The 57671-nt window shown below is 56.3% G+C and carries 36 protein-coding genes and 1 tRNA gene; 22 read left to right on the forward strand and 15 right to left on the reverse strand.

The window, feature by feature from the left end:
• The 4 genes from NZ823_07590 to NZ823_07605 all read left to right on the forward strand — a co-directional run.
• Positions 1 to 209, forward strand: a 209-nt coding sequence (locus tag NZ823_07590; GenBank protein MCS6804990.1) for a hypothetical protein, incomplete at its 5' end; no start/stop codon positions are given.
• Positions 210 to 413: 204 nt separating this feature from the next.
• Positions 414 to 1880, forward strand: coding sequence for an integrin alpha (locus NZ823_07595; GenBank protein ID MCS6804991.1), 1467 nt, complete (start codon positions 414 to 416; stop codon positions 1878 to 1880).
• A 187-nt stretch (positions 1881 to 2067) separates the two neighbouring features.
• Positions 2068 to 3729, forward strand: coding sequence for an integrin alpha (locus NZ823_07600; protein MCS6804992.1), 1662 nt, complete (start codon positions 2068 to 2070; stop codon positions 3727 to 3729).
• A gap of 124 nt (positions 3730 to 3853) precedes the next feature.
• The gene (locus tag NZ823_07605) at positions 3854 to 6055 is read left to right on the forward strand and encodes a S46 family peptidase (GenBank protein MCS6804993.1); all 2202 of its coding nucleotides are present in this window, start codon (positions 3854 to 3856) and stop codon (positions 6053 to 6055) included.
• A 106-nt stretch (positions 6056 to 6161) separates the two neighbouring features.
• Here NZ823_07605 and NZ823_07610 read toward each other — a convergent pair whose 3' ends face one another.
• A complete protein-coding gene (locus NZ823_07610; protein MCS6804994.1) occupies positions 6162 to 7877 on the reverse strand; it encodes a sodium:solute symporter in 1716 nt (571 codons plus the stop codon).
• Positions 7874 to 8020 (reverse strand): hypothetical protein, encoded by a 147-nt coding sequence (locus NZ823_07615; GenBank protein ID MCS6804995.1) that lies wholly within the window; start codon positions 8018 to 8020, stop codon positions 7874 to 7876. The genes NZ823_07610 and NZ823_07615 overlap by 4 nt, the downstream gene beginning before the upstream one ends.
• Positions 8021 to 8424: 404 nt before the next feature.
• On the opposite strand from NZ823_07615, the gene NZ823_07620 reads away from it, so the two are divergent.
• From NZ823_07620 to NZ823_07640, 5 genes are all read left to right on the forward strand, one after another.
• Positions 8425 to 9822 carry a heavy metal sensor histidine kinase gene (locus tag NZ823_07620; protein ID MCS6804996.1) on the forward strand — a complete coding sequence of 466 codons (1398 nt, stop codon included), beginning with the start codon at positions 8425 to 8427 and terminating at the stop codon, positions 9820 to 9822.
• A 69-nt stretch (positions 9823 to 9891) separates the two neighbouring features.
• Positions 9892 to 10533: a hypothetical protein gene (locus NZ823_07625; GenBank protein ID MCS6804997.1), complete on the forward strand. Its 642-nt coding sequence runs from the start codon at positions 9892 to 9894 to the stop codon at positions 10531 to 10533.
• A 987-nt stretch (positions 10534 to 11520) separates the two neighbouring features.
• Positions 11521 to 11886, forward strand: a complete 366-nt coding sequence (locus NZ823_07630) for a hypothetical protein (GenBank protein ID MCS6804998.1) — start codon at positions 11521 to 11523, stop codon at positions 11884 to 11886.
• A 223-nt stretch (positions 11887 to 12109) separates the two neighbouring features.
• Entirely contained in the window at positions 12110 to 12946 is an 837-nt protein-coding gene (locus NZ823_07635) for an ABC transporter substrate-binding protein (GenBank protein ID MCS6804999.1), read from the forward strand.
• Positions 12947 to 12964: 18 nt separating this feature from the next.
• Positions 12965 to 13702: a rhomboid family intramembrane serine protease gene (locus NZ823_07640; protein ID MCS6805000.1), complete on the forward strand. Its 738-nt coding sequence runs from the start codon at positions 12965 to 12967 to the stop codon at positions 13700 to 13702.
• Here NZ823_07640 and NZ823_07645 read toward each other — a convergent pair.
• From NZ823_07645 to NZ823_07660, 4 genes are all read right to left on the reverse strand, one after another.
• Positions 13696 to 14790 carry a 6-phosphofructokinase gene (locus NZ823_07645; protein MCS6805001.1) on the reverse strand — a complete coding sequence of 365 codons (1095 nt, stop codon included), beginning with the start codon at positions 14788 to 14790 and terminating at the stop codon, positions 13696 to 13698. The genes NZ823_07640 and NZ823_07645 overlap by 7 nt on opposite strands.
• A 142-nt stretch (positions 14791 to 14932) precedes the next feature.
• Positions 14933 to 17728, reverse strand: a complete 2796-nt coding sequence (locus NZ823_07650; protein ID MCS6805002.1) for a M14 family zinc carboxypeptidase — start codon at positions 17726 to 17728, stop codon at positions 14933 to 14935.
• 78 nt (positions 17729 to 17806) lie between these two features.
• Positions 17807 to 19165: a M20/M25/M40 family metallo-hydrolase gene (locus tag NZ823_07655; protein MCS6805003.1), complete on the reverse strand. Its 1359-nt coding sequence runs from the start codon at positions 19163 to 19165 to the stop codon at positions 17807 to 17809.
• 90 nt (positions 19166 to 19255) lie between these two features.
• Positions 19256 to 21463, reverse strand: a complete 2208-nt coding sequence (locus NZ823_07660) for a VWA domain-containing protein (protein MCS6805004.1) — start codon at positions 21461 to 21463, stop codon at positions 19256 to 19258.
• 303 nt (positions 21464 to 21766) lie between these two features.
• On the opposite strand from NZ823_07660, the gene NZ823_07665 reads away from it, so the two are divergent.
• Positions 21767 to 22891 (forward strand): hypothetical protein, encoded by a 1125-nt coding sequence (locus NZ823_07665; GenBank protein MCS6805005.1) that lies wholly within the window; start codon positions 21767 to 21769, stop codon positions 22889 to 22891.
• A 226-nt stretch (positions 22892 to 23117) separates the two neighbouring features.
• Here the strand turns inward: NZ823_07665 and NZ823_07670 are convergent, their stop codons facing one another.
• Positions 23118 to 26894 carry a carboxypeptidase-like regulatory domain-containing protein gene (locus NZ823_07670; GenBank protein ID MCS6805006.1) on the reverse strand — a complete coding sequence of 1259 codons (3777 nt, stop codon included), beginning with the start codon at positions 26892 to 26894 and terminating at the stop codon, positions 23118 to 23120.
• A gap of 213 nt (positions 26895 to 27107) precedes the next feature.
• Positions 27108 to 30953 carry a TonB-dependent receptor gene (locus NZ823_07675; protein MCS6805007.1) on the reverse strand — a complete coding sequence of 1282 codons (3846 nt, stop codon included), beginning with the start codon at positions 30951 to 30953 and terminating at the stop codon, positions 27108 to 27110.
• Positions 30954 to 31398: 445 nt separating this feature from the next.
• Between NZ823_07675 and NZ823_07680 the strand changes: the two genes are divergently transcribed.
• Both NZ823_07680 and NZ823_07685 read left to right on the forward strand, forming a co-directional pair.
• Positions 31399 to 32451: a PDZ domain-containing protein gene (locus NZ823_07680; GenBank protein ID MCS6805008.1), complete on the forward strand. Its 1053-nt coding sequence runs from the start codon at positions 31399 to 31401 to the stop codon at positions 32449 to 32451.
• A 193-nt stretch (positions 32452 to 32644) separates the two neighbouring features.
• Entirely contained in the window at positions 32645 to 34375 is a 1731-nt protein-coding gene (locus NZ823_07685; protein MCS6805009.1) for a M28 family peptidase, read from the forward strand.
• 147 nt (positions 34376 to 34522) lie between these two features.
• Here NZ823_07685 and NZ823_07690 read toward each other — a convergent pair whose 3' ends face one another.
• Complete coding sequence (locus tag NZ823_07690; GenBank protein MCS6805010.1) at positions 34523 to 35902, reverse strand: acetylxylan esterase; 1380 nt, start codon at positions 35900 to 35902, stop codon at positions 34523 to 34525.
• 168 nt (positions 35903 to 36070) lie between these two features.
• Here NZ823_07690 and NZ823_07695 point away from each other — a divergent pair, with 168 nt between their 5' ends.
• From NZ823_07695 to NZ823_07735, 9 genes are all read left to right on the forward strand, one after another.
• On the forward strand, positions 36071 to 37459 hold the full coding sequence (locus NZ823_07695; GenBank protein ID MCS6805011.1) for a hypothetical protein: 1389 nt from the start codon (positions 36071 to 36073) through the stop codon (positions 37457 to 37459).
• A 310-nt stretch (positions 37460 to 37769) separates the two neighbouring features.
• A tRNA-Ser gene (locus NZ823_07700) sits at positions 37770 to 37855 on the forward strand.
• Between the two features lie 246 nt (positions 37856 to 38101).
• On the forward strand, positions 38102 to 38446 hold the full coding sequence (locus tag NZ823_07705) for a YtxH domain-containing protein (protein ID MCS6805012.1): 345 nt from the start codon (positions 38102 to 38104) through the stop codon (positions 38444 to 38446).
• An 18-nt stretch (positions 38447 to 38464) separates the two neighbouring features.
• Positions 38465 to 39004 (forward strand): hypothetical protein, encoded by a 540-nt coding sequence (locus NZ823_07710; GenBank protein MCS6805013.1) that lies wholly within the window; start codon positions 38465 to 38467, stop codon positions 39002 to 39004.
• A 102-nt stretch (positions 39005 to 39106) separates the two neighbouring features.
• A complete protein-coding gene (gene ileS, locus NZ823_07715; protein MCS6805014.1) occupies positions 39107 to 41908 on the forward strand; it encodes an isoleucine--tRNA ligase in 2802 nt (933 codons plus the stop codon).
• A gap of 90 nt (positions 41909 to 41998) precedes the next feature.
• Positions 41999 to 42547: a signal peptidase II gene (gene lspA / locus NZ823_07720; GenBank protein MCS6805015.1), complete on the forward strand. Its 549-nt coding sequence runs from the start codon at positions 41999 to 42001 to the stop codon at positions 42545 to 42547.
• 6 nt (positions 42548 to 42553) lie between these two features.
• The gene (locus NZ823_07725) at positions 42554 to 43369 is read left to right on the forward strand and encodes a prolipoprotein diacylglyceryl transferase (GenBank protein MCS6805016.1); all 816 of its coding nucleotides are present in this window, start codon (positions 42554 to 42556) and stop codon (positions 43367 to 43369) included.
• 71 nt (positions 43370 to 43440) lie between these two features.
• Positions 43441 to 44487 (forward strand): Holliday junction branch migration DNA helicase RuvB, encoded by a 1047-nt coding sequence (gene ruvB / locus NZ823_07730; protein MCS6805017.1) that lies wholly within the window; start codon positions 43441 to 43443, stop codon positions 44485 to 44487.
• A 57-nt stretch (positions 44488 to 44544) separates the two neighbouring features.
• A complete protein-coding gene (locus NZ823_07735; GenBank protein ID MCS6805018.1) occupies positions 44545 to 46521 on the forward strand; it encodes an ATP-binding protein in 1977 nt (658 codons plus the stop codon).
• A 367-nt stretch (positions 46522 to 46888) separates the two neighbouring features.
• Here the strand turns inward: NZ823_07735 and NZ823_07740 are convergent, their stop codons facing one another.
• The 4 genes from NZ823_07740 to NZ823_07755 form a co-directional block, all read right to left on the reverse strand.
• Positions 46889 to 48409 (reverse strand): vanadium-dependent haloperoxidase, encoded by a 1521-nt coding sequence (locus NZ823_07740; GenBank protein MCS6805019.1) that lies wholly within the window; start codon positions 48407 to 48409, stop codon positions 46889 to 46891.
• A 205-nt stretch (positions 48410 to 48614) separates the two neighbouring features.
• A complete protein-coding gene (locus NZ823_07745) occupies positions 48615 to 51503 on the reverse strand; it encodes a CHAT domain-containing protein (GenBank protein MCS6805020.1) in 2889 nt (962 codons plus the stop codon).
• An 80-nt stretch (positions 51504 to 51583) separates the two neighbouring features.
• Positions 51584 to 52189, reverse strand: coding sequence for a carboxypeptidase regulatory-like domain-containing protein (locus tag NZ823_07750; protein ID MCS6805021.1), 606 nt, complete (start codon positions 52187 to 52189; stop codon positions 51584 to 51586).
• A gap of 130 nt (positions 52190 to 52319) precedes the next feature.
• Positions 52320 to 52901 (reverse strand): sigma-70 family RNA polymerase sigma factor, encoded by a 582-nt coding sequence (locus NZ823_07755; GenBank protein ID MCS6805022.1) that lies wholly within the window; start codon positions 52899 to 52901, stop codon positions 52320 to 52322.
• Between the two features lie 600 nt (positions 52902 to 53501).
• On the opposite strand from NZ823_07755, the gene NZ823_07760 reads away from it, so the two are divergent.
• The gene (locus tag NZ823_07760; GenBank protein MCS6805023.1) at positions 53502 to 55127 is read left to right on the forward strand and encodes a S8 family serine peptidase; all 1626 of its coding nucleotides are present in this window, start codon (positions 53502 to 53504) and stop codon (positions 55125 to 55127) included.
• A 533-nt stretch (positions 55128 to 55660) separates the two neighbouring features.
• Here NZ823_07760 and NZ823_07765 read toward each other — a convergent pair.
• On the reverse strand, positions 55661 to 56725 hold the full coding sequence (locus NZ823_07765; GenBank protein MCS6805024.1) for a CapA family protein: 1065 nt from the start codon (positions 56723 to 56725) through the stop codon (positions 55661 to 55663).
• Between the two features lie 7 nt (positions 56726 to 56732).
• Positions 56733 to 57455, reverse strand: a complete 723-nt coding sequence (gene pepE, locus NZ823_07770) for a dipeptidase PepE (GenBank protein ID MCS6805025.1) — start codon at positions 57453 to 57455, stop codon at positions 56733 to 56735.
• Positions 57456 to 57671: the final 216 nt, after the last annotated feature.

Here is a 57671-nt window from a genome sequence, read left to right on the forward strand (position 1 = left end):
CCGCTCCCGCTCTGCCGGCGCACTCCAAAGATAAAGGTGTTTTGGAGTGCGGCGGCAAGCCCGCAGGGCGCGACGCCGCTTTGGCCCTGCACGCAACGTCGCGACAGAAAGCGCCGTCGCCGCTCCGCTCTGCCGGCGCACTCCAAAGATATTGCTTTGAAAGCACCGTCGTTGCTTCGCTGGGCAAAAGTGGTGAGAGCGCGTTTTGAAAGCGCCGTCGCCGCTCCCGCTCTGCCGGCGCACTCCAAAGATATTGCTTTGAAAGCGCCGTCGCCGCTCCGCTCTGCCGGCGCACTCCAAAACCTATGTTGACGCTCGCTCAGTGCCATGCTAGTATGTCGCGCTCATCACATGACGATCGCACACATCACCTAGCAGGAGATCGAGGGATACGCTGGAGGAGTCAATTGCCTATGAACACAAAACGGTTTAGTGTGATTATTTTCTTACTCGTGGGCCTCATCATGCCAATCACATTGCCGCGTGCGGCGCAAGTGGATCAGACAGCGATACCGATTGCGCCGCCCACCGCCGAGCCAAACCCACGTTTCGGCGCAGCACTGGCAATGGCTGACATTGATAATGACGGTTTAGCTGATCTCGTCGTTGGCGCGCCAAACGCCGACGTCGCGTCACAAACGGACGCTGGGCAGGCGTTCGTTTATCTCAGTCGCCTTGGGTTAGAGCGATCCACGCCTCGAATCCTACAGGCTTCTACACCCGTGGCCGAGGCTCATTTCGGCGCAGTGCTACTGACCGGCGATGTGAACAACGACCGCATCCCCGACATTTTGGTTGGCGCCCCGGGCGATACGGCCGGTGGGCAGTCCAAGGCTGGCCGAGTCTATGTCTTTCACGGCGGCGCGATGTTCGATACCACCGCAGACCGCGTGCTGCAAGCGCCAGCACCTCAAGCCGGCGCTCGGTTCGGCGTCTCCATCGCAGTTGGCGATTTCAACGGAGGCGGCAACGACATCGTGGTCGGCGCGAACCTAACCGACATCACGACTACAGGGACGGACCAAATGATGACAACAACCGTAGACGCCGGGCAAGCCTTCGTCTTTTTTGGCCCAGCATTCGATCGGTTGACAACAACACTGCAAGCAGCCACACCGGAAGCTGGCGCGCGCTTTGGCACATCGGTAGCAGCCGCTAATCTGAACGCCGACACGTTCGCCGACGTGGTGGTGGGCGGCGACCGCACGAATGTGACCACCGGCACCACGACACAGATCAACGCCGGCGAGGCAGTTGCCTTCTATGGCGCAATGACAGCAATGGATGCCATGACCGGCATTGACACAACGGTAGACGTCACACTGCGCGGCGCAACGGTTCAATCAGGCACGGCATTTGCGCGCACCATGATCGGAGGCGATGTTAATGGCGATGGCATGGATGATGTTGTGGTGGGCGCTCCGTTGTTCGACGCCAGCAATAGCTTGCGTGACGTAGGCGAAGCTTACGTGTTTTTGGCTGCCATGAATATCTCAGCAACGCCAACGGCATCTGCAACCGTGCGCGGCGCATTCACCAGCCCCTCGTACTTCGGCACATCATTGGCACTGGGCGATGTGGATGGCGATGCCATCGTGGACATTATTGCCGGCGCTCCAGGAACGGAAGTCAGCAACCTGGCTAATGCAGGTCGCGCGTTTATCGTGCTAAGCGGCGCTCCGTTTACCGGCGTGCTCAATGCGAACATTGTGCTGTCAGCGCCGATGCCCACTTCCAACAGTGGCTTTGGTCAAGCAGTCGCTGCCGGTGACATTAACGGAGATACTTTGGCCGACGTCGTCATTGGCGCGCCGGGCATCAATCGCGTCTACATTTTCCTGGCGAATGCGCCGGTTGTTCCATCCAAAAGGAACAACTAAGACCCCGATTTCGGATTGCCGATTGAGAAAGCTCATGCCAATGGCGGATTGACAAGACTCAGATCGGCACACGGTCTTGGGCTACCGAACATGAGATTTTCAATGGCAAGGTGCAAACGTCGCCGAACGCGCTCCGATGTCTGCTGGCAAGGCTCTTGAGTGGGAAGACAGGTTTGGAAGAGCGGTTATGAAGAGTCGTTTGATATTTCGGCGCTTGATTGCCAGCTCAACACTGATGATCTGGCTTGTTGCACACGCGCCTGGCCAACGCATTGGGCTTGTGGATACCGCCGAGCAGGCCGGGCTCATGCTGACCATCTTTGGCGCCGCTGTCGGCGATCAACTGAAGGCGCTGGCTGCCGGCGATTTTAATGGAGATGGCATCGGGGACATGCTGGTTGGCACGCACCTGGCGAACAATTTGGAGATTCAGCGCATTGATGCTGGCGTCGCCTACATTGTGCTTGGCCGGCGCGACATCCTGCCCATAGAGACCCGCGATCCTGGCGAGCCTGCTGAGTTGCAACCTGACGCGACTTTTTTCGGCGCGGAAAACGATGATCGAATGGGCGTGTCAACCACGAGCGGTGACATCAATGGCGATGGCATTGATGATATTGTGTTCGGGGCGCCGCAGGCTGACGGACCGGGTAATGGGCGGCTCAATGCCGGCGAAGTCTATATTTTCTACGGCAGCCGCGATCTCAAACCCGGTTCAATACGCGACGTTGCTGGCATACTCGGCCCTGTGCCTGACGTCACCATTCTTGGCGAGGAGCGTAACGATACGCTCGGCGCGGCTGTGGCGTTAGGTCAACTCAATGGCCGTGGTGGACTGGATTTGATCATCGGCGCGCCGGGAACCTTTGGTCCGCAAAATACGCGCGCTAGCGCGGGGACGGTCTACATCATCTTTGATGTGGCCGAGCGAGGCTCGGTGATTGACCTGGCTGATCCATTTACTGGCGCGGATGTCGTCATTCATGGAGCTGAAACGCTGGATGGTTTGGGTGGCGCGGTGGCAGCCGGTGATCTGAATCAAGACGGCTTTGACGATGTGGTCGTATCGGCGCCGTTGGCTGACGGTCCTGCCAATAGCCGACGTGATGCCGGCGAAGTCTACGTGTTGTTTGGCGGCGCTCGGCTTGTCAACACACCGATTCGAGATGGCGCTGGCTTTTTCGGACCGATGCCTGAACTCACGATCTACGGTCAAGACGCCCGTGATCTCTTTGGCGGCTCGCTGCTGGTGGGCGATGTTAGTGGCGATCAGATTGACGATCTGATTATCGGCGCTGTACTGCCACCGATCAACACAACCACCGCTTCGATAGGCGGCGATGGCCCTGACAACGGGCGGGCGGATGCCGGCGAGGTGTATGTTATTCGTGGAAGCCGGGCGCTGGCTTCCGAGTTTGTGCGGGATATGGCCGCTCAGGTGGCGCGTCCAGCCGACGTAACACTTTTTGGTGGCGACGCCGGCGACGTATTCGGTTCATCGTTGCGCGTGGGCGATGTCAGCGGCGACGGCGTGAACGATCTGATCATCAGTGCGCCACGAGCCGACGGGTTGGATAATAGACGGCTCAATGTGGGCGAAGTCTACGCCTTCTTTGGAGGCCCTCGCTTGTTCGACGGACTTCGGCGCGATGCAGCCGGTCAAGTGGGACGCGCGCCTGAGCTGACACTGCTTGGGCCAACCGCTGGCGTCAATTTCGGCCTGACGCTCGCGATGATTGATCTTGATGCTGACGGCGCGCTGGACTTTGTTGTAGGCGCACCACTGCTGAACGGGCCGGAGAATTTGCGGGCCACTGCCGGCGCTGTCTTGGTTGTGTCTGGCGATTGAGCACCGAATTAAACAGTCGTTGCCAGATTCCCCATCAGCACACGAGAGGAACTCCTACTGTCATGATGCGACAACGAATCTGCCGTATTTTCTTCATCAGCACACGAGAGGAACTCCTACTGTCATGATGCGACAACGAATCTGCTGCATTTTTTTGATTGGTTTGGTGCTGTTTTCCTGGCCATGTCGGCTGTTGGCCGCTGAAGGCATGTGGTTGCCTGATACGCTCAACACGCTGCCGCTGGATCGCCTCAAAAAGCTCGGCCTGAAACTGAAGCTGGAAGAGATCTACAATCCCAACGGCGCTAGCCTCGCTGATGCGGTTGTGATGGTCGGCGGCGGCACAGGTCAGTTCGTCTCGCCTGATGGCTTGATTCTGACGAATCATCATGTCGCTTATGATGCGATTGCGGCCGCCAGTACGCCGGAACGCAACTACCTGGAAGCCGGCTTCCTGGCCAGGACGCGCGATGAGGAAATCTCTGCCAAAGGATATACAGTCTCCATCACCAGAAGCTTCAAAGATGTCACCGCCGATGTGCTCTCGGTCGTCAAGCAGAGCATGTCACTGGAGGAGCGGCAGAAGGCCATCAATGCGCGCAGCCGTGAGCTGGCCGCCGCCGCTAGTAACGACAAGGAGGGCATCTCCGCACAAGTCGTCGAGATGTTGAATGGGTTGTCGTACTACCTCTACACCTACCTCGTGCTCAAAGACGTGCGGCTTGTCTACGCTCCGCCGGAATCCATTGGTAACTTTGGCGGCGATCCAGACAACTTCCAGTGGCCGCGTCACACTGGCGATTTCTCGTTCATGCGCGCATACGTTGGCCCTGATGGCAAGCCGGCGGAGTACGACAAAAACAATGTGCCGTATAAGCCGAAAAAGTATCTGCCGATTTCGCTCGATGGCTATAAGGAAGGCGATTTCGTGATGGTGCTCGGCTATCCGGGAGCGACCTATCGCTATCGCGAATCGTTCTCCATTGAGTATCGGCAGAATCACTTATACCCGTGGCAAATTCAGACGTTGCAGCGACAGATCGCTTTGCTGGAGCAGGCCAGCCGGCGCGATCCGGCCTCAGCGTTGCGCTACAGCAGCGAGCTGCAATCGCTCAATAATGCGCTGAAAAATTTTCAAGGTTCTCTGCAAGGCCTCAAACGCTCCAAGCTGCTTGAACGCCGGCGAGCCGAGGAAGCAGCGTTCATGCAATATGTGGAGCAAACGCCCAACTGGAAAGCGCAATACGGCGACGCACTCCCGCAACTGGCCAGTCTCTATCGCGATCTGATGAGCTATCAAGCGAAACAAAATGTGTTGAGCGGGTTGCTCAATGCTGGTTCAACCATGTCGCTGCTGGCTGCTGCCTGGGACCGCGCGCGCGACCGCGACAAGCCGCCAGAGGATCGAACTTCTGATCTCACCGATGAAGCGATTGAGCAATTGAAGAAGACGATTCCCGAAACGTGGCGCGACCGCAACATCGAGCTGGAACGCGGCTACATCGAATTGTTTTTGCAGCAGGCCGACGCGCTGCCCGCTGAGCAGAAAATCGCCTCTGTTGAATCGCTCTTTGCAGGCAAGTCGGGAGCAGACCGCCGTCAGGCCGAAGCGGCCTGGGCGCGTCAGATGCTGGAAAGCTCCCGTATTCAATCGGCCGATGACGTGATCAAATTGTTCGAGATGACGCCGGCTCAGTTGCAGGCCATCGAAGACCCGTTACTGAATTTTGTGGGACAGGCCAAGGCTGAACTGGCGCCCCTGGACGAGCGCTACCAGCGGTTCGTGGCCGGCGTCACCAAAGCTCGTCCGGCTTACATTCAAGGCATGTCACGCTGGAAGAAAACCGGACTCTATCCTGATGCCAATCGCACACTGCGGTTCACCTACGGCGTAGTGAAAGGCTACAGCCCGCGCGACGCCGTGTTCTATGACTATATGACGACACTGCGCGGCGTGCTGGAAAAAGAGAGCGACGAGCATCCTTTCAAAGTGCCTCAACGATTGAAAGAGCTGTTCGCTCAACGCGATTTCGGTCCGTATGCAGATCGGCGCCGAAACGATGTGCCGGTCGCGTTTATTTCTGACACAGACATCACCGGTGGCAATTCCGGTAGTCCGATCATGAATGGCAAGGGGGAGTTGATCGGCGTCGTCTTCGACGGCAACTACGAAGGATTGGGCAGCGATTACGTCTATAATCCGGCGCTGTCTCGTTGCATTGCTGTTGACATTCGCTACGTGTTGTTTGTCACCGAAAAGCTCGGCGGCGCTCATAACGTGATTCAGGAACTGCAAACTCGACATCGCGCGGTCGGCAGCAAATAATCAGTCAGACGACAATCCTGAGTCCATTGGTATTCACAAGTCGGCCACGACCGGAGGCGCGTCAGCAGGCGCCGTGGCGCTGCGCCGTGTTTGATTCACCGATGGCTCAACGCCGCTCCTGAAGGCTCATCGTTGCTGGAGCAGCTTGACGATCCGTCAGGCTCAACACATAGCCGACGACGACCACCACGACGCAGCCGACAATGTTGAACCAAAGGAAGGCAATGTCTGTGGCGCGGCTGGCCGCATACACAGACGCCATGCCTGCCAGCAAGCCCCAGAATGCGCCACGACCCGTTGCCCGTTTCGTGGCGATGGCCAAAACGAATACGCCTAGCAATGAGCCATAAAAATACGAGCCGACTTTGTTGACGGCTACAACCACCGAACCGAGCGCGCCCGCATACATGGCAAACGAGGCAGCGAATGCGCCCCAGAGCGCCGTGCTGATCCGTGAGACCATCAGATAATGGCGTTCGTCTGCAACCGGCTTCAGGTGGCGTTTGTAGATGTCCATCACAGTCACAGTAGAAAGTGCGTTCAGTTCGGAATCCATCGCTGACATGGCGGCAGCCATGATCGCTGCGATAATCAGGCCGAGAATGCCGGCAGGAAAATAGCGAATGATGAAGCTGGGAAAGATGTAATTCGTATCGTTGTAATTCTCGCCGCTGGCTCGGCTCATCAGCTCGGCGCTTTGGCGTCGAAGCTGCATCAGCTCGTCGTGCAGCGCGCGATAGTGGCGGCGAGCTTGCTGCTGCTCCGATGGGTTGTGGTTGTGTCGCGCGGCAATCAAGGCGTGCGCTGCCTGGCGGCGCTGCTCAAATACCTGGTCGTAGCGAGCTTGAAGCGCGTTGAATTGGTCTCGATAGGGACTTGCTTGCACACGCTCAAGGCCGCGTTTGTCGAAGCCGAGCGGCGGTTTCTCAAAGTGGTAAAACACAAAGAGCAACACCCCGATAGAGAGAATGAAAAACTGCATCGGCACTTTGAGGAACGCATTGAACATGAGCGACAACCGGCTCTCTTTCAATGAGCGCACGGTCAGGTAACGTTGTACCTGACTTTGATCGCAGCCAAAGTACGACAACATCAGAAATAATCCGGCAATCAAGCCTGACCAGAGCGTGAATTCATTCTTCGGGTCCACCGAAAGGTCAATCGCTTTCAGGTGACCGGTGAGGCCGGCCAGGTATGCTGCATCAGACAACGACACTTCGGAAGGCAAGTTAAACAAGATGAGCCCGAGGCAGATGAAAATCGAAGCAAACATCAGGTACATCTTGTAAACGTCGGCCCAGATTTCTGCTTGAATGCCGCCAAATGATGTGTAGAAGGTGGCGGTTGCTGCCATGACCAGGATCGTGGCCTTGATCTCCCAGCCGAGGATGATGGACAACACAATGGCGGGCGCGTAAATCACCACGCCAAGCGACATGCCCCGCGACAGTATAAACAATAGACTGGAAAGAAGTCGGGTCTTCGCGTCAAATCGTTGCTCCAGATATTCGTAAGCTGTGTAGACATTGGCGCGATAGAAAAACGGAATCAGCGTGGCGCAAAGGATAACCATGGCGATGGGCAGTCCAAAATAAAATTGCACAAACCGCATGCCATCCACGTAAGCTTGTCCGGTCGTGCCAATGAGCGTGATGGCGCTGGCTTGCGTCGCCATGACAGACAGTCCGATGATCCACCAAGGCAGCGAGCGGTTGGCCAGAAAGAATTGTTTGGTATTGCGCGAGCCTCTGCTTTTAGTCACGCCGACATAGACAATCAAGCCAAGGGAGGCGACCAACACAATCCAATCAACGATTCTCATCGCGCTGCCTCAGCATAGCGTTCCGTGAGCCAGTAGAGGACTCCAATGATGACGAACAGAAAGATCAAGGCCGCCGCATAGACGCGAGCCCATGTGCCGAGAATCGGCGGCGGATCATCATCTGGTTGATAGGCCTCGTTCATTGTTGGTCGCCAAGTATAGGCATGGGTTCAACGCAACGCAATGGAGCGCGCTGGCTTCGGCGCCTCAACTGAAGGTCAGGTCATCGGCCAACGCAATTGCCAACGCAACGCAATGGAGCATGCTGGCTCCGGCTGCCTGTGCGAGCGCAGGCAGCAGTGACCGGTTTGGTGGAGCCGGAGCCGCTGCCGCTGCTGCGCTGCACGCTGTAGTGCGAGCGCAGGCAGCAGTGACCGGTTTGGCGGAGCGCCGTTCAGAGCGCGGGAGAAACAACGATCAATCGCCTGCCATCGAACCATCAAATACTACCCTTCATTACACCCCAAAGTGAACGCGCCGTAATCCCGGTTTTTCTTGTTGAACCGAACCGGCTACAATAAGCTGCTCAGGTCGAACAGACGCGATCATGCTCTCGATTCGTCGCAAATTAACACTCTGGTATTTGACAATCCTCGCCATTGTGTTACTCGGCTACGGTGCAGCGGTCTATCTTTATCTCTCGGCCAGCTTGCTGCGCCTGATTGACAAATCGTTGCGACAACAAGTCATCGCCTTTGAAAAGCACCTGACCGCGCTGGAACGAGGACAGGAGCCGACTGAAACGGCGACAGGGCGGTTGGCGCTGGCGCCTCAATTCGTCGAGTTAATCGGCGCGGACGGGACAACAACGGATATAGCCAGTCCTTCAGAAACGTTCCATGTGCCTGTCAATGTTCGGACATTAGAAGAGGTGCGAACCAGCGCGGAGCCGGTGCTGGAAGACGCCGTCACCGATGAAGGCAAGCCGCTGCGCGTGGCCACATGGCGGTTACTGGATGAACAGGGTCAGATCGTGTCATTTATTCGTGCCGGTTATACACTCGAAGAGATTGAACAGGTGCGATGGCAGGTTCTGTGGCTGCTGGGGCTCTCGCTGCTGATTGTGCTGGCGTTGGCCGGCTGGGGAGGCCGGCTGTTGGTGGACAAGGCGCTGAGACCCGTAGACCGCCTGACACATACTGCTCAAGCGATCACCGCCAAGAATCTTCAAGAGCGGGTCGAGGTTCCTCCAACGGGTGATGAACTGGCCCGGCTGGCGGAGACGTTTAATCAAATGATCGCGCGGCTGCAGGAAGCTTTTCAGCGTGAACATCGCTTCACCGAGGACGCTTCGCACGAAATGCGCACGCCGCTGGCCGTGCTACGAAATGAAATCGAAGTGGCCCTACGGCGTGATCGTTCGCCGGAAGAATATAGGACAATCTTACAACGCTGCCTGGATCAGTTGCTGCGATTGAACAGATTGACCGAAGATTTGCTGATGTTGGCGCGGGCTGAAACGAGCCAGTCCGTGCTCGAACGCCAGCCTGTGGACTTGAACGCGCTCTGCGAGGAGACCGTCCAATACGTCCAGCCGCTGGCTGACGAACGTCAGTTGATGTTGACCATCAAACTGGACTCCACACCGATTTATGTACTCGGCGATGCGCGACGATTGAAGCAGGTCGTGATGAACTTGCTCGACAACGCCCTCAAGTACACGCCGGCGGGCGGACGTATTCATGTTGAAGTCGAGCGCGCAGGAGCGACGGCTGTGGTCAGCGTCAGCGATACAGGCTGCGGCATCGCGCCGGATGACCTGCCATACATTTTCGAGCGATTCTACCGGCGACGGCAAAAGCAGGGGAACAAAAACGACGGCTTCGGACTGGGCTTGGCCATCTGCCGCTGGATTGTCGAAGCTCATGGAGGCACGATCCGTGTCAGCAGCCAGCCGACCGAGGGAACGCGATTCACATTTGAGTTGCCGCTGTTTGTGGGATAGACTTTGCCGCGGCTCATGTGACGCACGTGTGAGGCAATGGCAGAGCCAGACCTCGCCTGATCGAGGCTCATGATGAAGACGATTGTCGTTGCTGGCGCAACGAGCGCCGCCGCGAAAACAAGCCTGGTGGTTGCATTGCTCTCGGCGCTGCCCACGCGCGCATGGGGGGCGATGAAGATCACCGTCACCCATGACGTGGCACAAGGCTGCCCGCGAGGCGGCCACGGTTGCGGCGTCTGCGCCTCTGTTGGGGGTGGCTATCGGTTTGTCACCGACCCTGAGATACTCAAGCAACCTGGCACTGATACCGGACGCATGACGCAGGCCGGCGCCGATCCGGTCCTCTGGTTGATTACGACGCCTCCATTTGTGCATATAGGTTGGCGTGATGTGCAGCGACAGGTCACGTCAGTTGATGGCCTGGTGATAGAGAGCAACAGCTTGGCCCTCTGCATCAAACCCGACTTGACACTGTTCACCATCAACCCGCGCGTGCCACGCTCGCGGTGGAAAGCCAGCGCGCCGCGCTTAATTGAGCAAAGCGATCTGGTGATCATCAGTCTGCGCGACGTCAAGCCACAGGCTGCACAACCGTTGATTGATGAGATTCACGCTCGGCGCGCCGGCCTCGGTGTGGTTGTCACTGAGAGCGTCGAACAGGTGATTGCTCGACCGGAACTCTCGCGCCGGCTCGCTGCTCTGTTTTCCTGAGAAAATGCAGATGCAGATTGAATGATGAAATGATTTTCAATCAGTAACTCTATCAATCCTTGCTGATGCTGCGAAGTCGGTGGACAAACGTTCCGGCACATTTGGGGGACGGGACGTTTTGGCGTGCGGTGACGCATCACCGCTTTCCGGCCAAAGCTGGGACACGTCGCAGCAGTCCAAAAACGCCACAAACTTTTGTCACGTTACTGAGTCTAAAGAAAGGCCGATGACCAGGCGTCAACTTTCTCTTCGTTGAACAAAGACAATATGTCTCGGAAGTCGGGATTCAACAAGCGTTCCTCCTTCTTTGAAAGCCCAGGCATCAAGGGCTAATTGCCACATCATGGCCATTCGCTCAGCGGGCGTCGTGGGCCTCGGCCAGTCAACTTCATCAACGACTTGTTGTCCGCGGCGAATGACGCGCGTAACCATCACTCTGGTTTTCGAGCTCCGTTGCACATCCGAAGTATACTTTACCTGAAGGCCAATTGGCATCCGATTCCTGCTGCTCAAGCCCATCGCTTACGTTGCCTCAGGAACGGCGCTCGAAGCGGGATGACCTATGATCAAGCTGATTCAAGCAGCTCGACGCAAGCCTCAGGGACACTGCGCGGAAGATCAAACACGGTCACACCCGCCTTGCTTGTTCACTGATCTTCAACAGGCGGCCATTAACAAAAAACTTGACAAATAACCGCCACAAAGCCGAAAATAAGGCTCCGATTTCGATATGACGAAGCCTGCTGCAACCAGAATGGCTCATGTCGCCAACGTCGCGGCCACTTCGGCGTGCGTGGCTCGGCCTTCGTTGATCAATCTTGTTTTGACTCCTCTCCTTGGTTTACTCCTAGGCATTATCCTCCTCGTACTAGCGAGGGGCAGTGGATGAGGCACTGATCCTCCATCGGAGTGGAGACAAAGGCCACCGTCCACTGCCCCTAGCGACGGTGGCCTTTTATTTTATTCTCAGCAGGAGAAAACAGGATCATGAATCAGCACTATTGGAATCAAACGGAATCATTCACTATGAAAGAAAACTTTTTCCGCAAGTTGGTCATGGGCGATCAACTGACGATTGCGCGCACCGAGATGGACACAGGCGCGCGACTGCAACCGCGTTGCTATCCTTGTGAATCGTTCATTGTGATCTTAACCGGCCTTTGTAAAGTTCGTGTCAACGGACGCGCCGACATAATCGGCGCCAATCAGATTCTGCATGTTCCTGCTTACGCGGAGCATGATATTGAAGCGTTGGAGCACACATTGGCGTTGGAAATTCAGCCTCGGTCGCCGGCGTTGCCCCCTGAACGAAGCGGATTGATGGAGGACGAGAACTATCTTTGGGGTGTCTAGCCGGCGTCTCGCTCTGCCTGCGCCAACCATTGCCGCTATAGCAAGAGTCGGCGGACAAAGCGCCGGTCAGTTTTAGGCTCTTGCTCCATCTCAACCAATGATTGCCGCTATCGGTCTGCTCCGGTAGCGGCATGGCAGCCGAGGCCGGTTTTTCACCGATGTTTCCCTCATCTGCATGTGGTGTTATAATGCAGCCCTGGCTTACATGGGAGACAAACATCACATGGAAACTCGCCATATTACCATCGCTCACAGTCCTGATTCTGATGATGCATTCATGTTTTATGCGTTAGCTACCGGAAAATTGGACACAGGTCACCTCACCTTCAGTCACGTGCTGACGGACATCGAAACACTGAATCGAAAAGCGTTGGACGAGGTCTACGACGTGACGGCCGTTTCGATTCATGCTTACGCCTACATTGCCGATAAATACCTGCTGCTGCCGAGCGGCGCCAGTATGGGGGAGCAATATGGGCCGATTGTCGTCTCAGCGCGCCCGCTTGCGCCGGCTCAGTTACGAGGCAAGCGACTCGCAGTTCCCGGCCTGATGACAACGGCTTATCTTGTGATGAAGCTCTTTGAGCCCGACGTCGAGTGCGAAGTCATGCCCTTCGATCGCATCATAGAGGCTGTGGCCGCCCAGGCCGTTGATGCCGGCTTGCTCATTCACGAAGGCCAGCTCACTTATGCTGAAGAAGGCTTACACAAGGTTATTGATCTGGGCCACTGGTGGTATCAGCAAACGCGCTTGCCGTTGCCGCTAGGCGGCAACGTGATCAAGCGGAGTCTGGGCCCTGAGCTGATTGCGCAGATCGCCCAGTATCTCAGGCAAAGCATTCAGTACGGCCTCGCCCATCGGGAAGAAGCGCTCGCTTATGCCCTGAGTTTCGCGCGCGGCATGAGTGGGCAACTCACCGATCGTTTTATTGAGATGTACGTCAACGACCTGACGCTCGATTACGGTGACAACGGCCGCGAGGCCGTCCAACGGCTGCTCGACATGGGGCATGAACGCGGTTTCATTCCGCATCGCGTCCAGGTTGAGTTCGCCGCGTGAGCCGCTGGAAGAACACTGATGATTCCGATTCGCGACGACATTCCATCGAGCCGTGTGCCAGTGGTCAGCATTGGGCTGATTGCGGCCAATATCCTGGTCTTCCTCTATCAACTGACATTGAGCGAGCGAGGCCTTGAGCTGCTTTTCCAGGAGTACGCCGTGGTTCCCGTCAAATACTTTTCTCGTGGCTACGTGGATGGATTCGGCGTGCTGCACGAATACACACTGGCAGAGCTGCTCACGCCGATTTTCACGGCCATGTTCATGCACGGCGGCTGGATGCACATTGGCGGCAACATGCTCTACCTGTGGATATTCGGCGATAACGTCGAAGACCGCATGGGACATGGCCGGTTCCTCATCTTTTATTTGCTGTGCGGCGTCATCGCCACGGTGGCGCACATCATGTTCAATCCAGATTCGCAAGTGCCGAGCTTAGGCGCTAGTGGCGCGATTGCCGGCGTGCTGGGCGCGTATTTGTTGCTCTATCCGGGCGCGCGCGTCATCACGCTGGTCCCGATTTTCATCTTTATTCAGTTCATTCCGATTCCGGCGGTGATCGTGTTAGGAATTTGGTTTCTGCAACAATTCGTCGCAGGGGCAGCCTCGTTGGGCGCACAATCGGCGCAGACGGGCGGCGTTGCCTGGTGGGCGCACATCGGCGGATTTGTCGCCGGCATGCTCTTGGTGCACCTGTTTAAGCAGCGGCGTTACTGGCCCGCCGATCACGAATGGTGGGAGCACACACGTTATTGATCGAGTTCGCCGGCGAATGAAATTCCTATAGCTCGCGCAGCTTTGATCAACTGGCAATCGGGAGGCACCTGCTTCAGTTGAATGGCCGCCTCATCCATCGGATGGACGACAACAGCGCCACATCGCCACACCACCATGATTCCTTGATGACCGGCAGCCAACGCCTCAACGGCCATGACGCCAAACGAGGACGCCAGTAATCGGTCAAACGCCGTTGGTGAGCCACCTCGTTGCAAATGGCCGAGGACGACCAAGCGCGTTTCCTTACCGGTGAGCTGTTGAATCCCTTGGGCAACGACGTAGCCAATGCCGCCCAGGCGGCCTTCCTGCCCCCCTTGACCTTTTTCTTGATAGACGGCGGAGCCGCCTTGCGGGATCGCGCCTTCAGCGACCACGACAATAGAGAACTGATGGCCGTGACGTTCGCGGCTGAGAATTTTGCCAGCGACTTTTTGCAGCTCGAAAGGAATCTCCGGAATCAGAATCACGTCAGCTCCACCGGCCATGCCCGCTTCCAATGCAATCCAGCCGGCATGTCGCCCCATGACTTCCAGCACCATCACACGATCATGGCTTTCAGCGGTCGTGTGTAACCGATCAATCGCCTCAGTGGCCACAGCCAGTGCCGTATCGAAGCCAAACGTCCGCTCACTACACGCCAAGTCATTATCAATTGTCTTGGGCACGCCTACAACGGGCACGCCCAACTGATGAAACTCATAGGCAATGGCCTGCGTGCCTTCGCCACCAATCACCACCAGCGCATCAATGCCCAACCGCTGCACGTTGGCAACTGCTTGTTGATAGACTTCGACCGGCTTGATCACCTGCCCATCTACATGGCGGATACCGAAACGGCCGCGATTGCGCGTCCCCAGCACCGTGCCGCCGCGCGGCAGCAAACCGCGCACATCGTTCAATCCGAGCGGTCGCGTTTGCGTTGGGCTGAGCAATCCTTCGTAACCATCCTCAATGCCCACGACCTCCCAACCATATTGCAAGATCGCCGTCTTCACGACCGCGCGGATGACGGCATTCAATCCAGGCGCGTCGCCGCCACCCGTGAGCACGCCGATTCGTTTGATCATAAGCAAATTCCTTTTCAGCGCCGCATCAATAGGCCATGAGACAAATGAGCCGGTGTATCCTCAAGCTGTGTCACTGCATGAGCACTGCTACCCGCCTGTTTCTCATTGACGCGCATTCCCTGTTCATGCGCGACGAAACATCTCAACGAGCCGGAGTGAAAAAGATGGCATTCAACAATAACAGATGAAGTCCATCCGTGAAGGCGCGGTAGTTTGGCTCTTCAGCGAATGCGATGACATGCCCGCGACCATGCGGCTGATACATCAAGTAGGCTTTGCCGGCAATTTGCTTCTTGGCATCATCCCAGGTGAACCCGCTCAGCAAAACCTTATCCTCAGTCATATAGCGACCGACGTTGATGCCCTGATCGAGTTTAATCGGCGTGAAGATATTGCGACTCTCAACCAGCACGTTGGCATCGCCATCGTAGCCAAATGCGAGCCAATGCTCGGTGTCTAAGGTGATGCGCATGATCGCTCCCGGCGTGATGCCCGGAAGCTCTTTGTCCGGTTCAATCCCTTCTTGAGCAGGAAGCGGCTTGGGTTCCTCCTTGGTCAGTTCATCTTTCTTCGTCTCTTCTCGTTTTTGCTCACCCTTTTGAGCGGCGCCGGGTTTTTGAGCAGCAGCGGGCGGTGAGGGCTTTGGTTGTTCGGTCTTTGTCTCGGCGGCAGGCTGTTCTGGCGGCCGGCTCTTCTCCGAAGGACGTGGCTTGTATTCACGGGTTGAAGCCAACAGGCCGACTTTTTCTTCGGTCAACCATCGCGTCGCTTCGCCAATGCTGATGAGCGTCCCGCCGGTTTCAATCCATTGCTTGATGCGCTGCGCGCCGGACTCGCCCAGCACCCGTTCATAGCCGGAGCCGTTGGGTAAGATCAACACGTCATACTCTTTCAGATTGGCGTTGCCCAGTTGTTGCGTGTTGATGACGGTGATCGGCTGGCCATATTCTTGTTCCAACAGATAGCGCATCCAACCGGCTGACAACGAGCTGGTCGGCGTGTTATAGGCCATAGCGACTCTTGGCTTCTTCAGGTACTTGACATAACTGCTACCGAAATTGACGCCTTCATCAACCCAGGCTGTGTCGGTTGGGTAGACATCTACGCCGAAGTCAGCCGCTAGTTTGGTCAAACGTTGATGTAGGTCTGCCGGATTATCCTTGACCTTGATAATCAGCGAGCCGCTCGGATACCGACGACCACTAAGCGCCAACGCCTTGTCAGTGCTATAGACGCGCACGCCCTGACGAAGCAGTTCAGTCAACGCCTTGGCAGCCGAGTTCGACCCCCATGGAATCAGATACGCCAGCTTAGCCGGCTCACCATGCATGCGGCCCTGTGGTGTGGGTGGTTGTTGCAGCGTTGTCAGTTGGCCGCGCGAGACATCCTCGGCGGCGTAGCATTCAACGTCATACATCAACGGCAGCGACCACGCAGTCACATCGTAAAATTGATCGCTCATCCGTTTCTGATAGCGGCGCACCTGCTCTTTGAGGAATGATTCTTCAATCGGCGTATGCTTAGCCAGCAGCGTATGAGCCAGCCGCTTGGCCGGCTGGGCTAGCGAGACAACATACGTCCCTGCGGGAAACGACCGGGATTGCACTTGGTCGTTGTAGTAATCACGCGCCTTCGCATTGGTAATCGGCGTTGACGCTTGTTTGACTTCAATGCCCTGAGACATCAATGTAGCAACCAGCTTGGCTGCGCGATTGGGATCGCTTCCCGGAGCAATAATGTATTCTTTGACGGGCCCTCGCTCACCTTCCTGAATCGCTGAACGACGATACTCATAGAAATCGCGCAGCAGCGCGCGACGCTCTGTAGCCGCTACCTCGGCTGTGGCAATCGAAGCGATAAAGTGGTGCCGAACACCATCGCGATAATGCAACAACGTGTCATCCTTGCGCCGCACGACCAGACCGCGAGCGGAGGCTTGCTCGTAGGTCATGCCGATGGCGCCGTGAAACATCGGCCATCCTTCACCATAGCCGGGATAGAACGCATCAAAGATTTCGCGGGTGAAGTAATCAATGTTCATCCGGTCAAACCATCGCGCATTGTTCCGACCAAATCGAGCGAGCCACTGATTCTGCGTCGGTGTCACTTCGGGATTGACCGGCGGAGCAGGCGGCGGGAAAAAGTAGGTCTCGTTTGATCCCATCTCGTGCAGGTCAACGAAGACATGGGGGAACCATTCGAGAAAAGCTTTGACGCGCCCGCGTGTTTCCGGTTGCGTTTGCGCGAACCAGTCGCGGTTCATGTCGAACAGATAATGATTCGATCGCCCGCTGGGCCATACTTCGTTATGTTCGGCCGCTTGCGGGTCGGGATCAGGCCAGCGTCCTCGCGTCTGCCGATAGTAGTTGATGAAACGCTCGCGCCCATCGGGATTTTGCATCGGATCAATCACCACGATGGATTGATCGAAAATCGTCTGTACCAGCGGATCGCCTCGCGCGGCCAGCAGATGATAGGCCATCAGAAGGCCAGCGTCGGTGCTGGAGATTTCATTGCCGTGAACGCCGTAGGCCAACCACGTCACTGCCGGCAGTGTTTCAATCAACCGATCAGCTTCAGCAGGAGGGAGCGTGCGAGGATCGGCCAGCCGACGCAAATCAGCTTTGATTTGATCCAGCCGCGCTATATTCGCCTCCGATGCAATGACCAAGTAGTAGAGCTTGCGCTTCTGCCACGTTTCACCATACGAGACCAAACGTGTTCGACGTGGGGCCGCCTGGGTCAACGCTTGTAAATACCGCTCAGCTTCAGCATGCGTGGTGAGTTGTTCGCCCGGCTCGTGCCCGACGATCTGCTTCAGCGTGGGAATGTTCGGATCGTATGAAGCGCCGGGATAAAATGCGGCGTCTTGAGCGGACGCGCCGGTCATCAACCCACACAACCATACCAACACAATGATGCTGCTCAGTCTCTTCATAATCAGTTTGGACACGAACGCCACAGCGCAGTTGGACGGCCTCGCTTGAAGCCATACAAGCACGCATGGGTAGCATTCCTATTTGTTGAGTTTGGAAATCTCGTCGAAGTACTTGACGAACATCTTCATGCCACCGGAAGCCTGCCCCCAATCATAATTCTCGTTGGGCGCATGATAGCCATGTTCGGGCAAGCTGAGGCCAAGAAAAACAATCGGCGCTTTCAAGTATTTCTCCATCGTCACAATTGCGCCGATGGAACCGCCTTCGCGGGTGAACGCTGGGTCTTTGCCGAAGGCAAATTGCATCGCCCGGCGTCCGGCCTCGGCATACGGTCCTTCAAACTGACCCAAGTAGGGCTGTAACGTGGCCTCATGCTCGACGATGACATCCGGATTCTTCGACTTGATGAACTCTTTGACCAGTTTGAAAATCTTCTTAGGATTTTGGTAAGGCACGAGCCGCGTGCTGATCTTGGCTTCAGCGCGTGGCGGAATGACCGTCTTGACGCCCGGGCCGGTATACCCGCCGACGATGCCGTGCACTTCAAACGTGGGTTCAGCCATGATGCTGCGCAACACGCGAGCTGTATCGTTGAAGCGGATGCTCTTGAACTCATGCGCTTTGACAAAGTGCGACAGGCGGAACCCCGAAGCAATATAGTTGTTGATCTCCTTGCTGGTGGCCTTCTTCACGTCATCGTAAAAACCGGGAATTTTGACGCGTCCGGTTGTTGCGTCGTAGCACTCACTAATGAGCTTGCACAGCTCACCGATGGGATTGCGCGCGGCGCCACCTGTGACGCCCGAATGCGCATCCTTGCGGCCTGTTTCCAGACGGAGGATGAAGCCCATCAGCCCGCGCAGCCCATACGGAATTGTTGGCTTGTTTCGTGAAATCCAGATTGTGTCCGAGACCAACACGGAGTCGGTCTTTAATTCGCTCTTTTTTGCCTTGATGAAATGCTCGAAATGCGGGCTGCCGATCTCTTCTTCAAGTTCCCAGATGAATTTGAAGTTGAGCGGCACGCCATTATCCACGGCATAGCGCACGGCCATCAGCGCCGTCAGCGCCGGGCCTTTGTCATCGGTGGTGCCACGACCCTCGTAGCGACCATCTTTGTTGAAAAAGTGAAATGGCTCTTGTCGCCACTCTGGTTCATTGGCCGGCTGAACATCAAGATGATTGTAGATGGCAACGGTTGGATAGCGTGGGTCCTGGATCAACTGCCCAAACACCACCGGATTGCCCGGCGTAGCGACCTTTTCAGCCGTTGCGCCGATGGCCGTCAGGTACTGAGCGGCGAGCTCGGCGCCGCGCTCAATATCGGCTTTGCGTTCCGGGTCCATGCTGATTGTCGGTATTTCAACAAGCTGCCCCAATTTCTCTTCAAACTCTGAGCGCACATGCTGCACATACGCATTCAACTGATCATACATAGCGGCCTACAACCTCCTCCGGTCTGAATTTGTTATGGTACGACTCATGGATTTTGGAGCCGTCATTCTACTCAACGCCAGCGGCTCTAATCAATCCACCACGGTGAATGAAGTCCGCTCGACCACGCGATGCGTGCCGTCGGTCACGGTGACCCGTAAATCATACGCGCCGGTGGGAAACGAAGCGGTCGGGAATTCGGCTACATACTGAATCTGGCCGCGCGCGTCCGGCGCCGGCAGCGCGCCTGAGGATTGGCCCACCACTTGGTACTTATGAATGAACTCGATCTTGACGTTGACGGTCGCTGTCGGATCGGCCTGCACCATGAAGTAAAAGAGCATCTTCTGATCCGACGATTTCTTATACACCCGATCCATGTTCGGCATGATGGTGACGTTGCCGTACTGGAACGGATTGCCCTCGTTGCGCTCGCCGGGACGCAGTGTCTCGACGTTGCCCACAGGCACAATGCTGCTCAACCGCAATGGCGCTGCGCTCCCCGCCGGCACGTTCAGCGACACCTGTTGCACGCTGGCCTTGCCGCTGCCAGCATCGCGGGCAATCAGCTCAATTTGATACTGACCTGGTTCCAGGTCTGTGTTGCGATAAAACAAAATCTTATTCGACTTAAATGCGTCCAGACGATCCGCGCGAACGCTGACCGCATAATTTTGACTGAGCTTGCGCACAACCGCGCGGCGCGCGTCCTTGACAAGCGCCATGACGGCCAGTTGTCCGACATAGTTCTTTGGCTCGTCTTTACCGCCATCCTTTTTCTTCTCTTTGCTAGCCGGCTTGTCTTCGGTGAGAACGATCCTGTCGGCAGGAATTTCAGCGACCACCTGCACGCTATTGATCATGCGCGGCGGCGGCAGCGGGAATTGCAACGAAGCGACCTTCAGCGGAAAGTCTGCTGGCCGAGGCGTCACCCGCAGCGCCTCAAACAAGGGTTCCTCGTGTGGCAGCACCGGCATGGCATCACTCGACGGCAGCGCGAAGTATCCACTGCGCGCCCGCACACGCACATCATCGCGGTTGACTTTGAGCGAGATTTTACGGAAGCGCCCGTCGAAATCCTGATTCGATGGCGCATAGGTCAACACGTAGTACGTGTGCGTATCTTCATCAATGCGCGCCAGTCCGGCCCGCAGGTCATTGGTGTTGCGAATGGCCAGGCCGCCGGTCGCTTCGGCTAACTCCACGAGCACGCTCTGCGTGTTGAGCCGGCCAATCGTTTCAACACGACCTAACATGGATTCCCCGCCTTCCACAATCGTCGGATCAGCGCCTGCCGCGCGCGCAGTGGCCAGCGCCGAGACTTGGTCGCTAACGCGCCCACCTTCACTCTCCACGCGCAATCCGCCGGCATCAACCGTGTAGAACGCCACGTTATACCGGTTGGCATTGCCGATCACTGAGCGGAACTGTCCAGCCACGCTTGAAGGAATCGAGAAGCCTTCGGAAAACAGAATCACCGTCTTGCGTCCGGGCAGCGATTGTTGACCACGAATCAATGCAAGCAACGCTAGCACGCTGGCGCGCGCTTGCGCTTCGCGCTCGAACAGCTCGAAACTGCGAAACGTGTTGATCAACACGCTATCAAGCTGACGGCTAACATCGCCCGTTGGCGAGAGGCGCGTCGCTGCGGCTTCGGCAAGCTGTTGTGAGACAGGCTGCCCCTCGCCGCGCGTTTGCAGGAGGCGTTCCAATGCCTCGGCGCTCGAAGTGAACTGGCGTGACGTGCTGCTGGCCGCAATCTCCACCGCTTTCTTCAGCGCCTCACGGTCACGGGTGAACTGCTGAATCATGAAGAGCCGCAGGTCAATGCCAAACACGGCGATCCAATCATCAGGTCCGATCTTCTCCAGGTACTCGCGCGCGGCGCGGGCGGCATGGATTTGACTGCCCCGCGCCAGCGACAAATTATCGAACACCAGAATAACCAGGTTCGGTTGTCTGGCCACAGAGCCTGTGGCAGGCGCGACCGGATTGGCCGTGGATGGTTTCTCTCCCGTCATCCGGACTGACGCATCACGCCCCCGCCGTTCCAAGCGAACTGAAGTAATCGTTTGCTTGATGCCATCCTCGTACACCTCAAAATCAGCGGGCGTCAGATCAACAATCGTCTTGTTCTTTTTGTCCGTCACAATCACGTCCACGACCACTTCGGTGGCGGTCAGCTTAATCGCCTCCTGTTCCAATGCTCCCTTTTGATCTTGCTGCGCCCAGCCCAAGACCGAACCGTTCAGGCACAAAATGAGCCAACCAACGAGATAATGTATCCGCGCGTCGTGCATGAGGATATTCCTCCTCCGGATTGGAATCACTGTGAGCCAGCATTGTAACACAAGGCCGCGCGAAACTACACCAAATCTGGTCTGGGCGATGCTGCTGACACAATAGAAACTTGGCTTGACACTTACAAGTCCAGAATGTTATAACCGAGCCGCCCGGTGAAGGTACTTGCAGCAACAGTTTTAGGGAATGAAGCACAGGATTCTTGCGCCAGGAGGCAGCTTTGCAAGAACCGAGCTCATTCTTTTCGGGCATGTGCATGATTACGCATTTCAATCCAAAAATCTTTTAGGAGGAGAACCCTTATGAAGAGATTGTTTACGCTATTGACCGTAATGGGACTCGCTGGCCTATTGACGCTTGCCAGCTTCCCTGTATCTGAATCCACCACGAGCGCTGCGCAAGAGGGCGTGACCGATGATCCGACGACCACCCAAACGATCACATTGCCGGCATCAGGCACAATCACCATCAGTGGCAATATCGCCAGCCGTGGTGGGACGGTGATCTTCGTGGGTGAGGACAGTTTTGAGAAGGTGCTGAACCTCGTCGTTAACCAGCCAACTGTGGCGGCGTTTGACCTGAACTGGCCGAACCGCTCAACTGACCTGGACATGATCCTGTGGCAAGTCCCCGCCGGTGGTGATCCCACGTTGGTGAGCGATGCCGAGGCGGTGAACGCAGCGGCGTCGCCGCTTGGCCCAGCCGCTTTCCCTGAGAAGATCGGCCCCAATGTGCTGTTGCCGGGCCGTTATGTTCTGGGCATCACCAACTTTGAATGCGACACCTGCGGCGCCAATAGCACGCCCATTGACGGACCGCCGTCGGCGTACACACTGACCATCAAGACAGGCGGCACCGACCCGATTGAAGTGAACGTGGATAATGGTCTTTTGGCCATTCTGCGCTTCCGCACCGGCTTAGGGCGAACCTACGTCAATCGCTTCTCGTTGGGCCAGCAACTTGCTCTGTCTGGTCCTCGCCAGGTGACGATCACAGCCGCTCGCGTGAATCTATTTAATCCTTCCACGTTCGGCGTAGCGCGACCTGATATTCCGGGACAATCCGTGCGCTTCCTGGCATTCACCGCGCCCGCCGGCACAACGACTCCGCCGGATAACCCAACGCTGGTGTTCGACCGTAACCTGACAGTTCCCGGTGCGGACGGATTCCTTGATTTTGCTATTAACCCGCCGTTCGTCGTTGACAGCAATCAGGAGCTGTTCTTTGGCTACTTCATGGCCGATCCGGCCAACAATGGCATGCAGTTCAACATTGACACGTTGGGTGGTTCGGGTCGAACCCGCTCGTTCTTCGCCGGCGGCACGGGCAGGTCAACTCCTGCGCTGTCGGGTTGGGCTCCGGATGAAGGCACGGCGGCTGTTCCCCCCGGCGGCAATGTCATGCTGCGGTTAATTGTGAGTCAGTAGTCAGCCGCTTTCGCTGCTACGTAAACTCGGTTTGAATGCTCAGCGCTTTACCTGTGGGCTTTCATCCACAGGTGAAGCGCTTTGTTTTTGCAGCGAACTGCCAATGTGCCTGCACCTCACGGGCGAGCTGCACGGATAGAACGCGGATAAGGCCGAGGTAGATGGGCCGTTGCTTTATCCCTGCGACGCTCAGCCGAATCCGCGTCATTTGTGGTCTTTGTTTCGGCTAGAAATTGATTCGGAAGACGAACTGAATAATCCGGCCGCCTGGATCGTTGGTCGTGCCGAAGTCCCGATAGGCTTCAAATACCTCACCGAACGTCACACTGTTGATGCTGTGATTGCGCGCCTGTGAAGCAGCCGAGACGGGGAAGAAGAAATTTACCGTGTTAAACGCATTCAAAAACTCGGCGCGAAATTCTAGATTCAGCTTCTCGGTGAGAGGAGTTTTCTTCAGCACGCTCAGGTCTGCCCGGTAGAATGGCGGGCCGTGCAGGAAGAAAAATGCGCCCAGCTCGCCCGGCGTGGTCGGCGAATCAATGAACTCAGGATTGGCGCGCCCGTCCGAGCCGATCAATTCGGGAGGAAAGAAAAACACACGGCCATTTGGCAGCTTGCGGATCTTGAGCATTTTCTGGAGTTGATTGCGAGTGATGTTCTTCAACACAACAGTTGTGCTCAGCGGTGTAGCTGAACCGTTGTACGTCAGTCGCCCACTGGTCAAGCGAAACGGCGGTCCGCTTTGAATGCGCACAATCCCGTCGGTTTGCCAGCCGCCGATGATTTTGTTCAGCATGCTCGAGCTGGTGTTCCACAAGCGCCCGGGGCCAAATGGCAGCTCGTAAATCCAATTGACCTTCAGCGCGTGGGTAATGTCAAACGGCGACAATCCTTTATTCAGGTCAGGATTTCGAATGGTGATGTAATTTTGAAACGTGACAGCATCAACGACAGCGAAATTCGTCAGCGACTTAGAGAACGTGTAATTGCCTTGCACGAGCAATCCTTTGGATAGGCGGCGGCGCAGCTCGATCTGCAGCGCGTTGTAACTGGACGCGCCGCCGTTATCCAGCACGTAATTGCCGGCCGTTGTCTCCGGATTGACAACGAAGAAATTAGGTGGATAACCAGCGGCTACTAGGCGCGGGAAGAAGGCGGCGCTGAAGGCCAGCGACTGAGCGAACGCGCCGGCTTGACCTGTATCCAGATAATTGACGAACGTCGTGTTGCGGAACAGTGGCGCTCGCGGATTTGTCGTGCCAAAGGCCGCTTCCAAAATCGGCAACCGCACCTGTCCGGGCAGGCCTTGATTGGAGAACAAGGCGCCACGATTGGCTGCGCGACTGATCCGCAGGTTGTTCTGCGCGTTGATGAACTCCTGCAAGAATCCATTCTCAAAGATGTTCACTTCGTTCAGATCGAATTGCCGATAGAGTTTGACGCCGCGATTGCCCACGTAGCGAATTTCTAGCACCGTGTCGCGCATGATCTCGCGTTGCAGACCGAACGACCATTGTTGGACGTACGGCGTCTTCAAATTGGGGATGAACGCGTTGGGCGCCACGCCGCCATAGGTGAAGTCAGCCTGCGCGATAGGAAATTGGAACTCGCGGGGCTGGCGAGACAAGGGCGGCACGCCGTTGCGCAACAGCAACGAACCCGGCGTGAAGTGCACATCGGGGACCAGCTCGCCAAAGGCATACGGCCCCGGATTCGGCCCGATCATGAAATCATTCAAGATCGTCAGCCCTTCGCGCGTGTAGCTGATGGAGAAACCGCCGCGAATAGCGGATGCGCCGCCCGTGCCGAATAATTTTCGCATGAGCCAATGTTGTGACTGAGGGCTCCAGGCAAAACCCAGACTCGGCGCCAGATTATCCAGATCGCGTGCATACACCGGTTGATCACCAACCAGATGATAGACCGTCGGACGGCCCGTCAATACGCCGGGTCTGAACAGATTGCCAACACCAGAAATGCCCCATAGACCTTCAAAGCCGGGCGTAGAATAAATGTTGTTGGTGTTCCGAGGGGCGCCTTGATACTCCCATCGCAAACCATAATTGAGCGTCAGCTCTTGCGTCGCGCGCCACGAATCCTGTGCGTAGAAACCATATTCGACGTGTTCAGTTTTTTGTACGAGTGGGATGAACTGTTCATACTTGCGCGTTCGCTCGTTGACGTAGACGGAACCGGTGACGCCCGAAATGCGCCCGGTCAGAAACGCGTACAACGCGCGCGCCCGAGGCAGTTCGTTCGCTGTGCTGATGCCGGGGAAATTGTCCGTGTTGAACATTGCATCAGCCGGGTCGGTCGGCAACACGCCAAAACTGATGTCGGGGATGGCGCTGCCTAAGCCGAATGGATCGTAGTCCACGACTTTCGATCTGATCCAACTGAAATTGCCGCCAAAATTGAGATTGTGCGCCCCTTTTGTCCACGTGAATTGATCTGCCCACTGATAATAGGGCGTATTGCGTCCGGCCGTTGGAAACTGAAACGGGCTGGTCAGAAACGATGGAAAATTGACAACAAAGCCGCTGGTAAAGGTCTCCAGGCCGACGCCTGGATTGAAAGCAACGGGCGCGGCCTGAAAGCCGAAGCGAAATTCATTGACTTTGTTGGCAGCCAGCGTCGAACGCAGCGCGGTGGAGATGAGGTAGCGATTCGACACCTGGCCACTGCGTTGTGTGAAGCCAGGGATCACCGGACTGCCCTGGTTATTGAAGTACTGGTAATGATATGTGCCTTCCCAACGATGATTGCTTGTGATGTTCAGGTCCAGACGCAGCGAAGAGAAGCTGCGACGATCGTAGGTCCGGCTGTTGAAACCGATCTCATCACGAATCAGGTCGAGCTTGCGAACCGCAACCGAACCGCGCGCCTGATCAATTTGTTCCAACAGCGCGGTAATTTGAGGATCGGCTGTGCTGGGAAAGCCGTTGCGCCCGGCCAGGTCAAATAGGTTCACCGCGTTGGTCTGCCCAGGACGATCTGTGCGCGCGTAGGTGAATAATCCGCGTCGAGCTTCCGCCGTCAGAATGTTACGCCGCACAAAGCTCGATTGCGGCAACCGGAATTCGTCCTGCGCGAAGAAGAAAAAGAAGCGGTTTTTGATGACGGGGCCGCCGATTTTGCCCCCGAACTGGTTGAGTACAATGATTTGCCGTGGCAGCCGCGCCTGATTGTTGAAAAAGTAATTACTATTGAGCGCCGTGTTGCGATGATACCACCAGCCGCCGCCATGCCATTCGTTCGTTCCGCTTTTGGTGACGAACTTGATTTTGACGGCGCCTTCGCCGGCAGCGTCAGCGCCGGCATTGCTGGTGGTCACCGATACTTCTTCAACGGCGTCAATGCGCGGACGAACAATCGTGAAGAATCCATCTGAACTGCGCAGGTAATTGTCTTGCACATTGATGCCGTCAAATGTGATGTCAATCGCGCCTTTAGGTAGGCCGTTGATGGACGATGTGCGCGGCGTCCCCGGCGTCGCTGTGCCCGGCAGCGTGAGCACCAAATCGAGCGCGTCACGGGATACAAACGGCAGCTCGGTAATCTGTCGTCCGGTGATCGTTGAATTGATAGTTGGCGAGCTCTTATTGATCAGGACTTCCCCGCCCCCTTCAATGATAACGACCTCAGTCATCTGCCCAACGTCCAGCACGACGGTCAATTTGATCGAGCCCCCGACATCAAGTTTGATGTCACGCATCACGATTTGCTTAAAACCGGCTGCGCTGGCCTGAACCGAGTATACGCCGACGGGCAGCGCCGTCACGGCAAAGAAGCCATCGTCATTGGATTTTGTTCTGTACTGGAAGCCTGTGGCCTGATTGATCACCACCACCTCGGCCTCAGGGACAACCGCGCCCTGAATATCCGTCACAGTACCTGTGATCGTGCCGCTGGTTGCCTGCGCGAACACAGCTTGACTGAGGCAGCTCATCCACACAGTGACCACTACGTATGTAAACCGCTTAGCAAGACCCTTCATGTTCATAGATACCTCCTTTGCTTGAAGAAACACACTGCCCCTCTTTGCAAGAGCGGTGTCAAACAGGTTCCATGTCTAACAGGACGTCGTCTTGAAACCGATTCGCTCGATAAAGCTGGTGATCGAAGTGGACCGACACCGCTGATGCTGAATCAAAAACGGCTTGATGACGCCGACCATCAACTGGCCCGCGTCATCAAGCCTCATACCACAGAATGACTAAAAATTGATTCGGAAGACGAATTGAATGATCCGTCCGCCCGGATCATTTGTCGTGGACGTATCCTGATACGCATTCAGAATCTGTCCGAACAGGCCGTCATTGATATTCGCCGTACTACCATTGGCCGCGCCGGCGCCAAGGAGGCCCCGCGTGCCGCCGCTGCCGGACGCTGCGCTCCGCGCAAAGTAGAAGTTAGCGTGATTGAACGCATTCAGAAATTCAGCGCGAAACTCCACGTTCCAGTTCTCCGTGATGCGCGTCTTCTTTACGAGACTCAGGTCCCAGCGTTGGAAGCCTGGACCGTGCAACCAGAGAATAGAGCCGAACTGCCCCGGCGTGCTAGGCGAATCAAGAATGTTCTTGTTGGCCTGGCCGTCCGGCCCGATCAATTCTTCAGGGAAGAAATAGACCTGGCCGGTTGGCGTCTTGCGCACCTTGAGCATCTTTTGCAATTGCTGTCGGGTTATTCCCTTGAGGACAACACCGCTATCAATGCCCAATCCTGTGAGGTTGTGGTTGAACGTGTAGCGAGCGCTGGTCAGCACAAACGGGGCGCCGGTCTGCGCGCGGAAGATGCCATGCAGGGCCCATCCTTCGATTGCCTTATTGGCCAAGTTCGAACTGAAGCCCCAGCGTTGACCTGGGCCAAACGGCAATTCGTAAATCCAGTTAGCTTTGAACACATGTGTAATGTCAAACGGTGAGAGTCCTTTGTCCAACCGGGGATTGCGCAACGTCTGACGCGGCTGAAACACAACCGCGCTGACCTCGCTGATGTCCGAGAGGGCTTTGCTGAAGCTATAGTTGGCCTGCAACAATAAACCTTTGGAAAAGCGCCGTCGCAGGTCAACCTGCAACGCATGATAGTTGGAATCGCCATCATTGGTCAGATACCAGACGCCACCTGTTCCTTCAGGATTTACCACAAAAAAGTTCCGCGGATAGCCAGCACTGACCAGGTTATCCATGAACAGACGGTTCGTGGCCAGTCGTCGCGCAAACGTGCCGGCTTGACCAGAATTCAAGTCACCGATGAACGCACTGGCGCGAAACTGCGGCGAGGTAGTTCGCCCACCAAACGCAGCCAGCAGAATCGGCACTGGCTGCGTTCCAGCAGCGCCCGGCGCAAAGCTGCGCCCACCGTTGATCCGCAGATTGATCTGCGCGTTGAGGAAGTCTCGCAGGAACCCATTTTCAAAAATGTTGACTTCGTTCAGGTCGCCCTGGCGAAACAGCTTGACGGCGTGATTGCCGACATAGCGGACCTCCAGCACCGTGTCGCGCATCAGCTCGCGCTGCACGCTCAGCGTCCACTGTTGCACATACGGGACCACCAGGTCACGCGTCAAGTAACCATTGGGTGTGAATGCACTGTAAGCAAAATCAGCCTGCCGCAACGTGGTGGTGAACCGATCCAGTGTCCTTCGCAATGGCGGCAATCCTTGTCCACCGTTGAAATGTAAACTACCCGGCGGGAAATCGCCGCGCCCCACGCGCAGACTTGCCTCGACTTGCGGTCCTGGATTCGGCCCCAACATCAGGTTGTCAAACAACAGCGTGCCTTCACGAGTATACGTGATCCCGTAGCCGCCGCGAATGACCGTCTTGCCTTCGGAGCCGAATATCTTGGACAACCATCCCTTCTGGATGTTAGGCGACCAGGCCAGACCAAGACTAGGAGCAAAATTGTTCCAGTCGCGATTGTAGCTTTCCCCTTCCACAACCGTGTAGATGGTGGGTTGCCCTTGAAGGACGCCTGGCTTAAACAGGTTGCCCGGCCCGGAAATACCCCACAAGCCGTCCGGCTGCGGCGTGAAGTAAATTCTGTTGGTGTTGACCGGCGGACCTTGATACTCCCAGCGCAGTCCATAATTGAGCGTGAACGTTGGCGTGAGGCGCCAGGAATCCTGCATATAGAGCCCAAACTCCGTGTGCCGGCCGCGTTGTGTCAGGGGTTGGCCTTGAACGAATTCGCGCAACTTTTCGTCCACGTAAACGATCGCACTGATGTCGGTAATGCGGCCCACCAGCAGCGCGTAAAGACTACGGGCGATGGGTAAGTCCGTCGCAGTGGAAATGCCAGGGAAGTTGGCCACGTCAAAGAGCGTGCTCTGGGCTGGATCATTGGCGTCAATCCCAAACGTAACCGTCGGGATGGCGTCACCGTAGCCAAAGGGATCGAAATCATTTCCCCAGAATGTAACCAGCGTGGCCGAGCCACCGAACGAGAAGTTGTGGCGGCCCTTGGTCCATGTCAGATTATCAATCCACTGTTTGACAGGTGTGTTGCGCCGCGATGGCGAAAACGGAGGAATCGGGTTGCTGCCCAGCGGCCAATCCAACCGATAGCCGCCCGGCACTTTTTCGGGACCTAACTCGCGGAAAAACGCCACCGATCCACCTTGCAAGCCAAAGCGAAACTCATTAACCATTGTGGGCGAAATCGTCCAGCGCATTGCCGTTGACCCAGAGAAGCGATTGGAGTGCTGTCCACCAGCCAGGCCTAAGCCGGGGAAGATCGGATCGGCGCCATTGAGCGTATCAGGAAATGCATCGAAGTAGTTGTAGTGCGCGATCCCTTCCCACCTGATTTTTTCAGTGATGTTCCAGTCCAATCGCAGGTCGGTGAAGTAGCGTTTATCGAAGCTGGGCGAGTTGAAGGCAAACCGCTCAAGCCGCCCGGCCGGGTCAGCCGGCGAAACCGTGCCCAGCGCGCGAGCCTGATTGATACGGTCAATCAAGCCGCCGATCGCTGGATCAATCCGCGTCGGGAGGTTGTAACGAGCGGCCAGTTCCAGCAAATTCACCTTTTGAATTTGCCGATTGTCCGTGCGCACATAATTGAAAATCCCTCGCGACGAGTCCAGACTCAACATGGTACGCTCGCGGAAAATCGAAGACGGAATGCGGAAATTATCATGCGACCAGAAGAAAAACATCTTGTCTCGCTTAATCGGGCCGCCAATCTTGTAGCCAAATTGGTTCAACAGGATTCGTTGTCGAGGCAGTCCTCGTTGGTTGTTGAAAAAGTAATTGGAGTTGAGCGCGGTATTGCGATGATACCACCAGCCGCCGCCATGAAACTCATTGGTGCCGCTTTTGGTGACGAAGGCGATTTGCACGGCGCCTTCGCCGGCTGAATCAGCGCCCGGATTGCTGGTTGTCACCGTGACTTCTTCAATGGCGTCAATGCGCGGGCGAACATACGCGAAAAAGCCATCACCACTCTTGAGCAAGTTATCCTGAACGTTAATCCCATCGAGCGTGATATTGATAGCTCCTTTGGGCAACCCATGGATCGAAGAAGTGCGCGGGCGACCCGGCGTGGCCACACCCGGTTGCGTTAAAGCCAAATCCAACGCATCACGCGACGTGATCGGCAATTCGATGATCTGACGACCGGTGATCGTCGTGCTCACCTCTTCCGAAGAACGATTGATCAACACCTCGGCGCCAGCCTCGACGTTAACCTGCTCGATGATCTCGCCAGCTTCCAGCACAACCTTCAAATCAACCGGCGTGGCGGCGCTCAAGGCCACCGAGCGAACCACTAATGACTTAAACCCAGCAGCCGTCACCGTCACCGTGTAATTACTGACCGGCAGGCCAGGCACCAAAAAGTACCCATCCGGATTCGTGGTCGTTTTGTATTCAACGTTAGTCGTGGTGTCTTTGATTACAACTTCAGCGCCAACAACGACGGCGCCTGTTTCATCCGTCACGGTTCCGGAAATTCGGCCTGTAGCGCCGCCTTGAGCGAACGCCTCCGACCAAGGCCCGAACCAGACCAATGCCAGCAGACACGCCGTAGCGCATGTCATAACGATCTTTGAGAGTTTCATATCCTAAGTCCTCCATAGATCAGAGCACTCTTCACCGGCGGCCTGCGACCCACCCGCGCAATCGAGAACGTAAGGCTGAGTGCGGCAGAAACAAATAAGCCAGCCACGCTTCAGACGAGGTCCTACAACGAGTTCTACCAACCCAGCGGATGCTCTGACGGTCGCTCACCACCGATGCTGAATGCTCCTTGAAAATAAACTCAAACCCGATGAAGCCGTGCAAATTGTATGCCACGCTCTCAGAAAATATCAAGCTAATTGGGTGTTTAAGTTTAGACGCGCAACAGCGCTCAGCCCACCACCGCATCATCCATTTTTTTGGAAGGTTTTTCCGAAAAATTGGAAACCTGCCGCCCGGTGCGAAAAAATCAGGAACCTTCCCAGAGCACTTGCGTGAGGAACACTCCAACGTGCACAGTCAAGCTTGTTTGAGGAGGCATCAACTATGCGAAAACGCATTCTTTTCTTCTTGTCAGTTCTGCTGATGGCTGCGGGCCTGACGGGCTGGGGCGCTCCCAGTTGGGCTTTCGATGAGACAAACGACCAGGACACCATTACTGAGCAGAATGTGGTTTTGATTCAAGACGAAGATGAAAGTAACGCGCCGTACTTCTTCAGCATGTATGCCAGCGCCGGCGGCAGCTTTCTTGGTGTGACGACTGAGGAAGTCACCCCGGAGGTTGTACGACGACTGAAGCTGAAAGAAGAACGTGGGGCCTTGATCACGAGTGTACTACCCGACAGCGCGGCGGCCAAAGCCGGATTACAAAAGGACGACGTGATCGTTCGCTGGAACGGAGCGCCTGTGGAAAGCGCTTCCCAACTTCACCGCCTTATTCGCGAAACGCCCAGTGGACGGATGGTTCGATTGGGGGTCGTTCGCGATGGCCGCGAAATCGAGATGCGAGTCACGCTGGGTAAACGCTCGGAACACGAGCCGAGGCAATTTAGAGGTCTCCTGGACCGAGAAACACAAGAGCGGTTGCGCGAGCCGTTCGGCAAAGCGCGCGAGGCTCTGGAGAACCTAGATTGGGGCGCTTACTTCGGAGCATTCAGCGGTCGTGGACGGATGGGCATCACACTGCAAGAACTGACGCCACAGTTAGCCGACTATTTTGGCGTGAAAGATCGAACCGGTGTGCTGATTTCTTCTGTGCGTGAAGATTCACCGGCCAGTCGAGCAGGCCTCAAAGCAGGCGATGTCATCATCGCTATTGACGGAGAGAGCGTGCAAGACGCCAATGATGTGATCCGCGTGGTCGCCAAAAAGGAGCAAGGGCCAGTAGAGGTGCGCATCGTGCGTGAGCGGCGCGAAATGACCGTGACGGTGACACTGGAGAAGAAGGAAAAAGCCATGCCCTACTTCTTTGGCCCCGAAGCCGGTGCAGTGCGCTTTCGGGCGCCGCACATCAGGCTGTTCGTGCCTCGCATCAGAGAGATTATCCCGGCGCCAGTTAGGCCGCTCAAGCAAATTGGTACGCCGGCAGGCGTGATTTAGGTTTTCTCCTCCTGAACGGCGAAGGCGACCGTGTGACGAGGTGAGCTGGCGCCGGAGCAACCGGGCGGCTCTCTGATCAACCGGTCACCTCCCCTTCTTCGGCCGGCCACTTCATTGGCCGGCCACTTTCCACCTCTTTGGGCTTTCCCTATACTATCCGCTCGCTCGATCAACTCAACTACAGGAGGATGGTATGTCACGGATCAGTTCAATGTTGGGCTGTGTCGTTTCAGTCGTTGTTCTTTTTGTTTCTTGCGGGACACTTCAGTCCACGCCTTCTGGCGCAGCAAGCGAGCAGCCGCTCAGCCCGCCTGCATCGGCGCTCAGCGCGATCAATGCGCAAGACCTGATGGCCTATATTCAACGGCTCGCCTCAGATGAGTTTGAAGGTCGGGCTCCCGGCACAAAGGGCGAAGACCTGACGGTCGAGTACCTTTCGGAACACTTCAAGCGACTCGGACTGAAACCAGGGAATACGGATGGAACTTATATTCAGAAAGTCCCGCTCGTCGGTCTGACGCCTGATCCAAACATGCGGTTGATTTTCACGGCTGGCGCTCAACGGCTCACGTTGGCATACCGCGACGAGTTTGTGGCGTGGAGCAAACACGTTGTCGAGCAGACCGGTGTTCAGGATTCGGAGGTCGTGTTTGTCGGCTATGGCGTGGTCGCGCCGGAGTTCAACTGGGACGATTTCAAGGGACTGGACGTCAAAGGCAAAACGCTGATCATGCTGATTAACGACCCGCCAGTGCCTGATCCCGGCGATCCATCGCGCCTGGATGCAAAGACGTTTGGTGGTCGAGCGATGACCTACTACGGTCGCTGGACCTACAAGTATGAAATCGCTGCACAGAAAGGCGCGCGCGCCTGTTTGATCATCCACGAGACGGAACCGGCGGCCTATCCGTGGGCGGTGGTTCAGGGGCGAGCCGGTGAGCAATTCGATCTTTCGACGCCGGATAAGAATTTGTCTCGTTGCGCTGTTGAAGGCTGGCTCACCTATGAGAGCGCGAAAAAGCTGTTTGCGCTGGCCGGCCAGGACATAGAGAAGCTGAAGAAAGCCGCTGTCAGTCGGGATTTCAAACCGGTTCCGCTGCCCGTAAAAGCATCGGTCTCAATCCGCAATACCATCCGCCCGGTTGATTCCAGAAATGTCATCGCCAAGCTCGAAGGGAGCGATCCTCGGTTGAAAGACGAGTATGTGGTCTATATGGCCCACTGGGATCATCTCGGCAAAAAAACATCGCTGACGGGCGACCAAATTTTCAATGGCGCTGTTGACAACGCCACTGGCACAGCCGCTCTGTTGGAACTGGCAGAGGCATTCACCAAGCTGCCCACTCGACCGCGTCGTTCCATTTTGTTCTTAGCGCTGACGGCGGAAGAGCAAGGGCTGCTGGGGTCTCAATACTATGCTGAACATCCGATTTACCCGCTGGCCAAAACGGTCGCAGCCATCAACATGGATGCGATGAACCCATGGGGCCGCACCAAGGACGTGACGATCATCGGCATGGGCAACTCCACGTTGGACGACATCGCTCAATCGGCTGCTAGCGCCCAGGGGCGCATCGTCCGCCCAGACCCGGAACCGGAAAAGGGATTATTCTATCGTTCGGATCATTTCAACTTCGCTAAACAGGGCGTGCCGGCGCTCTATCTTGACGGCGGCGTTGAGTACATAGACCGCCCACCTGATTGGGGATTGAAGCGCATTCAACAGTACACCGCTGAGGACTATCACAAACCCAGCGATGAAGTGAAACCCGATTGGGACTTGAGCGGGCTTCTGCAAGATGTGCAGTTATTGTTTGACGTGGGTTACCGCGTCGCCAATCAGGACTCGTACCCCGAATGGAAGCCAGGCACTGAGTTCAAAGCGAAACGCGAACAGATGCTCAAACAGGCGTCCGGCTCATAGCTGCAGTCTTGGCGTTGCTGGAATGACTGAGCTGCACAGCCTTCCGGTTGTGATGCCCAGCTCCGCTTCGCGACGAAGTGCGCTGCGGTTGGGCGACTGGAATTGGCCAGTCTTTCAATTGAGACATCCAGCGCCGATACGACCGCCCTATTGTGGGGGACGAATCCGCGGCACGAAACCTGGGGGGAACTCAGGTAGCGACGAGACGTAGACCGAGCCCGGATACTCTGCTTCAACATAGTAAACCAGCCGAGAGGTGTCGCCAGTCAAGCTCACCGTGTACGAACCGTCGCTTTGCCGACGCATTGGCTCACGTTCAAACGTGTAGGCTCGGTCACGTGAATAGATCAATTGCACTCTTCTGGCGCCAGCAACCAATGCCCCCGGAACGATGAACACGGTCTCATTCCCTTGCTGTCTGACGCTCAATTGCGGATCCGGCGGCAGCGGCTGACCGTCGCGCAGATGCCAGTCAAACCACGCTTGAGCGTTACCGAGAATGCGCTTTGAGGCATTGACCACATTGTTGTATGTGTCGTAGCGGCGCGATGAGTCAGCATAGTAGCCATGATCCCAGTCGTAGATGATCTCCAGTCGCTTTTCTGGCGCGCGCGTCGCCTCGTAGGTGGATCGCGTCGTAGTGATGGGAAAGAACTCATCTTGCGCGCCGTTGATCAACATAACAGGCGCGTGCTGGCGACCCACGTAATGAATGGGATCAAGGTATCGTTCAAACGCGAGCACAGGCGGCGACTCTGGCGTCAGTCCGGTTTCGCTCATGAGCAGGGAAACCCATGAACCAGCTTCCAATGAGCGACGGAAATCACCGGTGGCCATGATCGGATAAGCAGCCGCCAAACGGTCATCAACGCCGTTAGCGATCCAAGTCATCAAGCCGCCGGCTGAAATGCCGGTCATGCCGATCTTTTGCCGGTTCACGGCAGGCAGCGTCGTCAGGTAGGTCACCGCGCGCATGGCCGAATAGGCATATTGATACAACCAGCTTCGGCGAATGTCGGGAATCGTGTTCAACCAGTTCCGCCATTGCGAGGGCGCGCCGGTTGAACGGCCTTGACCAGGGCCGCTGAACGAAATGGTAACGGCTTTGAGCATCGCGGCCAGTGTTTTGGCGACCTCCTCATCAGCTTGATCGCCTGCGCCGTGCCCATAGACGAGCGCGGGCAACGTCCCCGGCGCGTGTCCCGTCGGAATGGCCACAAAGCCATGAATGCGGATCGGTCCCTGGCCAACGTCAATCGAATCGAAGGTCACCTCGATCACCTCCATCGAAACGCGGTTGATTCTGGCGCGCGTTGGTCCGGCGACGACAGCCGCGTTCAACGTCAGTGGATTCTTGATCTCGGCCATGTCCCAAATCTCGGTTGGGTCCGGTTCGTTCTGTGCAGCGACAGGCAGCGGCGGCCTGCTTGTTATTGAACTGAGGGACGCCACCAACCAGAACGCGATCAGCAACGCGACCCAGCAACGAGCGGGCTGCACAAACGAGAAAGACTTTTTGTATGACATCACAATTCCTCCAATGCGTCATCTGTTCGTGGGCTTCAGCAGTGTAGCACAGTCCAGGTGAAAATGTCCGATGAAAAAGCTGCGACGCCGTGATAAAATGCGGCCACGCCCGGTGATACAAAAACAGATGCGCTGTTTCACAGCAGTTCCGTTTGGAGGCAAAATCTTATGAGACGAATGAGTGTGATTGCCGTCGTTGTGAGTCTAATCATCATCTCGATTGCCGATGCCGCTCGGCGAACTTCCACTGGCGGGCGCCAACCGAGGCGTTTTCATGCTTACGTGACCAACACGGGGGATGACAGCGTCAGTGTGATTGATTTGAGCACGGGCGCGCCACTGGCCACACCGATCAGCGTCGGACCAAGCCCGTCAGCGCTCGCCATCAGTCCTGACCAGCAACGGGTGTTTGTCGCCAATGCGCAGACAAACACGGTGTCGGTGATTGACACTGAGACGCGCCGGGTGGTGGCAACAACTGTGCTCGGACAAGCCTCAGTGCGCGCCGTCGGCGTGACGGTCGGATTGGATGGGCAGCGCGCATTTGTGACTCATCCACGCGGCAACACAGTCTATACGGTCCACACGGCCAGCAATGCCAGAGATGATCTGTTTCCCATGTCCGGCCAACCATCGGGTCTGGCGTGGATCATGAAAGCTGGTCCGTTTCTCTACGTTTCGACGCCGGCAGACCGTGGTGTCACCTCGGTGGACTTGTTTGAAACGCGACGCAGTCGGCGGCTCATTCCAACAGGTCGTCAACCATGGAGCATCGTGGCCTCGCCCGATGGCCAACTGGTGTACGTCACCGACGTGGAGGAGTCGAAAGTGAGCGCGATTTCGACAGTGACAGACAGAGTTGTAAGCGTGTTTCCGGTGGGTCGAAGCCCTGACGGTCTAGCAATCACGCCTGATGGCAGGCGGCTCATCGTAGCCTCGTTGCAGGCGCCGCAGGCGCATATTCTGAATCCGCTCGATGGGAACGTGATGGCGGTTGTGCCAACCGGTTCATCCATGAGGACGAATCAACCGGGACTCAACCGGGTGGCTGTCTCGCCTGACGGACTTCATGCGGTGGTGGCTAACGAAGATGATGACACAATCACGGTCATTGATTTGAAAGCGATGGTTGTGCGCGCGACTGTGCCGGTCGTAGACCAGCCGACGGGCGTTGTTATTGTCGGTAAGGCAGCCGTGTGCGATCCGAGGCCGTCCGTGATGGATTTCGGTGATGTACCGTTGGCTCATGGCAGTGTTGAGCAGGTCCTGAGCCTGACCAATCGGGGCACAGAGACGCTTCAGCTCACACGACTAACGATAGACACGCCGGCGTTTCAGATTGACGGGACGGCGCGCTCGTTGGCGCCGCGCGAAACAGCGCGATTCATTGTTCGATTCGTTGCCAACGGCCTCGGTGAGCATCTGGCAACACTGCGGATTGAGGCCAACGATCCTGATCCAGACCGTTGCTTCGTTCGGCTGCGCGCTGTCCGGCGCGCGAGTTTGTCGAGTGGTCGAGGTCCGGCCATTGCCGGCGACGAGCATGCGTGCAGGTAGGATTTCGCTTATTCCGATTGGCAATGAACCTGATCAAGGTTCTCTTCCAAACAGACGAATTACGTCAGCGGCCAGACCCGATGTAGCAGGTTGATCGTTCTCGCTCAGCCGGGCATCCTCGCCCGAGCGCGAATGATGGTGTTGGCAACTCACCCATAGGATTGCGGTGAAAGCGGCTCAAGAACAGATGCGCTCCTACACCTACTGCGAATCTGCAGGCATGCCCGCAGGTGAATGCGTCACAAGCCCGCAGCGGTTAACTTTGACAGAGTCTCGTTCAATTGATAGACTAAAATATCGTCAGATGAGCGGAGGGTTACGTTAATTGGTAAACGACCGGTCTTGAAAACCGGCGCCCGCAAGGGCTTGTGGGTTCGAGTCCCTCACCCTCCGCCACACTTCACTGACAGCTTGCATGCCAGTTCGGCCATCCTGTTGAGAAAGCGAACATCCTCGGTCGCGCCCGAAATAGCCGATACGCGCGCGCTTCGTCTTGTTGGCCGTCCTGTTGAGAAAGCGAACGTTCTCGGTCGCGCGGGCGATGGCTGAGCGGCCACGAGAGGGCCGGCCTGATTTGACCGACACAAGCGAACAATGTACACTGATGATTCCATCATTATCGAACGAGGAGTTGTATTGGTTATGTCAAAAGATCATGAATCGAGCAAACTGACTTATTTTTTAATCGGCGCAGGCATTGGCGCTGTTGTGGCGCTTCTGTTTGCCCCCAAGTCGGGACGGGAGCTGCGTGAAGACATTGCTGATCGCACGCGCCGGGGCATGGACAAAGCCTCCGAGGCATATCAGGCCACGCGAGAACGCGCCCGCGAATTAGCCGCAGCCGGCCGGGAGAAAGCGGCGGAGGTGATTGAGCACGCCAAAGAAGCAGTGGCTGAACAGCGCAGCCGTCTGTCAGCGGCGGTTGATGCGGGCAAGCAAGCCTATCGGGAGGAAAAGAAAAAGCTGTTGGAAGCCGAAGAAAGCTAATCTGACGGAGACAGTCCCGTGTCCCAGGAAACTCAATTCCTCTTTGCTATGACGTTTGCTGTGCTCACCGTGATTTTGCTGGTGAGCATTCTGTTGGTATTGGCACGCATTGGTCGAGTGATGCAGCAATTGCAGGCTTCTATCTATGCCCTGCGTCAGCAGGCCGAACCTGTGCTGCAGGATGCTCGTCAGCTCACTCAGGAGACGCGGGCCAGTCTTTCGACCATCCTCGCCCATGCGCAACAGACTGTGGCAGCGGTCGGTAAGACGACTGAACAAATCGCCTGGATGGCGCATGAGCAAGCCATTGAGTTACGGGCGTTGGCGCAAGACACAGTTCTGGCCGTGCGCAATCAAGTCGAGCGACTGGATGATCTGGTGTCGCGCACGACCACGCGCGTTGATCAAACGGCGGCCATCGTGCAGGCCGAAGTGCTTCAGCCCGTCCATGAACTTCATTGCATCGTCGTCGGGATTCAACGCGCCCTGCAGGTGCTCATGGCGCGAAAGCGACGTGCTCTCGATCAAGTCTACCAAGACGAAGAGCTATTTATTTGAAGCGACCGTCAGCCACCACGTGGCGCACGGGGTGTCTCGGCATCGCCATCTGGGCGTGCAGTGTGGGCCTCTTTTTGTTGCTTTGATTTGCACAGTGAGATCATGACAACCGACACACCATTAGACCTCAAACAGACGATCAATCTACCGGCCAAACTCTTGCCGATGAAAGCGAATTTAATCCACGCTGAACCGGCGCGACTCGAACGCTGGAAACAGATGGGCCTTTATCATCTGATTCTACAGTCGCGTCAGGGACGACCGTCGTTCATTTTGCATGACGGCCCGCCCTACGCCAATGGCAATATCCATATTGGCCATGCGCTGAATAAAATTTTGAAAGACTTCATCGTCAAGTCACGCAGCATGATGGGCTACTGGGCGCCGTTTGTGCCCGGCTGGGATTGTCATGGGCTGCCGATTGAGATTCAAGTTGATAAAAAGCTTGGCGCCAAAAAGCACGATATGCCGGCCACGGTGATTCGCCGCGAAGCGCGCGCGCATGCCGAGCGCTTTATCAAAGCGCAGTCTGACGACTTTCAGCGACTGGGCGTGCTCGGTGAATTTGAGAATCCCTATGTGACCATGGATTTTCAATATCAAGCCGACATTGTACGCGCCTTTGGCAAATTCGTCGAAGACGGCAGCGTCTATAAAGGCGCGCGCGCCGTCCATTGGTGCATACACTGTCAAACGGCGCTGGCCGAAGCGGAGATTGAATACAATGAGCGCGAAAGCCCTTCCATCTATGTGAAGTTTCCGCTGGCTGTTGACCCGGCGGTGATTGATCCGGCGTTGCAAGGCAAAACGGTGTCAGTCCTCATCTGGACGACGACGCCATGGACGCTGCCGGCCAATTTAGGCATTACCTTCCATCGGGACTATGAATATGTTGGCGTGGAGGTAGGCAACGAAGTTTACATCGTGGCCGCCGGTTTGCTTGAGGCTGTCGCAGCGGCTGTTGGTTGGTCGCAGCCGCGCGTGGTGGCGCGATTCAAAGGCGAGAAGTTGGATCGCTTGAAAGCCCGACACCCGTTCATTGAGCGGGAATCACTGTTCATGCTCGGCGATCATGTGACGTTGGATACCGGCACGGGCGCCGTTCATACAGCGCCGGGGCATGGCTACGACGACTATATGATCGGCCAACGCTACGGACTGGACGTCTACTCGCCGGTTGACGCGCAAGGCCGATTTACCGATGACGTCGAGCATTTTGCCGGTCAGCAGGTCTTCAAGGCGAACGCTCGAATCAATGAGCTGATGCGAGAGCGTGGCGTGTTGCTGGCCGAGCACACGATCACGCACTCGTATCCGCACTGTTGGCGTTGTCATCATCCGGTGATCTTTCGCGCGACGCCACAGTGGTTCATTTCGATGGATGCGACGAATTTGCGCCAGCGCGCCCTTAGGGCGATTGAAACCGTGCAGTGGTATCCAGCGTGGGGCCGCGAGCGCATGTACAACGTTGTCGCGCAGCGGCCCGATTGGTGCATCTCACGGCAACGGCTGTGGGGCGTGCCGATCGTGGCGTTTTATTGTGAGCAATGCTCGTATGTCTTGCTCGCGCCGGAGATCATCGAGCACGTTGCCCGCATTTTCGAGCAGCGCGGCGCCGACGCCTGGTATGAAGACGACGCGCAAAGCCTGCTGCCGCCGGCAACGCGCTGCCCACAGTGCCATGCCCAGCAGTTTCGCAAAGAAACGGACATTCTGGACGTGTGGCTCGATTCCGGGGCCAGCTCGCTGGCGGTCCTGGAGCGGCGCGGCCTGCCATGGCCAGCAGACGTTTACATCGAAGGCGGCGATCAATTTCGCGCATGGTTTAATTCGTCGCTAACGGTGGCCTTGCCAGCCAAGAATGCAGCACCGTTCCGCGCTGTCATCGCGCATGGCTGGACGGTTGATGCCGCTGGCGAAAAGATGTCCAAGTCCAAAGGCAACGTCGTGGAGCCGCAGGACGTGATCAAAAAGAGCGGCGCCGAGATTCTTCGCCTCTGGGTTGCCTCGTCGGATTATCACGAAGAAGTCCGCATCTCCGCTGAAATTCTGACTCGACTGGTGGAAGCCTATCGCAAGATTCGCAATACGGCCTGCTATCTGGTCAACAATCTGTTTGATTTTCATCCAGCGCAGGACAGCGTGCCGCCGGCTGAGATGTTTGAAATAGACCGCTGGATACTGGCCGAGTGTCAGCAGGTCACTGAGACTGTGTTGAAAGCGTATGAAGACTACGAGTTCCACGTTGTCTTTCAAACGCTCTACCGATTCTGCACGGTCGAACTTTCGGCCATCTACTTTGATATTCTCAAAGACCGCCTCTACACATTTGCGCCGAAGTCTGTGGGCCGGCGCAGCGCGCAAACGGCGCTGTATGAGCTTCTGAGTACCTTGACGCGGCTGATGGCGCCCATCCTGGCGTTTACTTCAGACGAGATTTGGGAAGTCTTTCTTGGCCAATTCAGCGACACGCCGGCGTCGGTTCATCTGGCGGAATTCCCGCGTCCGGTGGCCGCCTATCAAGATGCTGACTTACTCTCGCGATGGCAGCGCATCATGGAGATTCGCAGCGATGTGCTCAAGGCGTTGGAACTGAAGCGGGCAGCCAAAGAGATTGGTTCAGGCTTGGAAGCCAAGGTTATCCTCTCGGCCAGCGGGGAGACCTACGATTTTTTGAGCCACTATCTGGATCAACTACCGGCGGTGTTCATTGTCTCTCAGGTCGAATTGCGCCGCTCTGATCAAGCCTCGTTGAGCATTGAGGCGCAACGGGCGGATGGCCAAAAATGCGAACGATGCTGGAACTACTCCACATTCGTCGGACAACATGAGCGGTACCCGACATTATGTCATCGTTGTTTGCCCACGGTGCTGGAGCTGGAATCGCTTGCGCGCCGCTCGTAAGAGTGCCATCGTTGTGGAGCACCACTGCTCTTGTGTTACCTGATGGTTTTCATCTTGACGGATCGGCAGTAAACAAGTCACAGTGTTGATATGCAGTCACACGCCCAACATATCATCAGAGAGCGGGTCGGTTATTTGGTCGTGGCGTTGCTCATTTTCCTGGTTGATCAATGGACGAAATACCTCGCCACGCACTATCTGGATACAGGGCTGACCTATGGCGCCAGCCGCGCGGTCATTGACGGATTTTTTCACCTGACGTATGTGGAGAATGCAGGCATTGCCTGGGGCTTATTTGCCGATGCTGGGCGCGGCGGAAAATTTGTGCTCGGCTTGATCTCCGTCATCGCGGCGATTGGCATCATAGTGTACGCTGTGCGAACACCGGTTTCAGAACGCTGGACTCACTGGGGCCTGACGCTCATATTGGGCGGCGTATTAGGCAACTTGACAGATCGCGTGATCAACGGCGCGGTGGTTGATTTTCTCGATTTCACCATCGGCTCCTACCGCTGGCCAACGTTTAATCTGGCCGACATGGCCATTAGCATTGGCGCATTCATTCTAATTGTTGATGCGCTGCGCTCGCCCAGAGAGAGTCCACCGACAGAGCCGGTGTCACTTTCATCTGATCAATGAGGCATTATGTATCCAGAGCTATGGCGCATTCCGTTCATTGATTTTCCGATTTACTCCTATGGTGTCCTGCTGGCATTGGGCATCTGGCTGGGCATCTGGTTGGCTTCGCGGTTGGCCGCAGCAGACGGTCTTGAGCCGCAGAAGGTCATCGGCTTCGCATTACGCGTTGTCATCGCCTCACTGGTGGGGGCCAAGCTGCTCCTCATCATCACCGAGTGGCGCTCATTGAACAGTCTGCGCGAGGTCTTTTCACTCGATCTGCTGCGTGCCGGAGGCGTCTACTATGGCGGATTTCTCGCTGGCTTGGCGACGGCAGTCATTCTGATTTGGGTCTATCGGTGGCCTGGTTGGAAAGTGGCTGATGCGTTTGCTCCCAGTCTGGCCATTGGCCAGTCGCTTGGGCGTTTGGGTTGCTTCGCGGCGGGTTGCTGCTGGGGCAAGCCAACGTCTTCGTGGGTGGGCGTAACATTTCCCATGATCGGACACGAGTACACCGGCGTGCCGGCAGGCATTGCTTTGCACCCAACGCAATTGTACGAAGCAGGCGCCACACTCGGAATTTTCTTGTTCTTGATGTGGCTGCGCCGGCGGCGTGCGTTTCCCGGTCAGGTGGTGCTGGTCTACATTCTGCTTTACGCGGCGGCGCGGTTTATCATTGAATTTTATCGCGACGATTGGCGCGGCTGGGTTGGCCCCTTGTCAACCTCACAATTCATCGCTGTCTGTTTGGCTGTGGGGTCGTCGCTGTTGTTGTGGCTCGCGTGGCGCAAGCGTGCTGGAGAACCGATGCGGCTGCAAACCTCGGACTCATCGGCACACTGAAGCATCAGCACGCTGAAGCATCGGCGCGCTGAAGACCGACATGCCGATCACCAGAAGACAGAGCGTTCTGTATGGATGAGCGGGCATCCCGACAACTCTTAAGCGGTGGTCCAACAGAGGAAGATCGTCGGTTCGATCAGGCGCTGCGACCGAAATACCTGGACGAATTCATCGGGCAGCGCAAGGTTGTCGAAAACCTCGCCGTCTACATTCAAGCGGCACGGGCGCGCGGTGAAGCGCTCGATCATGTCATCCTGCACGGACCGCCGGGCATCGGCAAAACGACGCTCGCATACTTAATTGCCAACGAGCTGGGCGTCGAGATCAAGGCTACCTCAGGGCCGGTGATCGAACGATCGGGTGACATGGCGGCGTTGCTGACCAACCTGGGCGAACGTGAAGTCCTGTTTGTGGACGAAATCCATCGCCTCAATCCGACTATCGAAGAGTTTCTCTATCCGGCGATGGAAGAGTACAAACTCGACTTCATCATCGGCCAGGGACCGGCGGCTCGCTCGATCAAACTCGAGTTGCCGCCATTCACGTTGATTGGAGCCACCACGCGCAAGGGCCTGCTGACGGCCCCGTTGCGCGGACGGTTCGGCATTGACCTCCACCTGGACTTTTACCAACCCGACGAGCTGCAGACGATTGTGCTCAGATCGGCCAAGATTCTGCACATCGAGATCGAACCAAGCGGAGCGTTGGAAATCGCTCGTCGCGCCCGCGGCACGCCCCGCATTGCCAATCGCCTCTTGCGCCGAGTGCGCGACTTTGCTCAGGTGCAAGGCGATGGGCGGATCAGCCGCCAGATCGCCGATTATGCCCTCAATCGTATGGAAGTGGATAAATTCGGCCTCGATGAAATTGATCGCAAAATCCTACTGACGATCATCGAGAAATTCGGCGGCGGCCCGGTCGGCCTGGGCACGATCTCGGCAGCCATCAATGAAGAGAAAGATGCGATTGAAGAGATCTATGAGCCATATCTGATCCAGATCGGATTTTTGAATCGCACGCCGCGTGGTCGCGTGGCAACGCAGGCCGCCTACCAGCATTTGGGCTACGACGTGCTGGGACGGCCCACGGCGGATCAAGGCGGACTGTTTGATGCGTGAGCCGGTCCGCGACCGCCATCTTCATCTGCTTGTTCGGATCAAACGAGGCGCGGCCCTATGGAAAAAGTCCTCATTGTAGACCGTTTCCCCATCGAGGCGCGGATGGCGGCCACGCTGCTTAGTAAAGCCGGCTTTGCAACAGCGTTGGTCAGCCCCGGTCAAGACGTGGTGCAAGCGGCTGAGGAGCAACGACCCGATGTGATTCTTTTGAGCGTCGCGCTAGCGCCCGAGGACGGCTACCGAGTCTGTCAACAACTCAAGACGAATCGCGCCACGCGCTCAGCCACGGTCGTTCTTTACACCGTTCGTGGTGAGCCGTTGGATTTCTTTCGCGGCCTCGAAGTTGGCGCCGACGATTTCCTGCTCACGCCTGTAACCAATCAGGAGACACCCGCTCGCCTCAAAGAAATTCTGGCCGATCGGCACATGACATTTCCGGGCTTCTCCGAGCCGTTGGACCTCGTTCTAACGCAGATTGCCTCTACTACCGGGCCGCTTCCCAGGCGCATTGAGCGCATGTTGCAGGCGTTCACTCAGCATGCCCGCAAGGGCATCAATATCATGTTGAGCGACTATCTTGGCGACATCTTGGTCAATCAGGCGATTGAGCAAACAAATTCCCGCTATCCGTTTTTTGGCAAGCTGATGCACGCTTTCGCCTCAGGCGCCTCGGTTGACTCATCATTGTCGGACGCCGTGTCAGTCAATGAAGCAACACAGGCGTTCCGAACGTTTGTTCATGCTCTCTACCGACTGGTCGCAATCATCACCCGCACACGTCCCAACCGCGTGCAAGAAATGCGCGTCATCGGCCGGGCCTTTGACCAGATGCTGACCGAGCTGCAAGCGCAGAGCGAGGAATACCAACGGGCTGCCGAGCGAACTTCGGAGAAACCACCTACCAAGGAGAAACCGCCTGCCAAGGGTGAGCCAGCCACACCTTTGCCCGCTGCGGGTTCGCCGTCAGCCCAGTCCACGCACGCACCGGCGCTCACACTGGACTGTGTCATGGATGCGCGCGGCCACCTGATCCTCTTTCATGAGGGACTCGCCCGGATGTTAGGGTATGGCCGGGACGAATTGATCGGGCAGCCGCTGGTTGCTTTGCTGGCAGGCGATGGGCAGCACACACTCGACAAAATACTCAGCTCACTGATGACCGAGGGCGTCGCGCGAACCTATCTTCACTTGAAGACCAAAGACGGCGCTTCGATTTATGCTGAAGCCCAGTTCACCGCTGCCTACGATGCCAACGGACAACTGGTCAAGGCTCATGGCGCCCTGCGCATCCTCTCTGTCTCGCTGGTCATTCAGGAACAAGTCGCTGAGAATGAATATCTGCGACGAACGCTCAATGAGCTGCGCGAGCAGTTCACCCTATTGTCATCGCTGCTAGCGCGCGATTTGAATCAACCGCTGGGCGAAATTCTCTCGCTCTGCGATACGCTCGTAACGGAGCATGCCGGCCAATTGAACGAGCTGGCCCAAGCACGCCTTCACAAGATGCAACAGATGCTTTTGACGGCCAAGCAACTGACGCAAGGACTCACTGATTACGTGCAGGTGAGCGCCACACCGAGCAGCAACACTCAAGTCAATTTGGATCAGCTCATCGAAGAAGTGCGCGCCGCGCTCTCATTGACCTTGATTCAACGGCGGGCAGTCTTTCGTGTTATTGGCGAGCTCCCCACAGTTGTCTGTGATCGAGAGCGCATCAGGTGGTTGTTCACTGAACTGGCAACCAATGCCTTAAAATTTAACAAAGCCATCTCGCCAACCGTTGAAATCGGCGTGCAGACGGATGACCCGGCCACCTACACGTTTTATGTGAAAGACAACGGCATCGGCATTGACGTCCGCTTGCATGAGTCTATTTTCGAACCGTTGTATCGGGCGCCTCAAGCTCAAGACTATGGCGGAATCGGCATGGGATTGGCTACCTGCCAGCGCATTGTGCAATCGCACGGTGGCCGTCTCTGGGTCGAATCAAAGCTCGGCGACGGCGCCACGTTCTTCTTTACACTGCCGCGCTAGTTGTCGTCGCAATCAGACGACGCCTTGGCAAAGAGACCAATCCGGTCAGTTCACCAGCTTCCCGGAGGAATGGTCACAGAGGCCGCAGGTAGAGGGCAGAGATGGAGAGGTTCTCGATGGTCTCTGCGACCTCGATAGTTTCCATTTTCATTGTGGCGTGTACTGGCACATGAGCAGTTCCTCGGAAACTGACAAATGAACTGCTGGCGACATCACCGGCCAAACAGCAACGAACGTGACAGCGCAGCCAACCGTGACGCAAAAGGCGCAGACACGAGAACATCGTATAGGCTCACCATTGCAGCGATGCTCAGCGCTGCGCCTTTTGTGTCACGTCGAGGCGTTTTTCCAGCTTCACGCCACTGCCTCACCGCCTAGGCAAAAACACGTGATCGAACACATAATCAGCTACGCGCCGACCTTGAAGGATGCCTTCGGTGATGTCGAAGTCCCAGTGAATGCCGAGGTAGATACGGCTCCGCCCGTTTTCTAACTCCGCCTCAGACAATGACGTGTAAGAGCGCGGGCGCAACGGACGGATGTTCCCGTTATTGTCTCGGGTAATTCCGTTGAACTCGTCCGATACGAAGGTGAAGCTGATATTGTCGGTTCCATAAAATCGGCGCAGGGTTTGGAACAACGCGCCGCCAAAGCCGGCATGCCCGGATGGATAGGCGGGGAAAGGCGGCGTGAAGTTTGGACCAACCAAGTTGCTGGCCGGCGCGCCCAATGGCATGAAATTCGGATCGCCGACAGTATCTGGATTGCCATCACCTAGGCCCGTCGGGCCAGTTCCCGGATCCGCTTCGCGAATGCCTGTGACAGGACGCCAATAGTCGTAGTAGTACTTGGACTCCCAGATGGCAATGGCGGCATCGGCCATCGCCACGTTAACCAATGCCAACAGTCGCGCTAATTCGACAACATCGCCATCCGTTCCCATCTCCTTTGCAACAGCCATCGCCACTTGATTGTACAAGCGTGGAGGTGCGCAAAGGCTCGGCGTTCCGTCGTAAGCCCAGTAGATACCGATGAATGTTTGCTCCTCGGTTCGTTCAGTTGGCGTGGTAATGCCGTCGCCGCCGAGTCGTTTCACTTCGTCATAGGCTCGTGCGTATTCCGGGCTGCTGAGAGATGGTGGAACTGGGCAGCGGAACTGCTCGGCCGAGGTCATGACAAACGGTTTCACTTCGGCCCAGCGCGCGCCCAGAGCTATGGGAATTCGGCTAATCGGGTCTTGGCGCCAGCGGCCTGGCTGATCGCTGGTGAAGTAAGTCACGCCGATGATCGGCTCTTCGTGCTGCGCGCCATCATTGGCTCTGCGCGCGAGGATGGCGGCTGCCGCGTGGCGGCCTTGGTCAATGCCGTTGGCCTTCGCTTGGCCGTCAGGCATCTGGGCAAGGTCCTGGAGCAACAACTGCCCGCATTTGACCCGCTGCGATGGGAAGAGCGCCACCAATGTGTCATGCGCTGCTTGTGCGATGGCAGCTTCCATCAAGGTGTCTGCCTCCGCGCGCGGCAAACCAATGTAGCTTTCATAGCGACCAGCAATGGCATTGACCGCTTCAAAGATGGCAATATGAACGATGGCCATGGCGCGGCTGGCGCGTCCAGGCCCGAAGTTCTCGCCAAACACCCGGTCTTCACCAGGCGCCACAGGCGTATGATCCAATCCGCTGGCGTCAATGGCGATCTGATTCCAACGTTGAAGCATGTCAGTGCTAGACCTGACCGCACCATCAGGAAACGTCCCGCTGCGCGGCTCGTAAGGCGCACCCCAGGCACGATGGAAACGATCGTGAGAAAATGAACTACCCCCAGCGAGGGTCGTCATGCTCACAATGAGAATAAACACAATGTACGTGTAACGTGTTCTGCTCAACACCATTTGATCTCCTCCTTATCGAGACTAAGAGGCACAAACCGTGCAGAACGTGAGGTCGTCTTCAGTCACTTCCCTCCTTAATGCCTCAGGCTCCCACAGCTATGCACTCGTAAGCGGCTCTCTGTCAGGGCGACCTAGTTTTTTAGATGCCGGCCTCCTCCTCCAAAAAGCCGGCGCAATTATAGAGAGATGAGCTAAGCTGGTCAAATCACGGACGGCCGATCAACACAAATGGAGCCCAATAATAGGGATGTGGATAGGCGCGGCGAACGGCCAGTTGAGCTTGTCGCAAGGCGCTGCGGGCTGACTCGCCTTGGCGCAGATATGAATAGAACGCGCCCATCAATTCCGCCGTCGAGCGATCATTGACGGCCCACAAACTGACGATCACAGACGGCGCGCCGGCGTACATAAACCCACGCATCAGCCCAACGAGCTCATCGCCGGCAAACACGCGATTCACACCGGTCTGACAGGCGCTCAATGTCACCAGCTCGGCTTGCAGTCGCAGGTGAAAGATGTCGTAAAAATTCAGCCAGGAATCGGCCAATTTCAACGCCGAGAACAATGGATTATCTCGACGAAAGATGGCATGCGAGGCCAGGTGCAAGAACCGGCAATGTTCAGCTTGCCGCTTGAACTCTGCCAGACTGGCTTGCTCACCCACGAGCGCCTGCGCGCCAGGGATGAGCGACCGGATGCGCTCGACCTCATCAGCGATATGAGGCAAATTCGTATCAGGAACGCCGACAATCAGCGCAGGCATAGCATGATCGTGTGTCTGCTGAGGTCGCTGCCGGCACAGTGAGAACGTGTGGGCGCTGGGCGCATAGGAAATTTCGTAGCGCTCCAGTAGATATCCCTGTTCGTCCACCAGCGCATGAAACGGGACGTAGTGCAACAGACCATGCGGCACAATGATCCATCGTGGCCTGTCCAGCGCCCAGGCCACGGGTTCAACCAACGTTTCATACAGCGCCTGCAGATGCTCTTGACTGAATTGAAGCAGGGCTGCTTCGTGTCGCCGGGTATAGTCCGTGTGCAATAGTGGCTTGTGCAATTGAAAACGAAGCGCGCGCAGCAGCCTCAGAACCTGCGAGACCGAGCCGGTTGGCTGCGCGGCGCACAATCCAGATGAGTTGACAACAAACGCATGAATCTGATCGTCAATGATGAAGTACTCCAGTAGCGCCTCATCCTCAGACAGATGGCGCGCGAGCCTGTCGCTGCTTATCGAAGCGACGATGTGCAATGAGACGTATTCCGGGTCCTGGGCTTGCAGGTGGCGTAACAAACGGGCTAATTCGGCTTCGCTGTCGCTGATCTTTTGACGAAGCTGGCGTGTCAGTTCAACAGAGCGCGCGCCGGGCGTTGTTTCATGTTCGTGCAGCTTGTTGTAATACCAATCGAGCTGCTCCCGCAGTGTATTCCACGCTTGGGTTGTCTGCTGATCCGGCTGCGCCTGACTCTTCATCTGCAAGGCGCCGGCCAGCAGGTCAACCAGAGCACGCGATTTGGCGGCTTCGACCACCCGGAAGGCTTCCTGCTGCTTGGCCGGCGACCCATCCCGCAAACAGAGTCCCACCAGGTCCTCGTAGACTTTGAGTTTATCTTTGACAAACGAGGACTTGAATTCGTCAATGTGGATCGTGCTGCGCATCTGTTCGATTTGACTCAGCGCCTGCTGATAACTTTCATAGGCATGCGCTGTGTCACCCAGTCGCTCTCGCACATTCCCTTTGAGGTGAAACCACTGATATTTGAGCCAGGGCGCAGCCAATGGTTCCAATCGGGCCCACGCTTGTTCGCAAAGGCTGTTGGCCGTTGTCAGGTCACCGGTGAGCAGATAGATTTTTGCTAACTGAAGCTCGGCTGCGGCAACACGATAATCAAGCTGCTGCGAGTGAAAGACCTCGTGCGCGGCCTGACACAACGCGATGGCCTTCTCCCACTGCTGTTGCCGCATCGCGATGTCACTACCATAGAGATCGCAGAGCGCCTGATAGACTTCGTTTCCCTCGCGCACGAACAGCGCACGCGCCTCCTTCAGCAAGGCCGCCGACTGCTCAAATGCGCCCAGATGCAGAGCGGCGAGGCTCTGATACATTCTTGCCTTAGCTAACTCATAGCCCATCTGCAATTGAGCAAACTGGCCCGCGGCCAACTCGGCGGCTTCACGCGCGTCATCAAACGCATTCAGTTGCAGGTAGACTTCCGCCAGATCAAGCCGACAAATCGCGGCCTGCGTGATGTCGCCATGTTGACGAGCTTCGGCTTCGATCCACTGAAATTGCTTCAGCGCATGATCGAACCGGCCTCGCAGAAAATAGAGCCAGGCGATGTTATGCTCGACTTGAATCGCCCACAGGTGCAATCCCAAGGCTCGGTAGATGTGTTGCGCCTGCTGGTACAACTGCAATGAATTTTCAAACTCGCCCAGATGAGCATAGACCACCGCCAAATTGGTTTGCGCGGCTGCGAGGCTTTGCCGGTCGCCAAGCTGCTGGAACACATCGGCAGCGCGTTGGTAATAGAGGAGCGCCGTGTGATACTGGGCTAGGCGTTCGTAGATGCTACCCACGTTGGTGTCCAATTGCGCCAGCAACAGCGACTGATGATATTGCTCAAGAACCTGACGCGCCTGCTGGGCTACCTGCAAGGCCTCTTGATAACGTCCCAGATACATCAACACGGGCAGCTTAGCTCGTTCGAGGCGCGCGGCTTCGACCGGCTGACCCTCAGCTTGATAGGCTTGCTCAGCTTTGTTGTAAAACTCCAATGCGCGGGCGTATTGTCCCGAACAATCCAACGCCATCGCTAGGGCATGATACCCCAGCGCGAGACTCTGTCGGTCACCGATAAGACTAGCGGCTTTGTGAGCTAAGTCAGCCAGTCGCAGCGCCCGATCAATATCCACGCGAATCTCATGAACAACCCTTTCCTTGAGCAACTCGACGAACGCACGCGGAATATGACGACGGTGGTGATGAAGAAACGCGATTGCCACATCGTGAGAAGAGAAACTCAGCAGTTGATTCAGTAGCTCGGTGGCTCGTTCAACCTCTTCTTGCGAAGCTCCAGAGCGGACCTCGTTCATGATGGATCGCTCGTCATCGGTCGGTGGTGGCTGCTCAGTCGTGGTCCTCGTGCCTCCTCAGTTGGATGCTCATGGTGATGTCACGCTTCAAGCCGGACATCCATCTGCTCGACCCACACCTGTACGTCGCCGGTATGAATGTTCAGATCATAGGCTCCGGCAGCAAGCTGGTCGAAGGTAAATTCGCCAATAGAGTTGGTGGTGGTTGAGGCCACCGTTTCTCCGGCTTGCAGCAGATTCACCAGGATGCCAGCAACGTCGCGCGGCGCGCCCTGCTGATGAAGAACCTGCCCGGTCAGATGGATCGTGTCGGGCGCATCGCCCGGCTCCAACGACACATCCACATCCCAGACGCCGGCGCGATACAGAAGTTGTCGCATCGTTGGCTCGGTGTCGCGCGTAGCGACCAGCGCAGGCTGAGCCAAGCTGTCAAAGACCAGCATCGCTGTGATACGTTGCCAGACCGTTGGCTGCGGTTGCGGCCCGTGCGCGGCAAACAGTTGAACGGCTCGGTGCAGCACCCATCGTGGCGGTTCGACGGTCTCATCCTGGGCAGTCACCTGTAGAATCTTTTGAATCCACTGCCAATTCTCCTGGCATCGCGCGCAGCGCCCCAGATGCTCTTGAAGCTCGGCGACACTGGCCTGCTCCAGTCGGTGTTGCGCCATGTCAACTAATTTGTCCATCTCAATACATCTCATAGCAGCTTTCTTGCTGGCCGGATACTACCATCAGCATCCTCCAACCCTAAGAGTGAGCGGCCGCGACAAAAAGATACACCTTTTTGTGCCCGCGCCAATAAAAAAATCGAAACGGCTATGAAAATCCCGCTTTTTTCAGAATTCGTTTCAGTTTCTCCAAGCAGCGCCCCCGTGTCGGGCCGATGCTGGAGGGCGGCATATTGAGCTGCTTAGCAATCTGCTCATAAGGCCACTCATCCTTCTGGTAAAACAGATAATTCAACAAGAGCCGACAGCGCTCATCCAATTGCTCAATGCTTCGTCGAATTAAGACCTGTTCTTCAAGCTGCTGAATGACTTCTTCTGGCAGCGGCTCATCGGCCACCAGCTCAAGCGGGCTTTCAGCTTGATCGTCCAGCGAGACAGCATCAGCCAGTTGCTGTTGCCGTCGCTTGATTTTCCAACACTCGCGCGTGGTCGTTGTAATCAGCCAGGCGCCCAGCTTGGCTTCATTGCGCAAATTATTCAATCCTTGCAACAGCGCGACACAGACCGATTGAAACACATCGGCCATATCTTCGGGCGAGAGGTTATACTTGTGTGGAATTGAATAGATAAGCCGCTGATACCGGCACAGCAGCGCTTCCCACGCTTGTGAATCACCTCGCAAACAGGCTGCAATCAGCTCCTCGTCTGTTGCTCTCGTATAATCCGTCATGCTCCACGATCAATCCTGGACACGCCCTGAGAGATCATAAGGCTCAGCAAACCGTTCACAAGACCGGTCTGCTCATCCTTCTCTCTTTTGCGGTCCCTGCCAAGCTACGGTGTCCGTGGCAAGCCATTTGATACAAAGGGCTCTACCCGCTTCGTCTCTGTCCCAAACGGCCTAGTAGTGTTTCACGTTTTCCACCATCCTGCAAGCAGTTTCTGTGGGCGCTTGAGCCCTGCCGCCGGAAAAATTTCCGGCTCAGTGGTTTGTGCCTTGCAGTCTGCCCGCCTCCATCTGTTTGATGGATTAAGGTGAGTGCCTCCAATAACACATTCACCTGTGCGCCTGTTCAAAAGAACCCGTCACGGTTAATCCTCCAGCACCAAAACTCCCCATATCCGGCATTAACTGGCGGCATGCTCGCCCATTGGTGCTCAAAAATTTCTGCTGCCTGATGTATTTTCTGGTGCTGACAAGCCTCTCTTGTAATGGATGAAAATGTCAAAAGGCAGGTGCATGCAAAACGCGGTCTGCCGCTCATGGAGCGGGCGGCCAAGCTTACTTGACTCACGGTTTGATCAAATGATAGTTTCACGGGGTTGAATAATGATGAAGCCGACGGGGAGTTCTCATTCATACCGACGAGCGCTGCTATTCAGCGTTGGCCTCTTTGTTTGTTTGGTTCTGCTGCCGGCGTTGCGATTGTCCCAAATTCCTTATACTCAACGAATCGGCGCTTTATTGTCATCGCTTGGTCAATTTTTCCAGACAACGGCAAGCATCAATTACGGCGCCAATGACGATAACGGCAACGATAACGACAACGATAATGACAACGATAACGATAATGACAATGACAACGACAACGATAACGATAATGACAACGACAACGATAATAACAACGACAATGGCAATGATAACGGCAACGATAATGGCAATGGTAACGGCAACGATAATGGCAATGGTAACGGTAACGGCAATGGCAATGGCAATTCAAATGGGAACGACAACAACAATAACAACGATAATGGCAATGGTAACGGCAATGACAATGACAATGGTAATGACAATGAGCAGCCGGTTGTCGAAAATGAGATCGTCGTCGAGCTGGCGCAGGGCACGAGATTGAGAGATATTCTGGAGCGATATGATCTGAGTTTCATTGAGCGATTGGGCCGCACGAACATCTATCGTTTAGGCTACAAACCCGAACGGAATTTGACTGAGCTCCTGGCGGCGTTAAACCGCGATCCGCAAATCAAGCAAGCAGAAGCCCACTATCTTGTTGTTGATCCGCGAACAATCGTGTTTATTGATCCACGGACGATTGTGTTCATTGACGGGCAATCACCGAGCGAGTATTTCAACCAGTGGGCTATCACGCGCATTCAGGCTGACGCGGCGCATGCTTTGAGTCAAGGTCAAGGTGTGACGGTCGCCGTGATAGATACGGGTATTGATGCGACGCATCCGGTCTTTGATCGAGGCAGGCGGATTGCCCCTGGTGGTTACGATTTTGTGGAGGAGGACGCCGATCCGCAGGAATCATGTCCGAATCCGTCGTTGACGCCGGGGTGTGGTCATGGCACGTTCGTCGCCGGATTGATCGCAGCCGTCGCGCCACAGGCGCAAGTATTGCCGATTCGGGCATTCGACCAGAATGGCGCAGGCACGGCTTTCAACATCGCCAAGGCGATTGAACTGGCGGCTTCGAATAATCGCGTCTCCATCATCAATATGAGTTTTGGGCTGAGAACGCGCTCGTTCGCCATTGACTACGCCCTGAGAAATGCCTATAGCCGTGGCAAGCTCCTGATCGCTTCGGCCGGCAATCAAGGGAGAGCCAGCGGGCAATATCCGGCCACCGAAAATGAGATCGTGATGGCTGTAGCAGCGACTGACAGCCGCGATGTCAAAGCTCCGTTCTCCAACTTCGGCGCGTATGTGGACGTTGCTGCTCCCGGCGTGGACATTTACGGACCGTATCCCGACAATCGGTTTGGAAGCTGGAGTGGCACGTCGTTTGCCACGCCGCTGGTCGCTGCTGAAGCTGCTCTGCTCTATGCCACACAGCCAGCATCTACTCGCCGCACAGCTCAGGCGCGACAGCAGGTCATCCAGGCCATCTACCAATCAGCCGAGAACATTGATGCTCACAATCCCGCAATTGCTGGTCAGCTCGGTCATGGACGAATCAACGTGTTGCGCGCGGTTAATGCGCTTCGTCAGTGACGCGCTGACCACCGTTACAGAACTTCCCCTACCGTGAAAATAACCATTTTCATATCCCTTGAGAATGTAGTACAGGCGTTCCCGCCTGTGCTCTATTTTATGCTTCGTGGCGTGCGCCGAGCTCTTGGGTGATTCCTGACCTTATCTTGGAGTGCGCCGGCAGAGCGAAGCGGCGACGGCGCTTTCCCCTCAGAAAAAGTGGCACAGGCGTTCCCGCCTGTGCTTTATTTTCATGCTCCGTGGCGAGCGTGGAGCTCTTGGGTGATTCCTGACTTTATCTTGGAGTGCGCCGGCAGAGCGAAGCGGCGACGGCGCTTTCCCCTCAGAAAAAGTGGCACAGGCGTTCCCGCCCGTGTTTTTCATCGTTTCTGCGCGTCGTCCCGGACGACATGAACAACTCCTGTGAAAATCGCCCACGAAACACACGAAGCTCACGAACGAATTGTCTTTTCATCCTTCGTGGCGTGCTGTTGCATAGGAGCGATTCCGCAGTTGATATAACTGGCAAACCGCTCTAATTCACGGTGCGCTGATCATCGGCGTCTTGGAGGAGCTAGCGTTCCATCATCGCTGAGTTCGACGGCATTGTCGCCGAAATCTTGCTGCGACAAGCGTTGAAGAATCGGGATGATCGTGTTGGCTGGATCCAGGCGCGGACCGCCGGGCTTCTCTTGCTTAATCGGAATAACCTTTCCGCCCAGAAACGTACCATCCGCGGCGAGTCGTACCTGCAAAATCAACGATAAGCCCAGCGGCCCTGCCAGATTGAACGCTCTGTAGGTGGCGAAGTTGCCAAGCGAATAAGCAATGAGCCGACCTTTGTATACTTCCATGCCGCGCACCACGTGCGGCCCATGACCAAGCAGCAAATCGGCGCCAGCATCAATCACAGTCCGCGCAAAGGCACGCAAGTTACCTCGGTTTTCGCCGAAAAACATTTCAGTGCCATGAGGGACCCGCTGACGCGTAGCGCCTTCAGCGCCGCCGTGGAATGAAACGATGACGATGTCGGCATTGGCCGCCGACGCAGCAACAACCTGCCGCGCTGCGCTCAGATCATTCAAATTGTATGACGTTCGATTGGTAGCAAAGGCGATGAGTTCGATCTTTTTGCCTTTGACGGTGAGACGAGCAATATCGCCGACTTCACCCGAATGCGCGATGCCGAGACTCTCCAGCACGCGTTTGGTGCTCTCGCGTCCAGCGACGCCGAAATCCATCACGTGATTATTCGCCAGGCTCATCACGTCAAAGCCAGCCTCCTTCAGATACCGTCCGTAGCGCGTCGGCGTGCGAAAGGCGAAACAATTCCTCGCTGAGGGAGGACACTTGGTGGTTGTGCCGCCGTCAATCAGTGGCCCTTCCAGATTGCCGAACGTCAGATCAGCCGCGCGCAGAATCGGCGCTACCTCGGCCAGCAACGTCGCGCCGTCATCAGGGGGCAGCCAGCCAGCGTCGGGAAACGTCGTGCCAAGCATGATGTCGCCGACCGCCGCGATGGTGATCTCTTCAGCAGGCCGATGAGCGGGAAATGAACCCGCGGTTAATAAAATCATGACCATGACAGCCAACCAATTTCGAAGCAACGACGCGTTCATCCCGGTTTCATCCTCCTTGTTCAAGAAATGATAGAGAAAGCCCCGGCGGATAATCCGTGGGCTCCTGCCCGCTCAGAAAAACTCTGGCCGATTTTTCACCCCATAATTCCACCTGTGCGCCTTCAATCCTGAGCGCGCTGCCTTCCCTGAGCCCGACAACGTATGTGCCGGGATTGAGCAGCACGAACTCGGTAAGGCGCTCGGCTCGTGTCTCGCCACTGTGTTGCGGTATGACGGCGTCTGTGTAATGAGGATTGATCTGGAATGAGATGAGACCCAGCGCACGGAAGCTCGGCGGCTCAACGATTGGCATATCGTTAGTTGTCTTGATGGTCGGACAGGCCACATTTGCTCCGGCGCTCCATCCAATGTACGGCACGCCATCGTCAACGCGTTGGCGAATCACATCAAGCAAATTCGTATCGTAGAGTCGCTTGAGCAACTGAAACGTATTGCCACCGGCAACCACGATGGCTTCGGCGTGATTCACTGCATCAACTGCATCATCCGCTTCATGCACGGAGGTGAGTGTGTATCCCATCGCCTGGAAGCGCGCGCCCACCATACTGGCAAATTCATCGAACGACATGCGCACGACAGCAAATGGGATGAGCAGCACTGTTTGGACCGACTCGCCGAGAAAATCCCGGATCAGGTTCTCAGCATGTTCTAAATAGCCCTGCCCGTAATTCCTGGAATTGCTCAGGAGCAGTAATTGTCTTTGTCGCATCCCTCTCTCTCCATCCTCTCGATCTGACTCGATGTAGTCAAGGCCGCGCCATCGCTTCAATCAATCAGGCGTCGTACTTGTTCTGGTCATCACGAGCAACCTGATAACTCGTCAACCCACCTGAGCGTAGCGAGGGCGTCGGCGTCATAACTTGTTGTTGCCATCACAAGCAGCCTGACAACGGACAGGCAGCCAGTCGTGGCGCTGAGTTGCCTT

The organism is Blastocatellia bacterium (assembly GCA_025054955.1).
Taxonomy (GTDB): domain Bacteria; phylum Acidobacteriota; class Blastocatellia; order HR10; family J050; genus JANWZE01.

Coding starts and splice junctions, on each gene's coding strand:
- NZ823_07695 (MCS6805011.1), top strand. CDS start 36,071: ATGAGACGAATGAGTGTGATTGCCGTCGTTGTGAGTCTAATCATCATC.
- NZ823_07760 (MCS6805023.1), top strand. CDS start 53,502: ATGATGAAGCCGACGGGGAGTTCTCATTCATACCGACGAGCGCTGCTA.
- ruvB (MCS6805017.1), top strand. CDS start 43,441: ATGGATGAGCGGGCATCCCGACAACTCTTAAGCGGTGGTCCAACAGAG.
- NZ823_07690 (MCS6805010.1), bottom strand. CDS start 35,902: ATGTCATACAAAAAGTCTTTCTCGTTTGTGCAGCCCGCTCGTTGCTGG.
- NZ823_07635 (MCS6804999.1), top strand. CDS start 12,110: ATGGAAACTCGCCATATTACCATCGCTCACAGTCCTGATTCTGATGAT.
- NZ823_07595 (MCS6804991.1), top strand. CDS start 414: ATGAACACAAAACGGTTTAGTGTGATTATTTTCTTACTCGTGGGCCTC.
- NZ823_07650 (MCS6805002.1), bottom strand. CDS start 17,728: ATGAAGAGACTGAGCAGCATCATTGTGTTGGTATGGTTGTGTGGGTTG.
- NZ823_07660 (MCS6805004.1), bottom strand. CDS start 21,463: ATGCACGACGCGCGGATACATTATCTCGTTGGTTGGCTCATTTTGTGC.
- NZ823_07670 (MCS6805006.1), bottom strand. CDS start 26,894: ATGAACATGAAGGGTCTTGCTAAGCGGTTTACATACGTAGTGGTCACT.
- NZ823_07630 (MCS6804998.1), top strand. CDS start 11,521: ATGAATCAGCACTATTGGAATCAAACGGAATCATTCACTATGAAAGAA.
- NZ823_07765 (MCS6805024.1), bottom strand. CDS start 56,725: ATGAACGCGTCGTTGCTTCGAAATTGGTTGGCTGTCATGGTCATGATT.
- NZ823_07680 (MCS6805008.1), top strand. CDS start 31,399: ATGCGAAAACGCATTCTTTTCTTCTTGTCAGTTCTGCTGATGGCTGCG.
- NZ823_07655 (MCS6805003.1), bottom strand. CDS start 19,165: ATGTATGATCAGTTGAATGCGTATGTGCAGCATGTGCGCTCAGAGTTT.
- NZ823_07740 (MCS6805019.1), bottom strand. CDS start 48,409: ATGGTGTTGAGCAGAACACGTTACACGTACATTGTGTTTATTCTCATT.
- NZ823_07675 (MCS6805007.1), bottom strand. CDS start 30,953: ATGAAACTCTCAAAGATCGTTATGACATGCGCTACGGCGTGTCTGCTG.
- NZ823_07600 (MCS6804992.1), top strand. CDS start 2,068: ATGAAGAGTCGTTTGATATTTCGGCGCTTGATTGCCAGCTCAACACTG.
- NZ823_07645 (MCS6805001.1), bottom strand. CDS start 14,790: ATGATCAAACGAATCGGCGTGCTCACGGGTGGCGGCGACGCGCCTGGA.
- NZ823_07755 (MCS6805022.1), bottom strand. CDS start 52,901: ATGACGGATTATACGAGAGCAACAGACGAGGAGCTGATTGCAGCCTGT.
- NZ823_07685 (MCS6805009.1), top strand. CDS start 32,645: ATGTCACGGATCAGTTCAATGTTGGGCTGTGTCGTTTCAGTCGTTGTT.
- NZ823_07725 (MCS6805016.1), top strand. CDS start 42,554: ATGTATCCAGAGCTATGGCGCATTCCGTTCATTGATTTTCCGATTTAC.
- NZ823_07705 (MCS6805012.1), top strand. CDS start 38,102: ATGTCAAAAGATCATGAATCGAGCAAACTGACTTATTTTTTAATCGGC.
- lspA (MCS6805015.1), top strand. CDS start 41,999: ATGCAGTCACACGCCCAACATATCATCAGAGAGCGGGTCGGTTATTTG.
- pepE (MCS6805025.1), bottom strand. CDS start 57,455: ATGCGACAAAGACAATTACTGCTCCTGAGCAATTCCAGGAATTACGGG.
- NZ823_07625 (MCS6804997.1), top strand. CDS start 9,892: ATGATGAAGACGATTGTCGTTGCTGGCGCAACGAGCGCCGCCGCGAAA.
- NZ823_07610 (MCS6804994.1), bottom strand. CDS start 7,877: ATGAGAATCGTTGATTGGATTGTGTTGGTCGCCTCCCTTGGCTTGATT.
- NZ823_07745 (MCS6805020.1), bottom strand. CDS start 51,503: ATGAACGAGGTCCGCTCTGGAGCTTCGCAAGAAGAGGTTGAACGAGCC.
- NZ823_07735 (MCS6805018.1), top strand. CDS start 44,545: ATGGAAAAAGTCCTCATTGTAGACCGTTTCCCCATCGAGGCGCGGATG.
- ileS (MCS6805014.1), top strand. CDS start 39,107: ATGACAACCGACACACCATTAGACCTCAAACAGACGATCAATCTACCG.
- NZ823_07620 (MCS6804996.1), top strand. CDS start 8,425: ATGCTCTCGATTCGTCGCAAATTAACACTCTGGTATTTGACAATCCTC.
- NZ823_07640 (MCS6805000.1), top strand. CDS start 12,965: ATGATTCCGATTCGCGACGACATTCCATCGAGCCGTGTGCCAGTGGTC.
- NZ823_07615 (MCS6804995.1), bottom strand. CDS start 8,020: ATGAACGAGGCCTATCAACCAGATGATGATCCGCCGCCGATTCTCGGC.
- NZ823_07605 (MCS6804993.1), top strand. CDS start 3,854: ATGATGCGACAACGAATCTGCTGCATTTTTTTGATTGGTTTGGTGCTG.
- NZ823_07665 (MCS6805005.1), top strand. CDS start 21,767: ATGAAGAGATTGTTTACGCTATTGACCGTAATGGGACTCGCTGGCCTA.
- NZ823_07750 (MCS6805021.1), bottom strand. CDS start 52,189: ATGGACAAATTAGTTGACATGGCGCAACACCGACTGGAGCAGGCCAGT.